This window comes from Streptomyces sp. BE303 (assembly GCF_036290945.1).
In the GTDB taxonomy this organism is placed as follows: domain Bacteria; phylum Actinomycetota; class Actinomycetes; order Streptomycetales; family Streptomycetaceae; genus Kitasatospora.
In genome coordinates this window covers 1-47,797 of the sequence record NZ_JAQYWZ010000805.1, presented here as the reverse complement: position 1 = coordinate 47,797, position 47,797 = coordinate 1, and the positions used below count along the sequence as shown (strand labels likewise).

General features: G+C 73.7%; 44 protein-coding genes. 20 read left to right on the top strand and 24 right to left on the bottom strand.

Annotation, left to right across the window (positions count from 1 at the left end; genetic code table 11):
* Positions 1-431: 431 nt before the first annotated feature.
* The gene (locus PUR56_RS27050; RefSeq protein ID WP_329882787.1) at positions 432-1,436 is read right to left on the bottom strand and encodes a stage II sporulation protein M; all 1,005 of its coding nucleotides are present in this window, start codon (positions 1,434-1,436) and stop codon (positions 432-434) included.
* Positions 1,437-1,671: 235 nt separating this feature from the next.
* Between PUR56_RS27050 and PUR56_RS27045 the strand changes: the two genes are divergently transcribed.
* Positions 1,672-2,619: an RDD family protein gene (locus PUR56_RS27045; protein WP_329950828.1), complete on the top strand. Its 948-nt coding sequence runs from the start codon at positions 1,672-1,674 to the stop codon at positions 2,617-2,619.
* A gap of 200 nt (positions 2,620-2,819) precedes the next feature.
* On the opposite strand, the gene PUR56_RS27040 is transcribed toward PUR56_RS27045, so the two are convergent.
* Positions 2,820-3,434: a hypothetical protein gene (locus PUR56_RS27040; RefSeq protein ID WP_329950827.1), complete on the bottom strand. Its 615-nt coding sequence runs from the start codon at positions 3,432-3,434 to the stop codon at positions 2,820-2,822.
* A 174-nt stretch (positions 3,435-3,608) separates the two neighbouring features.
* On the bottom strand, positions 3,609-4,262 hold the full coding sequence (locus PUR56_RS27035; RefSeq protein ID WP_329882784.1) for a hypothetical protein: 654 nt from the start codon (positions 4,260-4,262) through the stop codon (positions 3,609-3,611).
* Positions 4,263-4,381: 119 nt separating this feature from the next.
* Between PUR56_RS27035 and PUR56_RS27030 the strand changes: the two genes are divergently transcribed.
* Both PUR56_RS27030 and PUR56_RS27025 read left to right on the top strand, forming a co-directional pair.
* Positions 4,382-4,897 carry a SigE family RNA polymerase sigma factor gene (locus PUR56_RS27030; RefSeq protein WP_329950826.1) on the top strand — a complete coding sequence of 172 codons (516 nt, stop codon included), beginning with the start codon at positions 4,382-4,384 and terminating at the stop codon, positions 4,895-4,897.
* The gene (locus tag PUR56_RS27025; RefSeq protein ID WP_329950825.1) at positions 4,894-5,985 is read left to right on the top strand and encodes a hypothetical protein; all 1,092 of its coding nucleotides are present in this window, start codon (positions 4,894-4,896) and stop codon (positions 5,983-5,985) included. The genes PUR56_RS27030 and PUR56_RS27025 overlap by 4 nt, the downstream gene beginning before the upstream one ends.
* Before the next feature lie 69 nt (positions 5,986-6,054).
* On the opposite strand, the gene ahcY is transcribed toward PUR56_RS27025, so the two are convergent.
* The 6 genes from ahcY to PUR56_RS26995 all read right to left on the bottom strand — a co-directional run bounded on the left by ahcY (position 6,055) and on the right by PUR56_RS26995 (position 12,656).
* Positions 6,055-7,503, bottom strand: coding sequence for an adenosylhomocysteinase (gene ahcY / locus PUR56_RS27020; RefSeq protein WP_329950824.1), 1,449 nt, complete (start codon positions 7,501-7,503; stop codon positions 6,055-6,057).
* A 401-nt stretch (positions 7,504-7,904) separates the two neighbouring features.
* Positions 7,905-8,882, bottom strand: coding sequence for a cation diffusion facilitator family transporter (locus tag PUR56_RS27015; protein WP_329950823.1), 978 nt, complete (start codon positions 8,880-8,882; stop codon positions 7,905-7,907).
* Between the two features lie 91 nt (positions 8,883-8,973).
* Entirely contained in the window at positions 8,974-10,257 is a 1,284-nt protein-coding gene (locus tag PUR56_RS27010) for an SIS domain-containing protein (protein ID WP_329950822.1), read from the bottom strand.
* Positions 10,258-10,460: 203 nt separating this feature from the next.
* Complete coding sequence (locus tag PUR56_RS27005) at positions 10,461-10,643, bottom strand: Trm112 family protein (protein WP_329882778.1); 183 nt, start codon at positions 10,641-10,643, stop codon at positions 10,461-10,463.
* Between the two features lie 86 nt (positions 10,644-10,729).
* Positions 10,730-12,175, bottom strand: a complete 1,446-nt coding sequence (locus PUR56_RS27000; protein ID WP_443034575.1) for a phosphomannomutase/phosphoglucomutase — start codon at positions 12,173-12,175, stop codon at positions 10,730-10,732.
* A gap of 115 nt (positions 12,176-12,290) precedes the next feature.
* A complete protein-coding gene (locus tag PUR56_RS26995; RefSeq protein WP_329950820.1) occupies positions 12,291-12,656 on the bottom strand; it encodes a DUF3499 domain-containing protein in 366 nt (121 codons plus the stop codon).
* A 162-nt stretch (positions 12,657-12,818) separates the two neighbouring features.
* Here PUR56_RS26995 and PUR56_RS26990 point away from each other — a divergent pair, with 162 nt between their 5' ends.
* Positions 12,819-13,274, top strand: coding sequence for a metallopeptidase family protein (locus tag PUR56_RS26990; RefSeq protein ID WP_329882775.1), 456 nt, complete (start codon positions 12,819-12,821; stop codon positions 13,272-13,274).
* 84 nt (positions 13,275-13,358) lie between these two features.
* Here the strand turns inward: PUR56_RS26990 and PUR56_RS26985 are convergent, their stop codons facing one another.
* The 3 genes from PUR56_RS26985 to PUR56_RS26975 all read right to left on the bottom strand — a co-directional run bounded on the left by PUR56_RS26985 (position 13,359) and on the right by PUR56_RS26975 (position 19,463).
* On the bottom strand, positions 13,359-15,026 hold the full coding sequence (locus tag PUR56_RS26985; RefSeq protein WP_329950819.1) for a DUF5719 family protein: 1,668 nt from the start codon (positions 15,024-15,026) through the stop codon (positions 13,359-13,361).
* 6 nt (positions 15,027-15,032) lie between these two features.
* Complete coding sequence (locus PUR56_RS26980) at positions 15,033-18,923, bottom strand: glycosyltransferase family 2 protein (protein WP_329950818.1); 3,891 nt, start codon at positions 18,921-18,923, stop codon at positions 15,033-15,035.
* 270 nt (positions 18,924-19,193) lie between these two features.
* Positions 19,194-19,463, bottom strand: coding sequence for a WhiB family transcriptional regulator (locus PUR56_RS26975; protein WP_030310813.1), 270 nt, complete (start codon positions 19,461-19,463; stop codon positions 19,194-19,196).
* A gap of 619 nt (positions 19,464-20,082) precedes the next feature.
* Between PUR56_RS26975 and PUR56_RS26970 the strand changes: the two genes are divergently transcribed.
* The 3 genes from PUR56_RS26970 (at position 20,083) to PUR56_RS26960 (ending at position 23,107) form a co-directional block, all read left to right on the top strand.
* Complete coding sequence (locus PUR56_RS26970) at positions 20,083-20,739, top strand: cysteine dioxygenase (protein ID WP_329950817.1); 657 nt, start codon at positions 20,083-20,085, stop codon at positions 20,737-20,739.
* Positions 20,740-20,807: 68 nt separating this feature from the next.
* Positions 20,808-21,818 carry a 2-phospho-L-lactate transferase gene (gene cofD / locus PUR56_RS26965; protein WP_329950816.1) on the top strand — a complete coding sequence of 337 codons (1,011 nt, stop codon included), beginning with the start codon at positions 20,808-20,810 and terminating at the stop codon, positions 21,816-21,818.
* Entirely contained in the window at positions 21,815-23,107 is a 1,293-nt protein-coding gene (locus tag PUR56_RS26960) for a coenzyme F420-0:L-glutamate ligase (RefSeq protein WP_329950815.1), read from the top strand. Before cofD ends, PUR56_RS26960 begins: the two co-directional genes overlap by 4 nt.
* Positions 23,108-23,188: 81 nt before the next feature.
* On the opposite strand, the gene PUR56_RS26955 is transcribed toward PUR56_RS26960, so the two are convergent.
* A complete protein-coding gene (locus PUR56_RS26955) occupies positions 23,189-24,124 on the bottom strand; it encodes a DNA-3-methyladenine glycosylase family protein (protein WP_329950814.1) in 936 nt (311 codons plus the stop codon).
* Positions 24,125-24,163: 39 nt separating this feature from the next.
* Here PUR56_RS26955 and PUR56_RS26950 point away from each other — a divergent pair, with 39 nt between their 5' ends.
* Positions 24,164-24,646 carry an SgcJ/EcaC family oxidoreductase gene (locus tag PUR56_RS26950; RefSeq protein WP_329950813.1) on the top strand — a complete coding sequence of 161 codons (483 nt, stop codon included), beginning with the start codon at positions 24,164-24,166 and terminating at the stop codon, positions 24,644-24,646.
* Positions 24,647-24,753: 107 nt separating this feature from the next.
* On the opposite strand, the gene PUR56_RS26945 is transcribed toward PUR56_RS26950, so the two are convergent.
* Positions 24,754-26,025, bottom strand: coding sequence for a peptidoglycan recognition protein family protein (locus tag PUR56_RS26945; protein ID WP_329950812.1), 1,272 nt, complete (start codon positions 26,023-26,025; stop codon positions 24,754-24,756).
* Between the two features lie 103 nt (positions 26,026-26,128).
* On the opposite strand from PUR56_RS26945, the gene PUR56_RS26940 reads away from it, so the two are divergent.
* The 3 genes from PUR56_RS26940 to PUR56_RS26930 all read left to right on the top strand — a co-directional run bounded on the left by PUR56_RS26940 (position 26,129) and on the right by PUR56_RS26930 (position 30,347).
* Entirely contained in the window at positions 26,129-26,920 is a 792-nt protein-coding gene (locus tag PUR56_RS26940) for a TIGR03089 family protein (RefSeq protein WP_329882765.1), read from the top strand.
* A gap of 36 nt (positions 26,921-26,956) precedes the next feature.
* Positions 26,957-28,438 (top strand): LCP family protein, encoded by a 1,482-nt coding sequence (locus PUR56_RS26935; RefSeq protein ID WP_329950811.1) that lies wholly within the window; start codon positions 26,957-26,959, stop codon positions 28,436-28,438.
* Positions 28,439-28,652: 214 nt separating this feature from the next.
* Positions 28,653-30,347 (top strand): LCP family protein, encoded by a 1,695-nt coding sequence (locus PUR56_RS26930; RefSeq protein WP_329950810.1) that lies wholly within the window; start codon positions 28,653-28,655, stop codon positions 30,345-30,347.
* A 141-nt stretch (positions 30,348-30,488) separates the two neighbouring features.
* On the opposite strand, the gene PUR56_RS26925 is transcribed toward PUR56_RS26930, so the two are convergent.
* Positions 30,489-31,160 carry an acyltransferase gene (locus tag PUR56_RS26925; RefSeq protein ID WP_329950809.1) on the bottom strand — a complete coding sequence of 224 codons (672 nt, stop codon included), beginning with the start codon at positions 31,158-31,160 and terminating at the stop codon, positions 30,489-30,491.
* Positions 31,161-31,270: 110 nt separating this feature from the next.
* Positions 31,271-32,311: a glycosyltransferase family 2 protein gene (locus PUR56_RS26920; RefSeq protein ID WP_329950808.1), complete on the bottom strand. Its 1,041-nt coding sequence runs from the start codon at positions 32,309-32,311 to the stop codon at positions 31,271-31,273.
* 176 nt (positions 32,312-32,487) lie between these two features.
* Between PUR56_RS26920 and PUR56_RS26915 the strand changes: the two genes are divergently transcribed.
* Positions 32,488-34,200, top strand: coding sequence for an LCP family protein (locus tag PUR56_RS26915; protein WP_329950807.1), 1,713 nt, complete (start codon positions 32,488-32,490; stop codon positions 34,198-34,200).
* Positions 34,201-34,402: 202 nt separating this feature from the next.
* Here PUR56_RS26915 and PUR56_RS26910 read toward each other — a convergent pair whose 3' ends face one another.
* The 4 genes from PUR56_RS26910 to PUR56_RS43590 form a co-directional block, all read right to left on the bottom strand.
* The gene (locus PUR56_RS26910; protein ID WP_329950806.1) at positions 34,403-36,973 is read right to left on the bottom strand and encodes an ABC transporter permease; all 2,571 of its coding nucleotides are present in this window, start codon (positions 36,971-36,973) and stop codon (positions 34,403-34,405) included.
* A 19-nt stretch (positions 36,974-36,992) separates the two neighbouring features.
* Complete coding sequence (locus tag PUR56_RS26905; RefSeq protein ID WP_380361762.1) at positions 36,993-37,781, bottom strand: ABC transporter ATP-binding protein; 789 nt, start codon at positions 37,779-37,781, stop codon at positions 36,993-36,995.
* A gap of 379 nt (positions 37,782-38,160) precedes the next feature.
* Positions 38,161-38,715, bottom strand: a complete 555-nt coding sequence (ssuE, locus tag PUR56_RS26900; protein WP_329882758.1) for an NADPH-dependent FMN reductase — start codon at positions 38,713-38,715, stop codon at positions 38,161-38,163.
* A gap of 185 nt (positions 38,716-38,900) precedes the next feature.
* Positions 38,901-38,978, bottom strand: a complete 78-nt coding sequence (locus PUR56_RS43590; protein WP_376098469.1) for a putative leader peptide — start codon at positions 38,976-38,978, stop codon at positions 38,901-38,903.
* 375 nt (positions 38,979-39,353) lie between these two features.
* On the opposite strand from PUR56_RS43590, the gene PUR56_RS26895 reads away from it, so the two are divergent.
* Together PUR56_RS26895 and PUR56_RS26890 are read left to right on the top strand one after the other, a co-directional pair.
* Positions 39,354-40,742 (top strand): LCP family protein, encoded by a 1,389-nt coding sequence (locus tag PUR56_RS26895; RefSeq protein WP_329950805.1) that lies wholly within the window; start codon positions 39,354-39,356, stop codon positions 40,740-40,742.
* Between the two features lie 48 nt (positions 40,743-40,790).
* Entirely contained in the window at positions 40,791-41,285 is a 495-nt protein-coding gene (locus PUR56_RS26890; RefSeq protein ID WP_329882756.1) for a hypothetical protein, read from the top strand.
* A gap of 45 nt (positions 41,286-41,330) precedes the next feature.
* Here PUR56_RS26890 and PUR56_RS26885 read toward each other — a convergent pair whose 3' ends face one another.
* Entirely contained in the window at positions 41,331-41,951 is a 621-nt protein-coding gene (locus PUR56_RS26885; RefSeq protein WP_329950804.1) for a hypothetical protein, read from the bottom strand.
* 188 nt (positions 41,952-42,139) lie between these two features.
* On the opposite strand from PUR56_RS26885, the gene PUR56_RS26880 reads away from it, so the two are divergent.
* Positions 42,140-42,673 carry an NUDIX hydrolase gene (locus PUR56_RS26880; protein ID WP_329950803.1) on the top strand — a complete coding sequence of 178 codons (534 nt, stop codon included), beginning with the start codon at positions 42,140-42,142 and terminating at the stop codon, positions 42,671-42,673.
* 84 nt (positions 42,674-42,757) lie between these two features.
* Entirely contained in the window at positions 42,758-43,282 is a 525-nt protein-coding gene (locus PUR56_RS26875) for a peptidylprolyl isomerase (protein ID WP_329950802.1), read from the top strand.
* Positions 43,283-43,409: 127 nt separating this feature from the next.
* Here PUR56_RS26875 and PUR56_RS26870 read toward each other — a convergent pair whose 3' ends face one another.
* Positions 43,410-43,988 carry a TetR-like C-terminal domain-containing protein gene (locus PUR56_RS26870; protein ID WP_329950801.1) on the bottom strand — a complete coding sequence of 193 codons (579 nt, stop codon included), beginning with the start codon at positions 43,986-43,988 and terminating at the stop codon, positions 43,410-43,412.
* 97 nt (positions 43,989-44,085) lie between these two features.
* Here PUR56_RS26870 and PUR56_RS26865 point away from each other — a divergent pair, with 97 nt between their 5' ends.
* On the top strand, positions 44,086-44,526 hold the full coding sequence (locus tag PUR56_RS26865) for a DoxX family protein (protein WP_329882751.1): 441 nt from the start codon (positions 44,086-44,088) through the stop codon (positions 44,524-44,526).
* 91 nt (positions 44,527-44,617) lie between these two features.
* Here the strand turns inward: PUR56_RS26865 and PUR56_RS26860 are convergent, their stop codons facing one another.
* A complete protein-coding gene (locus PUR56_RS26860) occupies positions 44,618-45,112 on the bottom strand; it encodes a peptidylprolyl isomerase (protein ID WP_329882750.1) in 495 nt (164 codons plus the stop codon).
* A gap of 107 nt (positions 45,113-45,219) precedes the next feature.
* Positions 45,220-45,858: a class I SAM-dependent DNA methyltransferase gene (locus tag PUR56_RS26855; protein WP_329882749.1), complete on the bottom strand. Its 639-nt coding sequence runs from the start codon at positions 45,856-45,858 to the stop codon at positions 45,220-45,222.
* A gap of 63 nt (positions 45,859-45,921) precedes the next feature.
* Between PUR56_RS26855 and PUR56_RS26850 the strand changes: the two genes are divergently transcribed.
* From PUR56_RS26850 to PUR56_RS26840, 3 genes are all read left to right on the top strand, one after another.
* Positions 45,922-46,533, top strand: a complete 612-nt coding sequence (locus PUR56_RS26850; protein WP_329882748.1) for an NAD(P)H-dependent oxidoreductase — start codon at positions 45,922-45,924, stop codon at positions 46,531-46,533.
* A 255-nt stretch (positions 46,534-46,788) separates the two neighbouring features.
* Positions 46,789-47,388 carry a hypothetical protein gene (locus tag PUR56_RS26845; protein ID WP_329882747.1) on the top strand — a complete coding sequence of 200 codons (600 nt, stop codon included), beginning with the start codon at positions 46,789-46,791 and terminating at the stop codon, positions 47,386-47,388.
* A 50-nt stretch (positions 47,389-47,438) separates the two neighbouring features.
* A complete protein-coding gene (locus tag PUR56_RS26840; RefSeq protein WP_329882746.1) occupies positions 47,439-47,657 on the top strand; it encodes a DUF397 domain-containing protein in 219 nt (72 codons plus the stop codon).
* Positions 47,658-47,797 lie beyond the last annotated feature (140 nt).

Here is a 47,797-nt window from a genome sequence, read left to right as displayed (position 1 = left end):
GTCAACATATCTGGCGTTGACTTTTGGCACGCTGTTGAGTTCTCAAGGAACGGACACTTCCTTCAGGCGGCTTTCACACCGACCCTCCGGGCGCTTCGTTCTTTCGTGTTTCCAGCTTACCAGACGTTTTCCGCTCCGTTTCCCGGAGCTTCATTCATCCGATTCCCGCTGGGGGATTTCCTTCGACTTCGCTCCGAAGCTTATCAAAGCTTTCGGTGTGCTCAGTTCCGGGATTTACCTCGTCGGAGAGGGTGCGCATTCGTAAAACGCGCTCACCTCGACTCGGCGGTGTCGTAGACACTAACGCCTGTGCCCGACCGTTGTCCAGTCGCTCGCAACCGTTCGAACCTACTAGCCCACCCGCGCCACGTCAATGGTTTGGCTGAGATGCGAGAAGAGTAGCAGGTCAGGGGCCTGGTGATCACATCGACTCACGCAGCGACCGGCTGGAGGTCCGCCCGGTCGGTCGCCTCCAGATCGCCGGTCTCTCCGGTCGCCGCGGCCTTTCGACCCAGGACCAGGGCATAGAGGAGGAACGCCACCTCCGCCAGCGCGCCGATCGTGATCCGCGCCCAGGTGGGCAGGCCGGACGGCGTGACGAAGGCTTCCAGGACACCGGAGACGGCCAGGACGGTCGTGAGGCCGACGGCCATGCCGATGATGGACCGCCCCTGTTCGGCCAGAGCGGTCGCGCGGGTACGTGGGCCGGGGTCGACGATCGTCCAGCCGAGGCGCAGCCCCAAGCCTCCGGCGACGAAGACCGCGGTCAGTTCCAGCAGGCCGTGCGGGATGAGCAGGCCGAGGAAGATGTCGAGCCTGCCGGCGGACGCCATCAGTCCGACGCCCAGACCGAGATTGAGGACGTTGCTCCAGAGCACCATCACCACCGGGATCCCGAGCACGACCCCGTAGAGCAGGCACTGCACGGCGATCCAGGCGTTGTTCGTCCAGACCTGCGCCGCGAAGGAGCCGGCCGGACGGTCCGAGTAGTAGGCCTCGTAGTCGCCGCCGGGCCTGGTCATCTCCCGGATCTGGTCCGGGGTAGCCAGGCTGTTCCGGACCTCCGGATGTCCGGCGACCCACCAGGCGACGAGCGCGGTCGCGAGGAGGGAGAGGATCGCGACCGGCAGCCACCAGCGGCGCGACCGGTAGAGCGCGGCCGGGAAGCTCACCGTGTAGTAGCGCACGACGTCCCGCCAGCCGCTGGTCCGGCTGCCCGTGACCGAGTCGCGCGCCCGCGAGACCAGACTGGTGAGCCTGCCCTCCAACGTGGGGTCGGGCGCGGCGGCCTGGACCTTGGCGAGGTGCCCGGTGGCGCGCTGGTAGAGGGAGACCAGTTCGTCGGCCTCCTCCCCGGTGAGACGGCGCCTCCTGGAAAGGGCGTCCAGCCGGGCCCACTCCCCCTGGTGGGTGGCGACGAAGACGTCCAGGTCCATTCGGCGACTCCAGGGTCGGCGCGGGGCGCGCGGGCGGGCTTGGTCGGACAGGTGGGCCCAGCATGCCAGGGCACGGGTGCGCGCGGGCGTCCGGGACCTCCCTTCCCGACCGGGTCCGGGGCCCCGTATGTTGACGACTGCAGATCACGGGATCGTGGGGGCGATCCATCGGATTCCTCTCCCCGCGGATCACGGATCACGGACCACGAACCACCGACGGGAACGGACGGGTGCCTTGAGCGACCTGGTGACGGGCGAGGCGGTCGTCCTCGGCCTGCGTGCGGCGAAGCTTCCGAGCCGGGCACTGGCGATCGCGCTGGACCTCACCCTGCAGATCGCCGGCCTGGTGGCGGTGTCCCTGGTGCTGAGCCTGACGCTCGTCGACATCGACGGTGCGGCGGTCGCGGCGGTCACGCTCGGGCTGATGGTCTTCTTCCTGGTGGCCCTGCCGGTCATGATCGAGACACTGACCCGCGGACGTTCGCTGGGGAAGGCCGCCCTCGGGCTCCGGGTGGTGCGCAGCGACGGCGGGCCGGTGCGGTTCCGGCACGCGCTGGTGCGCGGGCTGGTCGGCTTCCTGGAGATCGTCGTGCTGTTCGGCGTCCCTGCCGTGATCTGCTCGATGGTGTCCACGGAGGGCAAGCGGCTGGGCGACGTGTTCGCGGGGACACTGGTGGTCCGCGAGCGCGTGCCCGGTGGCGGCGGCACCGCCACGGCGCTGCCGCCGGTCCACCCGCAGCTGTTGCAGGCGATCGGCGGCGAGCTGGTCGCGCTCGACCTCTCCGCCGTGCCCGAGCCGCTCTGGCTGGCCGTCCGCCAGCTGCTCGGGCGGATCGGCGAGCTCGACCCGGCGGTGGCCCACCAGATGTCGGTCAGGCTGGCGGACGACGTGACCGCCCGCACCGGTCATCCGGTCCCCTACGGCGTGCATCCGGCGGCGTACCTCGGTGCGGTCCTGACCGAGCGCCAGCGCCGTGAGTGGGAGCGGGCCCAGGGGCACGCCTTCCAGCAGGCCCGCCACCAGGCGCAGTACCCGGCGCAGGCGCCCGCGGCGCAGGGACAACAGCACCAGCCGCCGTACCCCCACCCGCACCCGACGGCTCCCGCCGCACCCACCGCACCGCCGGCACCGGAGCCCGCACCGAAGCCCGCGCCCGGTACCGGCTTCGCCCCGCCGGCCTGAGTCGTTCCCTGGCCGGCCCCGGTCCCGGAGGGCCTTGAAGCAGGCGCGTTGCCCGTGCGTCCCTGGATGCCCCTCGCCGGATCGGCGCGGTCTCGTCGCGTCGTGCGCGAGGCGAGGTCGTCGATCACGGACGTGGTCGGCTCGGGTTCGTGTCCTCCCTTCACGCGGACCGGGCCGGACACCGGCTCGTGTACGGCGCCTCAGGGCGACCCGTTCGTCAGCAGCAGATGGAAGCTGCGGCCGCGGTGGACGAACGTGGCGGTGTCGGATTCGCAGCCGTCGAAGTAGACCGGCCACAGCGGCTCCTCGCCGCTGTGGTAGCCGGTGGGGCGCAGGAAGTCCGGGCTGACAGCGGCGAAGGACCACGCCGGGCCGTCCTCACCGAGCAGTTCCCGGGCGAAGTCGCACACCAGTCGCTCGGCGTCCGCCGCCGGGTAGTGGTGGCCGTAGGGGCTGTACGCCTCGCAGAGCATCCAGCGCAGCCGCGCCAGGAAGCCGGCGTGGTCGAGCGGGCTCACCGCGGCGCGGAATCCCTCGCGCAGGAGCGGGCGCTCGAAAGGCTCGCTGTCGTACGCGTCCGCCAGGACGTACCAGTTGCGGCGTGCGTCGGCGGCGCGCATCAGTCGCTCGAACAGGGCACTGCGCAGGAAGGCGTGCAGGACGGCCCGGCGGTTCCCGGCCGTCACGAGTGCGTCGCAATCCGCGGTGAGCAGCAGGGTGTTGCTGTTCATCGCGCTGTCGACGGCGGAGAGGAAGGCGTCGACGGCCGGAGGTTCGGGATTCGGTGGTGGCGCGCTGAACCTCGGGGAGCCCATTGCCCCAGCCTTGCAGGCGGTCGTCGCCGGTTCAACGGCTCTTCCACCGATCTGACCGGCTACCCGGCGCGGCACCGGCCGGCGGTGCCGGCAGGGCGAACCGGGGGCCTGGGCGGGCAAGGGGCCGTCGCCGGTTCACGTCCGGGGCGCCGACACGAGGTCACGGAACGCCTCTCAGCCGCCCAGGCCCTCGCCGTACCCGAACGCGGCCGGCCACGCGTTCGGCGGGGACTCCAGTTCCTCCAGCTCGATCCCGCCCGCGGCGAGCACCACGTCCCCGGCGAGGTGCACGACCTGCTGCTCCCCCGTCTCCAGGTCCGCCACCTGGTACCGCTCGACCAGCAGCGGCCCCGAGTCGGTCTCGTGCGTGTCCGCGCCCTCCAGCAGCCACCCCTGGTCGAAGGTGCGCGGAGCCAGCACCGGCTCGGTGAACGCGACCAGCCGTACCCGCGCGCTCGCCCCCTCCCGCAGGCGCAGCAGCCGGGCGGTGGCGACCAGGAACCCCGGCGAGCGTCCGGCGAAGCCGTGCGCCCGGTCGTGGCCCTCGGCCGCCTGCTCGCCGGCCGGGTCGGCGGCGTCCGCCCGTACCCAGGCGACCCCGTCGACGGCACCGCCCCGCACCTGCCAGCCGCCCGCGCGCAGTTCCATCCGCAGCGGCCGGGCCCGCGCGTCCAGCGTCAGGTCCACCGTGCCGAGGACGTGTCCGTCCGGCGCGTAGGTCTTGGAGACGTACCGCCAGCCGGCCGGGCCGGGCGCGCAGCTGAAGCGCTCCTCACCGAGCAGCACGTGGTCGTGGGTGTCGTGGAGCGAGTACCGGCCGTTGGGCATGCCCGAAAGCCTACGTCCGCGATCACCGGCGCCCGGCATGCAACCTCCCGTTCCGGTGCCGCATCAAGGGGGTGGACGGCCGCCGACCGGCGCCGCCGGGTGAGGGGAAGGGGGGCAGGATGGCGAAGCAGGCACGCGACGCGGAGTTCACCGTGTACGTGGCCTCCAGGGGCGGCTGGCTGCGCAAGGTCGCCTATCTGCTGTGCGGGGACTGGCACCGCGCGGACGACCTGGTGCAGGAGAGCATCACCAAGCTCTACGTGCACTGGCCTCGGATCGGCGAGGTGGAGAACCTGGACGGCTACGCCCGCCGGGTGCTGGTGAACACGTTCCTCGCCGAGCAGCGCTCGCCGTGGTGGCGGCGGATCAGCCGCACCGGCGACGAGCCGGACGTCGTCTCGGTGCCCCCGGACCTCGATTCCGCACTGGACCTGCGCCGGGCGCTGGCCGCGCTGCCGCCGCGCCAGCGGGCCACCGTGGTGCTCCGGTACTACTGCGACCTGACGGTCGACCAGGCCGCCGAGGCGCTCGGCTGCTCGCCCGGCAACGTCAAGAGCCAGAGCTCCCGGGCCCTGCACACCCTCCGGGGCCTTCTCTCCCCCCGTCCCGCCCCCGCTGGGAGGACCACGTCATGACCGTCGACGAGCACCGTGACCTGACCGAGCGCCTGGTGGCCGTGGCCGATGCGCCCGCGCCGTCGGTCGGCTTCGACACCGCCTGGGCCGTCCGTCAGGGGCGGGCCCGCCTGCGCCGCCGGCGCCGGGCCTCGATCGGCGGGGCCGCGGTCCTGACCGCGGCGGTCCTCACCGGCACGCTGCTGCTGGAGCCGGGCGCCGGCGACGGGCCCGTCGGCTCCCCGGTCCCGGTGGCCCCCGCGGCCACGCCCACGACGGCCGACACACCCGCGGACTCCGCGGCGCGGACGCCCGGTGCCGTCGGCGCCTCGCCCACCGCCGTCCCGCCCGCCGTGGGCGACCCGCTGACCAGCGAGGTCAGGTTCGGCTGGCTGCCCGCGTGGGCGGCCGGTGTCGGCTACCAGGCGGGCACCCACGGCCAGGCGGCCACCGCCGGCGGGGGGAACGACCACTCCCCGATGATCAGGCTCTCGCTGTTCCCCGCCGGGCCGGAACCGGCGATCGACTCGACGTCGGCGTTCCCCCAGGTGAAGAGCCCGGCTCCGCCGGTCGACGGACGGACCGCGTACTGGCTGACGCGGCAGGGCAGCGCCGGCGACCACATACTGCGCTGGCTGACGCCCTCGGGGCGGTGGGCCCAGCTCTACTGGTGGGGTGGCAAGCCCGCCGACTACTCCGACGAGACCTTGCTGCGGATCGCGGCCGGTGCCTCCTTCGGGGCCTGGGACGTGCCGCTGCCGCTCTGGTTCGCCGGGCTGACGGAGCCCTTCCGGCCGGAGAACTCCTCGATCGGCCGGCCCGCGAACAGCTCGCTCCCCTGGTTCGCCGAGATCGAGTTCCGGGTCGAGGGCCGCACGGTCGAGGTCACGGTGAGCCCGGACGTGGAACCAGTGCCCGGCGACACCGTCCTCGGTCCGGCGTCGCCGACCTGCCGGACCGAGCAGGGGCTGAAGGTCTGCGCGGCGGTCTCGGACGGCGCCGCACCGGCGGCGCTCGAACAGCTCGGCGGCCTGAACGGCCTGCTGGGGCTGGTCCGCGTCACGGGCCTCGACGAGGGCACCTGGACCACTGACGTCCTGCGCCGTTGAGCACCGGAACGCCGGTGGCCGGCACCCCCGAGCGGGGGTGCCGGCCACCGGCGTGTGCCGTCGGGCGGATCAGTAGCGGTACTGGTCCGCCTTGTACGGGCCGTCGACGGAGACGCCGATGTAGTCGGCCTGGTCCTTGCTGAGGGTGGTCAGCTTCACGCCCAGCGCGTCGAGGTGCAGGCGGGCGACCTTCTCGTCCAGGTGCTTCGGCAGCACGTAGACGCCGATCGGGTACTGCTCGGTCTTCGTGAACAGCTCGATCTGGGCGATCGTCTGGTTGGCGAAGGAGTTGGACATCACGAACGACGGGTGGCCGGTCGCGTTGCCCAGGTTCAGCAGGCGGCCCTCGGAGAGGACGATGATGGTGCGGCCGTCGGCCTTGCGCCACTCGTGGACCTGCGGCTTGACCTCGGTCTTCACGACGCCCGGGAGCTTCGCGAGGCCGGCCATGTCGATCTCGTTGTCGAAGTGACCGATGTTGCCGACGATGGCCTGGTGCTTCATCCGGGCCATGTGGGAGGCCATGATGATGTCCTTGTTGCCGGTCGTGGTGATGAAGATGTCGGCGGTCTCGACGACCTCTTCCAGGGTGGTGACCTGGTAGCCGTCCATCGCCGCCTGGAGCGCGCAGATCGGGTCGATCTCGGTGACGATGACCCGGGCGCCCTGGCCGCGCAGCGACTCGGCGCAGCCCTTGCCCACGTCGCCGTAGCCGGCGACGACGGCGACCTTGCCGCCGATCAGGACGTCGGTGGCGCGGTTGATGCCGTCGATCAGCGAGTGGCGGCAGCCGTACTTGTTGTCGAACTTCGACTTGGTGACCGAGTCGTTGACGTTGATGGCCGGGAAGAGCAGGTTGCCGTCACGGTGCATCTCGTACAGGCGGTGGACACCGGTGGTGGTCTCCTCGGTGACGCCCTTGATGGTGGCGGCGACCTCGGTCCACTTGTTCGGGGTGTCCTTGAGGGTGCGGTTGAGCAGCTCCAGGATGATCCGGAACTCGTCGTTGTCCGCGGTGGACGGGTCCGGCGCGACGCCCGCCTTCTCGAACTCGACGCCCTTGTGGATCAGCAGGGTGGCGTCGCCGCCGTCGTCGAGGATCATGTTCGGGGTCTGGCCGTTCGGCCAGGTGAGCGCCTGCTCGGTGCACCACCAGTACTCGTCCAGCGTCTCGCCCTTCCAGGCGAAGACCGGCACGCCCTGCGGGTTCTCCGGGGTGCCCTCCGGGCCGACCGCGATGGCGGCGGCGGCGTGGTCCTGGGTGGAGAAGATGTTGCAGGAGCACCAGCGGACCTCGGCACCGAGCGCGGTGAGGGTCTCGATCAGGACGGCGGTCTGCACGGTCATGTGCAGCGAGCCGGTGATCCGGGCGCCGGCCAGCGGCTGGGCCGCGGCGTACTCGGCGCGGATCGTCATCAGGCCGGGCATCTCGTGCTCGGCCAGCTGGATCTCCTTGCGGCCGAACGGCGCCAGGGAAAGGTCGGCGACCTTGAAGTCACCGGTGATGTCGGTCGACATGCGTCTGCTCCTCGCTGATGGGGTGGGGCGTGGCCAAGGTCCTCGGGGTGCGTCACAGCGCGGCGGGCCGCACAGGTGGGCGGCGACGCCGGGACGGTACCGGTCCGGGAGGGACCGGTGCCCCGCTGTTCGCACAAACCGTCGGAGGACCTCTGTCCCTCGACCGGCGCGTGCCCGTGCGGACACGGGCCGCCGATCGACCGCCATCAGCAGCGACGTTCTGGCTCTGAGGACGAATCTACACCGCAGGCCCCGGACGGCGGCCCGGTACGACCGTTTTTCGGCCTCGCCCCCGGCGGCGCGCACGTCCCGTGCACGCCCCGTACGAGCCCCTTACGAGCCCCGCACGTGTGCCGCCCGGTCCGGCCCCGCGGCGCTGCGCGGTGGCCGGTACGCGGCGGTCAGTGCGCGGCGTCCGGCACCGGCCCGCCGGGCGTGGCGTTCGGGTCGTCGCCCTCGGCCTCCTTCTCGGCGCTGAAGATGTCCGGCTCCAGGTAGATCACCCGCGCGATCTTCACGGCCCGGCGGACCCGCGCCTCGGCGGCGTCGATGGCCTGGGCCACCTCGGCGGCGGTGACGTCGGCGGGGACGGCGATCTTGGCGGCGACGAGCAGCTCCTCGGGGCCGAGGTGCAGCGTGCGCATGTGGATCACGCGGGTGACGGAGTCGTGGTCGACCAGCGCGTCGCGGATCTCGGCCACGACCTCGGGGTGGGCGGACTCGCCGATCAGCAGCGACCGGGTCTCCAGTGCCAGCACGATCGCGATGGCGATCAGCAGCACGCCGATCGAGAGCGTGCCGATGCCGTCCCAGACGGCGTCGCCGGTGATCACGGTCAGACTCACGCCGAACAGCGCCAGCACCAGGCCGATCAGCGCACCGGTGTCCTCCAGCAGCACGACCGGCAGCTCGGGGGCCTTGGCCCGGCGGATGTAGGCGGTCCAGCCGTGCTTGCCCTTGTCCTTCACGGCCTCGCGGTACGCGGTGTAGAAGGACCAGGCCTCCAGGCCGATCGCGAGGACCAGCACGCCGACCGGCCAGTACCAGTTGTCCAGCTCGTGCGGGTGGGCGATCTTCTCGTAGCCCTCGTAGATCGCGAACATGCCGCCGACGCTGAACAGCACGATCGAGACCAGGAACGCGTAGATGTACCGCTCGCGCCCGTAGCCGAACGGGTGCTCGGGGGTGGCGACCCGCTTCGAGCGCTTGCCGCCGACCAGCAGCAGCACCTGGTTGCCGGAGTCCGCGACCGAGTGGACGCCCTCCGCGAGCATCGACGAGGAGCCCGAGAACGCGAAGGCGACGAACTTGCTCACCGCAATGCCCAGGTTCGCGGACAATGCCGCGACGAGTGCCTTGGTACCGCCTTCGGTGCTCATGCTCGGGGTGGTCCCTCCGTCGGGGGCCGCCCACGCAGCCCGCGCCCAGTCGTTGTCGAGCGCATACGGTACCGGGCCGGGCCGGACGCGTTCAGGACTGTGCCGCGAGCCCGAGGTAGACGGCGGCGAAGTCGGTGAGCGCGACCAGGTCGGCCAGCGCGTGCAGCGGGTCGGCCCGGCGGCTGGCGTACTCGGTGAGCCGGACGTCGTGGGCGGCGGCGAGCCGGTGCGCCCGGGTGGCGCCGAAGCTGCGCGGGCCCTCGTCGTCGGCCGGTACCTCGGCCGGGCCGTCGTCCGGCTCGCCGGGCCCGGCCGGAGCCGCGGACGGCTGGTCGCCGGGGATGTGCCGCAGCAGCAGGACCTGGAGGTGCAGCGGGTCCGGCTCCTCCACCCGGTCGCGGAAGAAGTCGTCCGGGTCGGCCCCGGCGCCGAGCTGGCCGGTGAACATGCCGCGGTGCGCGGTGAGCACCTGCGGCAGCGGGCCGGCGAGGGCCGGGCGGCCGGCCCGGTCGGCGAGCTGGGCGGCGAACCGGCCGGCGGCCGCCCCGGCCACCGGGCCCTCGGCCCACAGCAGCGGTACCGTCCCGGCCAGCCGGGCGGCCAGCCCCTTGGCCGGGTTGGTGTACGCGGCGGCGTCCGGGCGGCAGCGGACGGCGCTCTCGTCCAGCAGGTCCGCGGTGGCCGCCAGCGCGTCGTACGGCAGTTGGGTGACGCCGAGCTTCTGGCAGAGCGCGAGCAGCGGCGTGAGGTGGGACCAGAGCGCGGCCGGGTCCTCGGCGGGCAGGTCGGGCTCGGCGGCGTACGCGGCCGCGGGCGGGGTGCCGTCGTCAGGGGAGTCGGACGACAGGGCGGACGGCACGAAGGGCAGCGGCAGGGCGCGGACCTGGAGCGCGGCCCCGGCGAGCGGACTGCCCTCGGGCGCGACGACCACGATCGCGCAGCCGCGCGCGTAGGCCTGCTCGGCGAGGGCGACCAGGCCCTGTTCGCCGCCGTCGGCGGAGCTCACCACCAGCAGGTCGAGCGGCCCGGCCCAGCCGGGGAGCTGCCAGGCCAGGCCGGCCGTGAAGACGGGCGGCGCGGTGGCCCGGTCGGTGCGCGGGACGGGCGCGGCGTCCGCGGGCGGCAGCGGGGAGACCAGGCTCGCGGTCCCGGCCAGGGCCGCCAGCATCTCGGCGGCGGTCAGCGCGCTGCCGTGGCCGGCGACCAGGACGGCGCGCGGGCGGCCGTCGGGGCGGAGCCGGTCGATGCCTGCGGCTTCGGCGAGCCGCAGCGCGGTGCGGACCCGGGCGCCGGAACCGGCCAGGGCCAGCAGGGCGCGGTCGTGGTCGGCGCGCCGGAGGGCGGCCGGGTCGTCGAGCAGGGTGTCGTCGAGCATGCGGCGGGCCTCCGGCTGCTGGCTGGGCGCTGAGGGCTGCTGGCTGAGGGGTGTGCGGCGGGGTGGTGCGGCGGAGTTCCACCGCGGGCACTGCCGGTACTGCCGGTACTGCCGGTACTGCGGAGACTGCGAGCAAGGCCGGTACTGCGGGTATGCCGGTACTGCGGGGTGCGGGTCGGGCCCGGTGGCGCCCGACCCAAGGATCACGCGGGGCGGCGGGCCTCGTCCACCAGCAGGACCGGAATGCCGTCCCGGACCGGGTAGGCCAGGCCGCATCCCTCGCCGGCGCAGACCAGCTCCGGCTGCTCCTCGGTGCCGCCCTCGGTGAGCGCGGACCGGCACTGCGGGCAGACCAGGATCTCCAGCAGGAAGGCTTCGAGCTTCATGGGGTTCGGGCTCCAGTTCAGAGGGATGGCACGGCGGTGCCCCGGCCGAGAGGAAACCCTACCGGCCGGGGCACGACGGGTGTGCGTCAGGCGCGGACGAGCGCGAGGACGCCGTCACGCAGCTCGGCCATCCTCGCCGGGTCCTTCGCCTCGACGTTCAGGCGCAGCAGCGGCTCGGTGTTGGAGGCGCGCAGGTTGAACCACCAGTCGGGGCCGGTGACGGTCAGGCCGTCCAGCTCGTCGACGGTGACGTCCTCCGGGCCGGCGTAGGCGGCGCGGACGGCGGCGGTCCGGTCGGCCTGGTCGGCGACGGTGCTGTTGATCTCGCCGGAGGCCGCGTACCGGTCGTACTCGGCGGTGAGCTCGGAGAGGGTGCGGTCCTGTCCGCCGAGGGCGGCCAGCACGTGCAGCGCGGCGAGCATGCCGGTGTCGGCGCGCCAGAAGTCGCGGAAGTAGTAGTGCGCGGAGTGCTCGCCGCCGAAGACCGCGTCGGTGACGGCCATCTCCTGCTTGATGAAGGAGTGGCCGACCCGGGTGCGGACCGGCTTGCCGCCGAGCTCGCGGACCACCTCGGGGACGGTCCAGGAGGTGATCAGGTTGTGGATGACGGTCGGCTCGTCCTCGCCGGCGGCCCGGGCGCGGGCGATCTCGCGGACGGCGACCAGCGCGGTGATGGCGGACGGGGAGACCGGCTCGCCGCGCTCGTCGACGACGAAGCAGCGGTCGGCGTCGCCGTCGAAGGCGAGGCCGAGGTCGGCGCCGACCTCGCGGACCTTGGCCTGGAGGTCGACCAGGTTCTTCGGGTCGAGCGGGTTGGCCTCGTGGTTGGGGAAGGTGCCGTCGAGCTCGAAGTACATCGGGACGAGGTCGATCGGCAGGCCGTCGAAGACGGTCGGGACGGTGTGCCCGCCCATGCCGTTGCCCGCGTCGACGGCGACCTTGAGCGGGCGGACGGCGGTGAGGTCGACCAGACCGAGCAGGTGGTCGGCGTAGCCGCGCAGGGTGTCCTGCTCGGAGAGGGAGCCGGGCTCGACGTCCCGGACCGGCACGGTGACGGTGTCGTCGGCGGCGGTCCAGGACTCGACCAGCTCGCGGATCTCGGAGAGCCCGGTGTCCTGGCCGACGGGGGCGGCGCCGGCACGGCAGAGCTTGATGCCGTTGTACTCGGCCGGGTTGTGGCTGGCGGTGAACATCGCGCCGGGCAGGTCGAGCGAGCCGCTGGCGTAGTACAGCTGGTCGGTCGAGCAGAGGCCGATCCGGACGACGTCCGCGCCGTAGGCGGCGGCGCCCTCGGCGAAGGCCAGGCTGAGCGACGGGGACGAGGGCCGCATGTCGTGGCCGACCACGATCGCGGTCGCCCCGGTGACCTGCACGAACGCGGCGCCGAAGGCGCGGGAGAGGTTCTCGTCCCACTGGTCCGGGACGACGCCTCGGACGTCGTACGCCTTCACGAGCTGCTTGAGGTCGCGCACTGCGGCTCCACCCTGGTTCTCCGTCTGATCGACGGGTCGGTCGACGGGCTGGTCGCCCATGGTCACGATACGTCCGGGCTCGGCAGCGGCCGGTACCCGGTCATGGGGCAGCGTACCGGGGCCGGTGGAGGCGTTCGTGCGAGGCGGGTGGTGCCCGGGGGGTGGGGACCGGGTGTCAGTTGTCGGGCGAGCGGAGCACCCGGAGGTGGCCGCGGCGGCCGGCCTCGGTGGATTCGCCCTCGGGGCCGCGGCCCTGACGGGGGGTCTGCGGGCGGGCGGCCTCGCGGACGGCGTTGGCGAGCGCTTCGAGGTCGTCACTGCTGCGGCGGAGCGGGCCGGCCTCGGCGACGAGCCGGACCACCTCCCAGCCGCGCGGGGCGGTGAGGCGCTCGGCGTGCTGGGCGCACAGGTCGTAGCAGTGCGGCTCGGCGTAGGTGGCGAGCGGGCCCAGGACGGCGGTGGAGTCCGCGTAGACGTACGTCAGCGTTGCGACGGCCGGCCGGCCGCACGCGGTCCGCGAACAACGACGTACAGAGCTCACGAGGGTGGACGGTACAGCACTCCCCGCCGGGGAGCGAAGACCGCCTGCCCGGAGGGCGTCCCGTGTCGCGGCCGCGCGCCCGTGCGTGCACCCGCCGCCCCGGGCGATTAGGTGCGGGGGTGGTCCACTTCCGACCGCCCAAGGACTACCCTCGGCAGTGATATGGACAGCTCCGCACCGCAGTCATCGACGGGTCCCTCGCGCCGCCCCCGGCACCGTGACCGGCACGGCAGGGGGCTGCGCGGCCCGCTGGCGCCTCCGCAGGTACCGATCTCGCTCACGCGCTCCGAGTTGTTCGACGACTACGTGCGCGAATCGGTGGAGCGGCTTGAACGGCGTTGGCCGCAGTTGATCGAAGTCGAGTTCGCCGTCCAGGAGGTGCCGCTGCACGAGCCTGACGGCACGGCCGATCCCGACGGCGGGGTGCCGTTGGGCCGGGTCTCACCGGGCCGGCAGGGGCGGAAGAGTCAGATCGTGGTGTACCGGCGGCCGGTGGAGATCCGGGCGAAGTCGCGGGAGGACCGTGCGGCGCTGGTGCACGAGATCCTGATCGAGCAGGTCGCCGAGCTGCTGGGGCTCTCGCCGGACGCCATCGACCCGCGCTACGACGAGGACTGACGGTCACCGGCCCGACGGCGGCGGGGGCGGTACCCGAAACCGGGTACCGCCCCCGCCGCCGTCGTCGGGTCCGTCGGTCCGCGCTCAGCGCAGGACCACGCCCGGGTCCTGGGCGGCCTTCGGGACCTGCACGCTGCTGCGGTCGTCGCGGAGCGCCTGGATGGTGAACATCGGCACGTCCTTGGTGGTGATCGCGAGCATCCGGGCGGCGGCGACCGGACCGCCGGAGACGGTCTCCACGGTGAGCGCGTAGGAGCCGTTCAGTCCGGTGGGCTCGGGTGCCGGGAGGGCGACCGTGCCGCCGGCCGGCAGCTCGACGTCCTTGGTGGCGGGCGTGCCGCCGCCGGTGCCCGCCGAGGCGGTGACCCGGACGGTGGCGGCCTCGCCGGTGGAGGTGAGGAAGAGCGTGGAGGCGCCGCCGCCGCGGTTGTCGGCCACGGTGGCGCGGGCGCCGACCGGCACGGTGCCGCTCAGCCAGGCCGCGTCGGACTTGCCGTTGGCCGCGGCGCGGTCGATCCGCAGGCCTGCCACCACCTTGGTGGGGTGCTTGTCGTCGGTGGGCGACAGGCGCAGGCCCGCCACCTCGTCCCGGGTGACCTTGCCGAGGTCGACGGCGACCACCGTGCCGGCCTTGACGTGGACGGACTCGTTGCCGGCCGGGGTGAACCAGCCGTTCTTGCCGGAGAGCTGGATCTTCAGGTCCGCGTCGTCCTCCGGCGGGGCCCACACCACCAGCCGGGCGGCCGAGGTGTCGGCGGGAAGCCCGGGGAGCACCTGGGTGGGCGCCGGATCGGCGGAGGCCGGCACCCAGTCGGCTCCCTTGGCGCCGTCGGCGGCGTGCAGGGCGGCGCCGACCCGGCCGGTGCGGGCGACCACCTGTACGACCAGGTCGGCGACCTGGCCCCTGCTGATCGTGGGCAGCAGCACCGACTGCGAGCTGCCGGGGGCGACGGTGATGCCGTTGGCGGCGTCGTTCTCGATCAGGCCCTTGTCGCCGTAGAGCTTGAGGTCGACCACGGCGGCGGTGGACTCGGCGTTGACCAGGCTGACGTAGTCGGTGCGGTCCCCGGCCGTGGAGGCGCCGGCGAACCAGAAGCCGGTGCCCGCCGGTGTGCAGGTGAGACCGGAGAGCCCGAGGCCGCGCTGCTCGGTGACGGTGGTGGTCTGGGTGACGGTGAAGCCGGGGGCGAGTGCCCCGGTGGCGACGGCTCCGGCGCCCGGGGCGGTGTCGCCGTTGGAGGCCGGGGCGGTCACCGGGGTGCCCGGCTTGGCCAGGGTGAGCCGGGCGTCGGCGGGCGCGGCGTTCTTGTCGACGGCGGGCGCGGCGGTCGCCGGCGCACCGGTCGGCGCACCGGTCGCGGCCGGGGCCGGGGTGGCCGGGGCCGCGGACGGCGGGGCGGCGGCGGGTGCGGCCGCCTCGGAGATCCAGCCGGCCCCGCCGGCGGCGGGCGCGCCGGCACCCGGCGGGGTGTAGGCGGTGAACGCGGTGGAGCCGGTGAGGCCCTGGATCGGCTGCGGGCAGACCACCGAGGTCCGCTCGACCTGCGCCGAGGCGGCGGTGGCGGTGGTCGCGGCCGGGGTCGCCGGCGGGCGGAGCGAGGCGATCCCGAACACCGCCGCCAGCACCACGGCGGCGGCCAGCAGCGACTGGGTGGTCCTCGCCGCGCCGGAGCCCTTCGGGGCGGGGCCGGACTGTCCGGCGGCCCCCTCGGTCTGCGGGTCGGACTTCTTCTTGAACGCGGGCTTCTTCATCGCAGGTCAGCTCCCCGATCCGTGGTGGTGCGGGTACCGGCCCGGCCCGTGCGGATCGTTCGGGTCATTCGGACTGTTCGGGTCGTAGTAGGGCTCGGGCTGCGGCTGCCCCGGCACCCACGGCTGCTGCCCGGTCTGCTGGTACTGGTCGTAGCCGTACGCCGGGTCCTGCGGCTCCTGCTGCTGGTACGGGTCGTAGCCCGGGGTCTGCGGGTAGGCCTGCGGCTGGTAGCCGTCCTGCCCGTAGCCCGCCCCGCCGCCGTACGGCGCGGCCACCGGCTGCTGCGCGGTGTAGGGGTCGTAGCTGTACGGGTCGGCCTGCTGGTAGGCCTGGTACGGGTCCGCGTACGGCTCGGACTCCTGGGCGGCGGCGGCCGCCCGGACCGCGCCGCCCGACGGGTCGCCGGCGGCCTGGGCCGGGACCGCGCCCGGCCGGCCCTCGTACACGCCGCCGTCCGGGTCGCCGTGCTCCGGGCCGTCGCCGGCCTCGCCGCCCTCGGCGCGCTCGGCCATCCGGCGGGCCCGGCGGCTGCCGGGGGCGGGGGCCTGCGCCTGGGCCGCGGCGGCCAGTGCGGCGGCGGCCACCACGTCCTCCGGGAGGTCGTCGTCCTTGTGGCTGCGCCGGCCGGGCAGGGCCAGCACCAGGACGGTCAGGCCGAGCAGCAGCTGGGCCCAGATCCAGCCGGTGTGCAGCAGGCTGCCCTCCCGGGTGACGGCCAGCTTGCCGCCGGCCGCCGGGAGCTTGAAGCCCTGCGCCCAGCCGTCGACGGTGGTCGCCTCCAGCGCGGTGCCGTCCAGGGTGGCCTGCCACTCGGGGCCGACGGCCTCGGCGAGCCGGAGGACCCGGCCCTCGGGACCGGCCGGGACGGTGGTGGCGATGTCGCGTTCGCCGGACGGGACCACCACCGGGACGGCGCCCGGGGCGGTGATCAGGGCGCGGGTCGCCGGGGTGCCGTCGACCTGCCAGAGCGCGGCGCCGCCGTCCTGGTTGGCCTTGACCAGGCCGGGGGTGGTGTCGAGGACGTCCTTGAAGGCGCCGATCAGCGGCTGGTCGACCAGGACGTAGGCGATGCCGTACCCGGCGAGCGCGACCGCCTGGTCGGCGCCGGAGCCGGCCAGCAGGCTGCCGACCGTCCGGTCCAGGCCCGCGGTGGTGCCGGTGGCCGGGTCGACGGTGGACTCGGCCTGGCCGAGCGTCAGCCCGGCGCCGCGGACCACGGTGTAGCTGACCGAGCCGCCCTTCCGGTCGCCGGTGACGACCAGGGTGCGGGAGCGGTCGGAGGTGCCGGCCTGCTCCGCGATGAAGGCGGGTACCTGGGCGGAGCGGGCCCGGTGCAGCGGTCCGTCGGCGCCGGTGACCGCCCACCAGAGACCGGTGCCCAGCGGGGCGAGCACCGCGGCGGCCACCACCAGGGCGGCGACGGGCTGGCGCCAGCCGAAGGCGATGCCGGCCACGCGGGTGTTGGCGCCGTCGGCGCCGATCGCGGCGGCGGCGAGCAGGGCGATGCCGGCCAGCAGGGTGGCCGGGCCGGACCACGCGGGAATGTCCGGGCCGCCGGAGGCCGGGGTCACCGAGGTGCCGGCGACCGCGACCGCGAAGAGCAGTCCGGCCCCGGCCGCGCCCCAGGCGGCGAGCACCGCGCGGCGGCGGTCGGCCCGGAGCAGGGCGGCCAGCGCGGCGAGCACCACACCGGCGGAGAGCCAGACCGGCGGCACCCCGGCGCCACCCGGGTTGACCATGAGCAGGCCGGCCGCGGAGGGGACGGCGCCGTGCGGGCCGGGCAGGCCGGCCTCCAGCAGCAGCCGCTGGGGGTGCGACAGCACCTGGAACGACCAGGGGGCGAGCACCGCCACCGGAAGCGCGAGGATCACCAGGACGCGCAGGCCGAGCAGGCGCAGCGCGGCGACGCCGGAGCCGAAGGCACCGCCCCGGACCACCGCGGCGACCAGCATGGCCAGGCAGAGCGGGACGGCCAGGGCCCAGGCCAGCGGGACGAACGCGGTGGCCAGGGTGAGCAGCAGGACGGTCATCCAGACGGGGCGCCAGCCCGGCCGGGCGCCCTTGGCGGCGCTCTCGGCGCGGATGCCGAGGCCGGCGCCGATCGCGGCGGCGCGGGCCAGCGGCGGCAGCAGGACGGCGAGGACGGCGGTGCCGATCCGGCCCTGGGCGAGTGCACCGGTGGCGGCGGGCAGCAGCGCGTAGGTGGCGCTGGCCCAGGCGCGGACCAGCTTGGAGTCGATCAGCGGCCGGGAGACCAGGTAGGCGCTGACCGCCGAGAGCGGAACGGCGAGGACGACCAGCAGGGTGACCGCGAGGTCGGCGTGGTCGAACAGGATCCAGGAGAGCACCGACAGCACCGCGAGGTAGGGCGGCGCCGCGGAGGTGGAGCCGGTGCCGACCGGGTGCCAGGCGTCGGCGTACATCGACCAGAGGCCGGCGGCGCCGTCGGACGCGGGCAGCAGGGCGCCGCCGAACAGGGCGCCGCCGCCGAACAGGCCGCGGCAGGCGACCAGGGCGAACACCAGCAGGGCGGCGAACAGGACCGGCGCGGGGCGCCGGGCCAGCTTCTTGATCAGCGTGAACTGCTCGACGACCAGGTCCTCGGCGTCCTCGTCGCCGGGGCCCGCCTCGACCGAGCCGTGCCGGCCGGCTCCGGCGTCGTCCGCTCCCCCTATGCCGAGCGAGCCGACCACACTTTCGACGGCGAGGCGGGCGGTGGCGCCGGGTGCGGGGAAGAGCGTCCGGTCGTCCAGGGCGTCGGCGGCGCGGGCCCGGGCCCGGCGTTTGCGGGCGGCCAGCAGACGGGGGAAGCGGACCAGCTCGTGGCCGAGGCCGGCCAGCTCGTCGAAGGCCTGCTTCGGGTCCTTGCCGAGCAGGTTGGCGACCACCCGCAGCACGGTGCCGAGCACCAGCCGGAGCAGGACGTAGGGGAAGAGCACGCCCTTGGAGTTGGCGAGCAGGGTGTAGACGGCGCCGGCCTTGTCCATCCGGTGCGGGTGGGCGGGGCCGCAGTCGATGGCGCGGCGCTCGCGGCTGGCGGCCTCGGCGTGCCGCAGCACGGCGTCGGGGGCGACGACGACCCGGTGGCCGGCCGCGTTGACGCGCCAGCAGAAGTCGGCGTCGTCGCGCATCAGCGGCAGGGCCTTGTCGAAGCCGCCGAGCTCCTCGAAGACGTCGCGGCGCACCAGCATGCCCGCGGAGGAGACGGCGAGCACCGGGCGGACCTGGTCGTGCTGGCCCTGGTCCTGCTCGCGGCGGTCGAGACCGGTCCAGCGGCGGCCGGAGCGCGCGATGCTGATGCCGACCTCCAGCAGCTGGCGCCGGTCGTACCAGCTGCGCAGCTTGGGGCCGACCACGGCGGCGCTGGGGGTGGAGTCGGCGACCTGGAGGAGGCGGCGCAGCGCGTCGGTCTGCGGCTCGCAGTCGTCGTGCAGCAGCCAGAGCCACTCGATCGGCTGGGTCTCCCGGGGGCCGCCGCGGCCGAGGTCGTCGTCCTGGCCGAGCGGGTCGCCGAAGTCGTCCCAGCCGCCGGTGACCGGGTCGTAGCCGGAGGGGTCGAGGCGGTAGGGCAGGTCCTCGGGCCGCAGCGGCGGGCTGTTGAAGACGGCCTCGGCGACGGCGGTGCCGAAGCCCGCCCGGCGGCCGAGGACGGTCGGGCCGCTCTCCGGGAGCCAGTCGGCGAGGGTGTCGGCGAGCAGTCGCGGAGAGTCGTCGGTGGAGCCGGTGTCGACGGCGAGGATCCGCTGGACCTGGCGGTCCTGGCCGAGCAGGCCCGCGAGGGCCTGGGGCAGCCAGCGGGCGCCGTCGTGCGAGACGATCACGGCGGTGACCAGGTGACGCGGATAGGCGGGCGGCCTGCTGGCGGAGAGTCCGCTCTGGTGGCTGTAGACGGTCATCGCGTGCGCGGGCCCCAGTTCTCGGTGGACACAGCCGGTGAACGGCAACCGGATGGCGCACCACACTAACGGCTCCGGGTGGCCGCTCCGTCCACGGAGTCCGTGCGAGCGGTGCAGGGGCCGTGGAGAAAGGGCCGGGAACACGAAGGCGCCTCACCACCGGGGTGAGGCGCCTTCAGGGCGGTGCGGGTGTCCGGCCGCGGTCGCCGCCGGGGTTCGCGGAGGGTCGGGAGGGTCCGGAGCGGTGGCCGGGCCCGGAGGCCGGACCGGTCAGACGGCGCTCTTCTTGAGCCGACGGCGCTCGCGCTCGGAGAGGCCGCCCCAGATGCCGAACCGCTCGTCGTTGGCCAGGGCGTACTCCAGGCACTCGGAACGGACCTCGCAGGCGAGGCAGACCTTCTTGGCCTCGCGGGTCGAGCCGCCCTTCTCCGGGAAGAAGGACTCGGGGTCGGTCTGGGCGCACAGCGCGCGCTCCTGCCAGCCGAGTTCCTCCTCCTCTTCGATGCCGTCACCGATCAACAGCTCAAAGAGCTCGCTCATGTGGCGCGCCTCCTCTGCCCCTATTGGCGTCCCCGTGGTTGCCGTTGCCTCGTGCGGCCGACGACACGAGTGAAATTACAGTTGCGTCACTCTGGCCCAGTCAAGCCGAGCTCTGGTATTGGGGCCAGGATTCACTCCCCGGCACCAAGCCGTTACGAATAGTGTACATAACCGGACACATGGGACCTGTCGCCCGATTGCCTCGAACGTTCATGAACCGTTCGCCATCAGGGGCCGAATGACGCGCACTCACCTGCACAGGCCGGTCATCGGGCTGCCTTCCCGGCGATCTTCTCATCGAAACATAGAGGGTGATTTATCACCCCATCGGTTAGTTCATGGCCGATATCACCTGAATGTCCGCTCTCCGGAGTTGACACCGCACCCGCGGATGCGGTCTCCTTTCCCCTATGTCAGAGTTCGCCAGCCCCCGGAGCGGTTCCACGCTCCGCCGTGCCGTGAACTCCTGTTGTCGCCTCTGTTCCTGCCGCTGTATCTAGGCGCCCGCCGTCCCACCGCGCGCCGCCCAGGAAGCACAGAGGCCGCCCGCGATTCCCGCCCCAGGACATCCCGGATCCGGCTGATCCCCTGACGAACCAGCCATCCGAGGACGACTCCCGTGCGAATGATCCGCATCCGCAAGCGGAACCGCGACCGCAACAAGCTCATCCACCGCGGTCCCGGTGCCGCACACCCGGCTACCCCGGTCCGCCCGACCCATGCCTGGACGGACGGACTCAGCGACGTTTCCATCGCCGGCGACCCGCTGGCCTTCCCGCACCTCGCCCGCACCGACCTGCCCAGCCACCCCACCACCGTCGCCGGCTACGCCCAGCTGGTCCGCGAGATCGCCGCCGACCGCTCCCGCTGGGAGCCGCTCGTCCGCTACGACGCGCTCACCCGCTGGTACTCCCGGCTGGAGACCGGCCCCGGCTACGAGGTCTGGCTGCTCAGCTGGCTGCCCGGCCAGAGCAGCGGCTTCCACGACCACGGCGAGTCCAACGGCGTCATGACCGTCGTCCGGGGCGAGCTGGTCGAGCGCTCGCTCACGCACGCGGGCGAGGGCGCCCGGACGCTGCGCCCCGGCGGGCAGCGCGTCTTCTCCTCCGGCTACCTGCACGAGGTGGTCAACGGCTCGCTGGAGCCGGCCGTCTCCATCCACCTGTACACCCCCGGTCTGACCGCGATGAACCAGTACGGCGGCGCCGCGGTCCCCGAGCAGCACGCCGACCGGGAACCGCAGCAGCACCCGCAGGAGCAGGCCGGAGCCCACTGACCCGGGACCCGGCCACGGACGGTCGAGGGTCGGGCTGACGACCCGTCGGCGCGTGGCAGGATGGGCGCATGCGCATCGTGGCACTGGCAGGCGGGATCGGCGGAGCGCGTTTCCTGCGCGGACTCCGGGAGGCCATCGGTCCCGAGGACGAGATCACCGTCATCGGCAACACCGGTGACGACATCCACCTCTACGGACTGAAGGTCTGCCCCGACCTCGACACCGTGATGTACACCCTCGGCGGAGGAATCCACGAGGAACAGGGCTGGGGCCGCACCGACGAGACCTGGTCGATCAAGGCCGAGATGAAGGAGTACGGCGTCGGCCCCGAGTGGTTCGGGCTCGGCGACCGCGACTTCGCCACCCACCTCGTCCGCAGCCAGATGCTCACCGCCGGCTACACCCTCAGCCAGGTCACCGAGGCGCTCTGCGTCCGCTGGCGGCCCGGCGTGCGGCTGCTGCCCATGAGCGACGACCGGATCGAGACCCACGTCAGGATCACCGACGAGCAGGGCACCCGGGCGATCCACTTCCAGGAGTACTGGGTCAGGCTGCACGCCGCCGTCGACGCCGAGGCCATCGTCCCGGTCGGCGCCGACACCGCCAAGCCCGCACCCGGCGTGCTGGAGGCCATCGCCGCCGCCGACGTCATCCTCTTCCCGCCGTCCAACCCGGTCGTCTCGATCGGCACCATCCTCGCCGTGCCCGGCATCCGCGCCGCGGTGGCCGCCGCGACCGCCCCCGTGGTCGGGCTCTCCCCGATCATCGGCGGCGCGCCCGTCCGGGGCATGGCCGACAAGGTGCTCGCCGCCGTCGGCGTCGAGGCCACCGCCGAGGCCGTCGCGCTGAACTACGGGAGCAGGGCGGCGCTGCGGGACGGCACGGACGAGGGCGGCCCCGGACACCGGGAGGGCCTGCTCGACGGCTGGCTGGTCGACACCGCCGACGAGGCCTCCGTGGCCGCCGTCGAGGCGGGCGGCATCGCCTGCCGGGCCGTCCCGCTGCTGATGACCGACGTCCCCACCACCGCCGAGATGGCCAGGGCCGCCCTCGCGCTCGCCGAGCAGGTGCGCGCGTGACCCTGACCGTCCTCCCCGTCACCGGACTGCCCGAGATCGACGAGAGCTCCGACCTCGCCGGACTGATCGCCAAGGCCGCGGCGTACGAGGACGGCGACATCCTGCTCGTCACCTCCAAGGTGATCAGCAAGGCCGAGGGCCGGGTGCTCCGGGCCGCCGACCGGGAGTCCGCGATCGACGCCGAGACCGTCCGGGTGATCGCCCGGCGCGGCAGCATCCGGATCGTCGAGAACCGCAACGGCCTGGTCATGGCCGCAGCCGGCGTCGACGCCTCCAACACCGCCCCCGGCACCGTCCTGCTGCTCCCCGAGGACCCGGACGGCTCGGCCCGCGCCCTGCGCGCCCGCCTCCAGCAGCTGACCGGCCGCCGGCTCGCCGTCGTCGTCACCGACACCTTCGGCCGCCCCTGGCGCAACGGGCTCACCGACGTCGCCATCGGCGCCGCCGGGCTGCCCGTCCTGGAGGACCACCGGGGCCGCACCGACTCGCACGGCAACGAACTGGCCCTCACCGTCACCGCCACGGCCGACGAGCTCGCCGCCGCCGCCGACCTGGTGAAGGGCAAGGCCACCGGCACCCCGGTCGCCGTGGTCCGCGGCCTCGGCCACCTCGTCACCGCCGAGGACGGCGAGGGCGTCCGGCCGATCATCCGCCCCGCCACCGAGGACATGTTCCGGCTCGGCACCTCCGAAGCGGTCCGACAGGCCGTCACCCAGCGGCGCACCGTCCGCGCCTTCACCTCCGAACCGGTCGACCCCGGCGCCGTCCGGCGCGCCGTCGCCGCCGCGGTCACCGCACCCGCACCGCACCACACCACGCCCTGGCGGTTCGTCCTGCTGGAGACCCCCTCGGTGCGGACCGAGCTGCTGGACGCGATGCTCGCCGCCTGGCGACGCGACCTCGCCGGACTCGACGGCTGGGACGAGGAGAAGATCGCCCGCCGTACCGCCCGCGGCGACGTCCTGCGGGCCGCGCCCTACCTGGTCGTGCCCTGCCTGGTGATGGACGGCTCGCACGACTACCCCGACGCGCGCCGGACCGCGGCCGAACGGGAGATGTTCACCGTCGCGATCGGCGCCGCCGTGCAGAACCTGCTGGTCGCCCTGGCCGGCGAGGGCTACGGCTCGGCCTGGGTCTCCTCCACCATGTTCTGCCGCGACACCGTGCGGGAGGTGCTGGACCTCCCCGGTCACTGGGACCCGATGGGCGCCGTGGCCGTCGGCCGCCCCGCGGAGCCGCCGCGCAGCCGCCCGGAGCGCACCGCCGACGCGTTCGTCGAGGTGCGGTAGCCGCACCTCGACACGGGAGCGGCCGACGCCGGGATCAGCTGCCGAGGTCGTCCGGCAGCAGCCGGAAGCGGAGAGTCCGCGTCAGCGGTGGCGGTGGTCGTTGGGGGCGAGGCGGGGGCCGAAGCGGGGTGCGTGGGCGCCGGTGGAGGCGAGCAGGCGGCAGAGCCGGTGGCGGTGCGGACGGTACGGCTCCAGCAGGGCCAGCATCTGGGCGTCGTCGCTGCGCACCCGGCCGGCCAGCGCCCAGCCGACCGTGTTCGGGAGGTGGAAGTCGCCGACCGAGACCGCGTCCGGATCCCCGTTGCTGCGCTGCAGCGTCTCGGCCGCCGTCCAGACACCGATCCCGGGGACGGCGGTGAGGCGGGCGAAGGCGGCGGTGTGGTCCATCGCGGACGCCTCCTCCAGCCGGGGTGCCAGCCGGACGGCCCGCTGGACCGTCGCCGAGCGCTTCGGGTCCACACCCGCACGGTGCCACTCCCAGCTCGGCACCATGGCCCACTCCCGCGCCGACGGCGCCACCCACATGTCCTCGGCCGGGCCCGGCGCCGGGGTGCCGAAGTCCCGCAGCAGGGTGCGCCAGGCCCGGTAGGCCTCCCTGGTGGTGACCTTCTGCTCCAGGATCGCCGGCACCAGCGACTCCATGACCAGGCCGGTCCTGGCCAGCCGCACCCCCGCCGCCGCGCGCTGGGCGTCGCGCAGCGGACCGGGCGGCAGCACCAGGCCCGCCGGGTCGTCCTCGGCGCCGAGCAGGACGGGCAGCCGGTCCAGCAGCCACTCGGCGCCCGGACCCCAGGCGTTCGCCTCGACCGCGCCCTCGGCCGGGCGGGCCAGCACCCGCAGGGTGCCGACACCCGCCGGGGTGCGGGACGCCCGCCAGACCGCGCCGTCCCCCGTGGTCCGGTACGACGGGTCGGCGGGGCCGCGGCGCAGCGGGAGCAGGGTCCGGGCCGCGTCCAGCGGGAAACCGGGCCGCCAGCGGCGGGCGGTGCCCTCCACCGTCGCGACTGCGCCGTTCATCGCCGTGCACCTCCATCGCTCGCCCCCGACCATGGGGGTATGAACGATACGCGGCTGCCGGAGCTCTCCCCGGGGGACCGGAGCGCGGTGCGGGCCCTCTACCGCCGGGCCCTGGAGGGGTGGAACCTGCGGGACGGTTCGGCGTTCGCCGGACCGTTCGCGGCGGACGGCGAGGTGATCGGGTTCGACGGGACCCGGCACAGCGGGCGATCGGTGATGGCCGCCGAACCGGGCCGGATCTTCACGGACCACGCCACCCCTGAGTATGTCGCCAAGGTGCGGCGGGTCCGGGCACTGGGGCCGGGGGTCGCGCAGCTGGACGCGGTGGCGGGGCTGGTGCCGGACGACGCGGAGGACCCGGACCCGGCGCTGAACGCGGTGCAGACGGTGAACGCGGGGGCGGGGTGGCGGATCACGCTGCTGCAGAACACCCCCGCCCGGTACGACCTGCGGCCGGACCTCGCGCAGGCGTTGACGGCGGAGCTGCGGGGGCTGACCGGGCGGGGGCCGGGGCCGGAGTGACGCCGGGGCGGCACCTGATCGCCGTCTCCTTCGCCCCGCCGCCCGCACCCCGGCGGTGGGGCGCGCGGGGGTGCGGGCGGCGGAAGGGTCCGGCGGGCAGCGGGGGGTCAGCGGCCCTGGAGCGCGGCGGCCCGGGTCCGCAGGTCGGGCAGCAGCGGGTAGAGGGCGGCCCCGGGGCACTCGGTGTTGAAGCCGTCGCGGTGGCCGGAGACGGCGTCGAAGCCGACCCTCGTCCCCAGGGGGTAGCGGCTGGCGTTCGACCCGGACACCAGCTGGGTACGGCCGGCGGCGTCCTGGTCGGTGAGACCGAGCTTCCAGGCGGAGATCCCGGCCAGGCCGTCCAGCAGGGGCTGCGGCGGGACGTCGGTGACGTAGGTGCCGATCGCCGCGACGCCGGCCGAGTCGGTGTTGAAGCCCAGGGTGTGCGCGCCGTGCACCGGCAGGTCGGTGCCGCCGGCGCGGCCCTCGTAGACGGTGCCGCAGCGGTCGACCAGGAAGTTGTAGCCGATGTCCCGCCAGCCGTTGCCCTGCACGTGGTACTGGTAGATCGCCCGGATCACCCGGGGCGCGTCCGCGCACTCGTACGCGGTGGCCGTGGCGGTGTGGTGGACGAAGACGACCCGGACCGCACCGGTGTACGCGAACTCCGCCTCGCGGATGGACTCGTCGGCGCCCCAGCCGGCCCGGGTGACGATCCCGGGCCGCGGCGCCTGGTGACCCACCCGTCGACCGCCGCCCGGGGGTTCGGCGGGCAGCGTCCGGACGGCCGCGGAGTCGGCGCCGTGCCCCGGGTCGACCAGGTCGACCCGCAGCCCGGCCGGCAGACCGCCGGGACCGGGCAGCACCTCGACGGCCACCCCGTCGCTCGGCCCGGTCCAGAGCGGTGCCGTCGCACCGCGCGGCAGACGGTCCGGGCCGTGGGCCGTGCCGTCCGGACCGTCCTCGCCGTCCGTCTCCAGCTCGTGCCAGCCGCTCCACACCCGGGTGGCCGCGTCCCGGGTGCGGACCCGGACGGTACCGCCGGCCAGCGAGCTCGCGGGGCCGTCCCAGCCGACGCCGAGCAGTTCGAACCGCGGGGTGGTGCGCGGCGTGAGGAGATGACCGGCGGTCAGCGGCAGGGTGGTGACCGAGCCGCCGCCCGCCGAGGTCCGGATCCGGGCGGACGGGCCAGCCGACGCGGCGGATGCCGCCGGTTGGAGCAGCAGGGCGGCGGTGCAGCCGGCGAGCAGGGCGGCGGGGACGGCGCCGCGGAGGGAACTGACGGGCCGGCGGGCGGCCGGGGGGTGGTGGGCCGACGGGCGCCGGAGGACCGGCAGGGAACGGAGGCCGGGCAGCGAACGGAGGGCGGCGGGCAGGACGATCGGGGAAAAGATGCGCATAAACGGGATGTTCACCTCAAACCGCCCCGAGCGCCACGCCGCTCCGCACCTGCTCCACCACCCTCCCGGTCGTCCACCCGAAGGCCGTAGGCTGGGGCGCACCATGACTGCGCCTTTCGCTGCCGATGCCCAAACCCCCGTCGAGCTGCTGCACGCATTCCTGCGAGGTGGCACTCCCTCGGTCGACCCTGCGGCCCCGCTGGTCACCTTCTACGACGACGCCACCGGCGAACGGGTGGAGCTGTCCGCCCGGACCTTCGACAACTGGGTGGCCAAGACCGCCAACCTGCTCCAGGACGAGCTGAACGCCGGCCCGGGCGACCGCGCCGCCCTCCTGCTACCGGCCCACTGGCAGAGCGCCGTATGGCTGCTGGCCTGCTGGTCCGTCGGAGTGGTGGCGCTGCCCGCCGGAGACCCGTCGACCACCGACCTGGTGGTCAGCGGACCTGACGGCCTGGAGGCCGCCCACGCGTGCGAGGGCGAACGGGTGGCACTCGCCCTGCGCCCGCTCGGCGGCCGGTTCCCGCAACGCCCGGACGGCTTCCTCGACTACGCCGCCGAGGTGCCGGGCCAGGGCGACCGGTTCGCCCCCTACTCCCCCGTCGCCCCGGACGCACCGGCGCTGGAGACCTTCGTCGACGGTCTGCCGCTGAAGCTGTCCGGGGACCAGACCGTCCGGCTCGCCCGCGAGGGCGCGGCCCGGCTCGGCCTGCAGCCGGGCGACCGGGTGCTCTCCACCCTCTCGTACGACGGCTGGACGGGCCTGGAGGCCGGCCTGCTGGCTCCGCTGGCGGCCGGCGCGTCGGTGGTGCTCTGCCGCAACTCGGACGGCCTGAGCGCCGAGCAGTGGGAGAAGCGGGTGGAATCCGAACGGGTGACACTGCGCCTCGGGTAACCCCCGGTCCGGGCCCGGCGGGTAGGGATCCCTGCCATGGCCGAGGACGACACCGAGCACCCCCCGACCGAGAACCCCGACGATCCGGGCCCGGGCACTCCGGACCCGGACGCTCCTGACACTCCGACCGCGCCCCGGCGACGGCGCCGACGGTGGTTGATGATCACCGCCGGCGCCCTCGCCTTCGTCCTGGTCGCCTGCGGCACCCTGCTCTGGATCGCCTACCGCAAGCTCGACGGCAACATCCGGACCGACTCCACCACCGACCAGCTGCTGGCCCGTCTGGAGGCCGAGCGCCCCAGCCGGACCGCCGGGGCCCGGGGCGCCGAGAACATCCTGCTGATCGGCAGCGACGACCGGACCGGTGCCAACGCCACCTACGGCACGGCCGGCGGCCAGCGCTCGGACACCACGATCCTGCTGCACCTGGCGGCGGACCGGCACCACGCGACCGCCGTCTCCATCCCGCGGGACGTCATGGTGACCGTCCCGGCGTGCCAGAAGCCGGACGGCACCCGCAGCCGCCAGAGCCTGATGCAGTTCAACGCGGCCTTCGAGACAGGCGGCCCGGCCTGCTCGATCCGGACCGTCGAACAGCTCAGCGGCATCCGCATCGACCACTACGTGATCCTCGACTTCGCCGGGTTCAAGCGCATGGTGGACGCCGTCGACGGGGTCGAGGTGTGCGTCCCGCAGGCGATCCACGACAAGGACGCCAAACTGGACCTGCTCGCCGGGCGCCAGACCCTGCGCGGCGAGCAGGCCCTCGGCTACGTCCGGGCCAGGGAGACCCTCGGCGACGGCAGCGACACCCAGCGGATGGGGCGTCAACAGCAGTTCCTGGCGGCGCTGATCCGCAAGGCCCAGTCGCAGGACGTGCTGCTCAACCCCACCAAGCTGTGGCCGGTCCTGGACGCGGCCACCTCCTCCGTCCAGGCCGACGGCGGGCTCTCCTCGCTCGGCGCGCTGTACGACCTCACCCAGGACCTGCGCGGCATCCCGTCGTCGGACGTGGTGTTCCTGACCGCCCCGCGCCGGCCGTACCGGTTCGACTCGGACCGGGACGAGTTCGTGCAGCCGCAGACCACGCAGCTGTTCACGGCCCTGCGGGACGACCGGCCGGTGACCGTCCGGCCACCGGGGTCGACCCCTTCGGCGGGGGCCTCACCGGGGGCCGGGACCGGCCCCTCGGCGGCGGCCCTCGCGTCGGTGACGGCCCTTCCGTCGGCAACGGCCCTTCCCTCGGCGACGGCCCTTCCCTCGGCGACGGCCCTTCCGTCCCCGGGGGCCGGCGCGTCGGCGGGCGCCCCGGCCGCTGCGGCGGCGGACTCCGCGGCGGAGGCGGCGGCCGGTGCGGCCGACACGGCAGTCGGTGCGGCGGCCGGGGCGGAGGCGGACGCTGCGGCGGCCGGGCCGGGCGGCGGCGCGGAGCGGGCATCCGGGGCGTCGCCGACCGCGACGGCTCCCCCGTCCTTCGAAGGGCGGACCGCCGACGTGGACGCCTGCACCGTGCATTGACCTCGGGTCAGGTCACACTTTCGTGTACGGATCATGATCTTCGCAGGTTCTCCCCGACAATTCCCAGGACTCGATTTACCTGCGGAATTGCGGTGCGCGAACATGGCGGAGATCACACCAGGAACAATTCCCCCACCCGGCTCGTCTAGGGTGTCCGAGTCGGTCGCGCAATTCGCGAACCGCCGGTGGACCGGTCGGAGGGAGGGGAAAGCCCGTGCAGCAGGACAGCCACGACGTCGACCCCGCCGACCAGTGGGTGCTCGACCCGGACACCGGCCAGTACCGGCTCGACCCGGCCGCCGGCATCCCCGCCCAGCGCCGTCGTGCCCGGCCCGGACCGACCGCGGCGGACGGGGCGGGCGGGACGCCCGCGACCGTCCCGCACCAGGCCCGCACCGGCGGGCGCGCCGCCCACCGCCGGGCCGGCGCCAGGAAGCGCAACCGTCGCCGGCGGCTGCTGAAGTGGACCGGCGGGATCGGCGCGCTGGTCCTGGTGGCGGGCTGTGGCGGCGCCTACTACGCGTACCAGCACTTCAACAACAACATCACCGCCGTCAAGGTGCAGCTGGGCGACGAGGCGGAGCGGCCCAAGGCCACCAGTGACGCGCTCAACGTCCTGGTCATCGGCACCGACAGCCGGGAGGGTCTGGGCCGCGAGTACGGCGACGAGGGCAGCGCCGGGCACGCCGACACCACGATGCTGTTCCACGTGGCCAAGGACCGCAGCAATGCGACCGCGATCAGCATTCCGCGCGATCTGATGGTGGAAGTCCCGGAGTGCCGGACCGCGGACGGAAAGACGATCCCCGGCTCTGCGCGCACGATGTTCAACAACAGCCTCGGCCAGGAAGGCCGCGACCCGGGCTGCACCTGGAAGACCGTCGAGAAACTGACCGGGATCCGCGTCGACCACTTCGTGATGGTCAACTTCGACGCCGTGAAGACGCTCTCCACCGCCGTCGGCGGCGTCGAGGTGTGCGCGGCCAAGGACATCAACGACCCGGACTCGCACCTGAGGATGAGCAAGGGCCGGCACGTCGTCCAGGGCGACGAGGCACTCGCCTTCGTCCGCACCCGGCACGCCGTCGGACTGGGCGGCGACCTCACCCGGATCCCGCTCCAGCAGCAGTTCATCAGCTCGATGATCCGCGCGGTGAAGAGCAGCGACACCCTGACCAACCCGGCCAAGCTGTGGAAGCTCGCGGACGCCGCCACCAAGGCGCTCACCGTCGACTCGGGGATCGGCAGCGTCGACAAGCTGAAGGACCTCGCACTGGACGTCAGCAAGGTCGACACCGAGCACATCACCTTCGCCACGGTGCCGGTGGTGGACGACCCGGCGGACGAGAACCGGCTGGTGGCCAAGCAGCCGGACGCCGGGCAGCTTTTCTCGATGATCGGGAACGACCGGTCGCTGACCGGGACGGCCGCGCCCGCGACTCCGGAGACCGCACCCGCGGCCGGGGCACCGTCCGCCACCCCGTCGTCCGCTGCCGCGGCGGCTCCCTCGACGGCCGCGGCGGCCGCGGACGCGAAAAGCGTCCGGGTGACGGTGCGCAACGGCACCGGGACGCCGGGACAGGCACAGCAGGCCGTGGACCGGCTCCGGACGCAGGGCTTCGCCAAGGCCGCGACAGGTGCCAACGCCACCACCGTGCCGACCACCACGGTCTCCCACCCGGTCGGGAAGGCCGACGAGGCGGCCGCGCTGGCCACCGCGCTGGGCCTGCCGGCCGACGCGGTCAAGGCGGACCCGAAGGCGGGGGCGAAGGACGGGCTGGTGGTGGTGCTCGGCAAGGACCTGCCGACGGCCCAGGCCCAGGTCGGGACGCCGAGCGCGGTGCCGACCGAGGCGCCCAAGGACCTCCAGCGGGTCCAGGCGGACGACACCGACGTCTGCGCGAAGTAGCGCTCCTGCGGCCGTGTGGACCCGGACCTGCGCCAGGGTCCGCGTCCTGGCCCTCGCCCGGGTCCGCGCCCGGGTCCGCGCCTGGGTCCGTCGGGTTGCTCGGCGCTCCCGGAGTGCGGAGCGCCGGGGATGCTGCGGGTGTTACGGCTGATGTGGCGGCGGCGCTTCCGGGGCCGGGGCCGGGTCCGGCTCTGGCCCGGCGGGCGTGAGCACGCCGTCCGTCTCCCGGTACTCCTCACCGGTGCGCGGGCAGCGCCACCGGCCCTCGCCGGCTGGCTCCAGCGGCTCGCCGGCCCGGCCGACCCACTTGATCCGACGGGCCGGGACACCGGCCACCAGCGCGAAGTCCGGGACGTCCCGGTGCACCACCGCACCGGCGGCGACCAGCGCCCAGCGGCCGACCGTCACCCCGGCGACCAGGACGGCACGACCGCCGATCGAGCAGCCCCGGCGGAGCGTCACCCCACGGGCGTCCCAGTCGTCGCCGCGCTTGAGCCGGCCGTCGACGTCCACCGAGCGCGGGTAGAGGTCGTTGGTGAGCACCGCGGCCGGGCCGACGAAGACGCCGTCCTCGACCACCGCCGGCTCGTACACCAGCGCGTGGTTCTGCAGTTTGACCCGGTCGCCGATCCGTACGCCGGGGCCGACGTAGGCACCCCGGCCGATGATGCAGTCGGCGCCGATCACCGCGTCCTCACGCACCTGGGCCAGGTGCCAGACGGTGGTGCCGGGGCCGAGCACGGCCCGGTCGTCGACGTCGGCGCTGGCCTCGACCCGGGCAACGGCGGCGGACCCGCCCTCGACTGTCCCCATGGCGCCCGACGATAGCGCCGGGCGGGGGGACGGGAGGGCGGGTCCGCGGGATTGGCCGGATCACCGCACGGGGCGGTGGGGCGGTGGGGCGGTAGGGGCCGGCGGCGCGGTCAGCGGCGCTCGGCGACGACGTTGCCGGGAGACGGGGCGCTGCTGCCGATCACCTTGCGGGCCAGCGAGCGCGGCGAGGTGAGGAAGCCGAAGCCCCAACTGAGGTGCATGGTGGCGAAGGCCACCGGAAGCATCGCCTTGGCCTTGGCGGAGAGGCCGCGCCCCTCGACCAGCGCGCCGCCGGTGATGCCCAGCAGGTAGGCGCCGGGCGCCGCCAGGAAGGCCGGGTGGACGGCCGCGCCGAGGACCAGCCCGAGCACCACGCCGAGGAAGGCGGCCGGCGGGGCGAGGTAGCGGAGGTTGACCGAGCCCTTGTGGTACCGGGTGACCACCCGGCGCCAGCGGCCGTAGTCCTTGTACTGCTTGGCCAGCGCCCGGACGTCGGGACGCGGCCGGTAGGTGACGCGCAGCTGCGGGGTGAACCAGACCAGGCCGCCGTCCTGCCGGATGCGGTAGTTCAGCTCCCAGTCCTGGGCGCGCACGAACTCCTCGTTGTAGCCGCCGAGCCGCTCCAGCACCTCGCGCCGGAACACCCCGAGGTAGACGGTGTCCGCCGGACCGGCCAGGCCGCCGGTGTGGAAGGCGGCGTTGCCGACGCCGATCTTGGAGGTCATCGCGGCGGCGACCGCGTTCTCCCACTCGGTCTCGCCCTCGGCGTGCATGACGCCGCCGACGTTGGCGGCCTCCATCTCGCCGAGCAGCCGGACCGCCGTGGTGATGTAGCCCGGGGTCAGCAGGCCGTGGCCGTCGACGCGGACCACTATCGGGTGGCTGGAGCCGCGAATGGCGGCGTTCAGCCCGGCGGGCGTACGACCGGTGGGGTTCTCCACGGTGCGTACCCGCGGGTCCTCGGCGGTCAGTTCGGCGGCGATCTCCGCGGTGCGGTCGGAGGACGGACCGAGGGCGATCACCACCTCCATCGGGCCGGCGTAGTCCTGTTCCAGGATGTGCCGGACGGCCGTGCGCAGGTGTCGTTCCTCGTTGAGCACCGGCATGATCACGGAGACCGCCGGCAGCTCCTCAGCAGCCTTGGTGTTCATCGGGGCCAACCGTACCGGTGCGGGCGGGCCGCCGTCCTGTCCCGGTCCGGGCTGCTCCGCAGGCCCCGGGGTCCGGGGCGGCCGGAGGAACGTTTCACCGATCGAGGCCCACCGTACTCCCAGGCCACGGCGCGCCCTCACCCGGCCCGGGGGAGGGCGCCCCTACCATCCGAGAGATGCCCGTCTCCCCCCTCCACGCCCGGTCCGGGGCCCAGCCCCGACGGCACCGTCCATGGCCCCGCCGGCTGGCCACGGGCATCGCCCTCAGCGTCCTCGCCACCTCCGGCGGCGGCTGGGCGCTCCTGCACGGCCTCGGCTCGATCGACCGGGTGGACGCCTTCAGCAACGACCAGGCCCGGCCGGCCGACGACGGCTCCACCACCTTCCTGGTGGTCGGCACCGACGAGCGTGACGGCATCCCGGAGCGGACGCTCAAGGACGTGCTGCACGCCGGCGGCGAGTCCTGCCACTGCACGGACACGATGATGATCGTCCAGCTCTCCGGGGACGGTTCGCGGGCCACTGTGATCAGCATCCCCCGCGACTCCTACGTCGACATCCCCGCCCACCGGGACCGGGTCACCCGCAAGGAGGTCCCGGCCGGCAAGGGAAGGATCAACGCCGCGTACGGGCTGGGCGGGCCGCAGCTGACCGTCGCCACCGTCGAACAGAACACCGGGCTGCGGATCGACCACTACCTACAGGTGAACTTCGCCGGGTTCGTCTCCGCCGTGGACGCCGTCGGCGGGGTGCGGGTCTGCACCGCCAAGCCGCTCAAGGACGAGTACTCCGGCCTCGACCTGCCCGCCGGCACCAGCACCCTGGACGGCGCCGGGGCACTCAAGTACGTCCGGGCCCGGCACCTGGACGGCAGCTCCGACCTGGGCCGGATGCACCGGCAGCAGAAGCTCGTCGCCCAGCTGCTGCACCAGCTGACCAGCGGCGGCACCCTGCTCAGCCCGGTCCGGCTGGCCCGGGTGACCGACAGCGTCCTCGGCTCGGTCAAGGCCGACAAGGGCCTCACGGCGGACGACCTGATCACCCTGGCGACCCGGATGAAGGACCTCACCGCCGGGCGGGCCGACTTCGCGACCGTGCCGCTGTCCGCGGTGGACCACCAGGTCCCCGGGTGGGGCTCGACGGTGCTCTGGGACCGGGCCGGGGCGCGGGCGCTGTTCGACGCGGTACGGGCCGGACGGCCGCCGACGGAGGCGACGGCCTCCGCCGCGCCGTCCGGCGCTTCCGGACCGGCCGCGGCGACGCCGCCGGCGACGCCCACGGCGGTGCCGGCCGTCGCCCCCGAGCAGGTGCACGTCCAGGTGTTCAACGCGGCGGGGGTCGCCGGGCTGGGGGCCCGGGCCGACGCCGATCTGCGGCGGGCCGGTTTCGCCACCACCGGTGCGCCGTCCAACGCCCCGGTCGGGACGGCGGGCGGACGGAGCGTGATCCGGTACGACCCGCGCTGGGCCGAGTCGGCCCGGACGCTGTCCGGCGCGCTGCCGGAGGCCGAGCTGACGCCCGTCCCGGGGCTGGGGCCGACGCTGCAGGTGTACGTGGGCGGGGACTACCCGGCGGCCGCAAGCCCGCCGCCCGCAAGCCCCTCGCTCGGGAGCCCGCCGCTCGGGAGCCCGCCGCCCGCAAGCCCCTCGCTCGGGAGCCCGCCGCTCGGGAGCCCGCCGCCCGCAAGCCCCTCGCTCGGCGCGAAGACGGTGAGTCCCTCGGTAGTGAGTCCCTCGGTAGTGAGTCCCTCGGTAGTGAGTCCCTCGGCGGCGGTGCCGGCACCGCCGCCGCCTGCGCCGACCGCCCAGGCACCCGGCGCGGGCACCGGCGCGGCGGCGGCCGACACGGCCGCGGGGGCCGGGCGGGCGAGCGACATCATCTGCCCCTGAGTCGGGCCCGAACCGCCACTCCCCCGCCCCCGGAGGTGCGCGGGAGGCAGGGAAGCAGGGCAGCCGCGGACGGACGGGAAGGGGCAGGGTGCGCATCGGCACCCTGCCCCTTCCTGCCGGGCGTCCCCCCGGCCCCCCGACCGGGGGGACGCCCTCGGGAGTCCGTCCGGGGTCGGACCGGTCCGACCCCGGACGGACCGGGTCAGTCCGTCGCGATGGCCGAGAGGACGTTCATCCGACCGGCCCGGAAGGCCGGGACGAGGGCGGCCAGCAGGCCGATGACCACCGAGGCGGCCAGCGTGGCGACGATCGTCCCGACCGGGACGGCGAGCGCCTCCAGCCCCTGCGACTTGAGCACCTGCTGGCCGGTGATCCCCCAGGCCAGGCCGAGGCCGGTGCCGAGCACCGCGCCGAACAGCGCGATCACCACGGATTCGAGGCGGATCATCCGGCGGAGCTGGCGGCGGGAGAGCCCGATCGCCCGGAGCAGGCCGATCTCGCGGGTCCGCTCGACCACCGAGAGCGCCAGGGTGTTGACGACGCCGAGCACCGCGACCACGATCGCCAGGCCGAGCAGGCCGTAGATCATGTAGAGCAGGGTGTTGACCTGCTCCTGGACGAGCTCCTTGTAGCCGGCCTGGTCGCGGACGGAGGCCTGCGGGTACTCCTTGAGTGACTCCTCCAGTGCGGCGAGCGTCTTGGTGACGTCCGCCCCGGAGACGGCCTTGCCGAAGAGCACCGCGTCGACCGGCAGGTCGGCGGCCGGGACCGCCTTCGTCACGGCGGCGAGGTCGGCGAAGGTGGAGCCGTCGAAGAGCGAGTTGCCCTTGGTCATGACGACCCCGACCGGCAGCGACTGGGTGCGCCCCTTGCCGTAGTCGATCCTGACGGTGTCGCCGACCTTGAGGCCGTGCTCCTTGGCGTAGTCCTCGCCGACGGCCAGCGAGCCCTGCTTGAGCGACTCGGCGGTGCCCGCCTTGACCGGCAGGCGGAAGTCGTCGGCGAAGGTGGCGGAGACGGCGGAGATGCCGTCCTCCGTGGTCCTGCCGTCCGGCGTGGTGAAGACCGCCGGGAGGAACTTCTGCTCGGTGACGTGGTCCACGCCCGAGGTCTTCCGCACCGCGTCGACCATGCCCGGGGTGATGCCGGTCTGCCCCGCCGAGATGATGTAGTCGGCGCCCACCGAGCGGTCGATCTGCTGGTTGGTGGACTCGATCACCGACGAGGTGAAGACCGAGGCACCGATCACCAGCGCCAGTCCGATCATCAGCGCGGCGGCCGTGGCGCCGGTCCGCCGCGGGTTGCGCATCGCGTTGCGCTGGGCGAGCCTGCCGGACGGGCCGAACAGCGAGGGCAGGAACGCCCCCAGCACCCGGACCACGGTGGTGGCCAGCAGCGGGCCGAGGACCACGAAGCCGACCAGGGTGAGGAACACTCCCAGGCCCAGGTACTGGCCGCCGGTGGCGGCCTTCTCCGCCTTCGCGGCCAGGACCAGCAGGCCCCCGCCGCCCGCCGTCAGCACCAGGCCGAGGACCGCCCGGACGGTGTTGGACCGGGCCTCGGCCGGGGTCCCGTGGTCGCGCAGGGCGGCGATCGGCGCGATCCGGCTGGCCCGGCGGGCCGGGATCCAGGCCGCGAGCACGGTGATCACGATGCCCACCGCGTACCCGGCGAGCGGGACGTTCAGCCCGATCTTCAGGTCCGAGGCGCTGAGGTGCATGCCGGCGGCGTTCATCAGCTGGATCAGGCCGACCGCGAGGCCGAGCCCGGCACCGATGCCGAGCGTCGAACCCACCGCGCCGAGGAGCAGTGCCTCCACCAGCACCGAGCGGTTGACCTGGCGGCGGCTGCCGCCGACGGCACGGAGCAGGCCGATCTCCCGGGTGCGCTGGGCGACCAGCATCGAGAAGGTGTTGATGATCAGGAAGCCGCCGACCAGCAGCGAGACACCGGCGAACCCGAGCATGGCGTACTTCATGAAGTCCAGGAAGGACCCGACGTCCTTGGCCCCCTCCTCCTTCTGCTCGGCGGCCGTCTTCGCCTGGTAGCCGCCGCCGAGCTTGGCGAGGGCGTCGGCCTTGAGCTGGTCGTCGGAGCGGCTGCCGTCGCCGAACAGCTCGACGGAGGTGTAGGCGGCCTGCCCCAGCAGGAGGCCCTGCGCCGTCGGGGTGTCGAGGAAGGCCAGTGCCGCGCCCGGGTTGGTGGTCCTGAAGGTGGCGATACCGGCGATGGTGAGGTCGTGCTTGCCGTCCGCGGTGAGCACGCGCAGCTTCCCGCCGAGGGCGAGACCGGCCTTCTTCGCCGTGTCGGCGTCGAGCACGACCTGGTCGGCGCCCTGCGGCGCGTGACCGGAGGTGATCTCGACCGGGTTGCGCGGGGTGTCCGCCCAGTTGCCGGTCATCGTCGGGGCGCCGTTGGTCGGGCCGACCTTCTTGTTGGTGGCCGGGTCGACCAGGACGGCGTTGGTGACGAAGATCTGACCGATCGCGGACTTCACGCCGGGAACGACGGAGACCTTCTGGAGGGTGTCGACGGGTATCGTCCGCGCCTTGCCCCGGGCGTCGTCGTCCTCCTCGCCGAACTCGGCCTTGGCCGGCTGGACGGAGAGGTCGGAGGCGGTCGAGGCGAAGAGCTTGTCGAAGGTGCTGGTCGCGGTGTTGGAGAACACCAGCGTCCCGGAGACGAACGCGACCGACAGCACGACCGCGACCAGGGAGAGCAGCATCCGGCCCTTGTGGGCGAAGAAGCTTCTGAGTGACGTCTTGAGCAGCATGGTCCGGTGTCCCCCGCGCTCAGCTGGTGCGCTTGCCGTCGAAGCGGCGCATGCGCTCCAGGACGGAATCAGCGGTCGGGGCGTACATCTCGTCGACGATCACGCCGTCGGCGAGGAAGAGCACGCGGTCCGCGTAGCCGGCGGCGACCGGGTCGTGGGTGACCATGACGATGGTCTGGCCCAGCTCGTCGACCGAGCGGCGCAGGAAGGAGAGCACCTCGGCGCCGGAACGGGAGTCGAGGTTTCCGGTGGGCTCGTCCCCGAAGATGATCTCCGGGCGGGCGGCCAGCGCCCGGGCCACCGCGACGCGCTGCTGCTGGCCGCCGGAGAGCTGGGTCGGGCGGTGCTTGAGGCGGTCCGCCAGGCCGACGGTCTCCACCACCCGGTCGAGCCAGGCGGCGTCCGGCTTGCGCCCGGCGATGTCCATCGGGAGCGTGATGTTCTCCAGCGCGTTCAGTGTCGGGAGCAGGTTGAACGCCTGGAAGATGAAGCCGATCTTGTCCCGGCGCAGCTTGGTGAGCTGCTTGTCCTTCAGGCCGGTGATCTCGGTGTCACCGATCCAGATGCGTCCCTCGGTGACCGTGTCCAGCCCGGCCAGGCAGTGCATCAGGGTCGACTTGCCGGAGCCCGAGGGCCCCATGATCGCGGTGAACCGGCCGCGCTGGATGTCGACGTCGACCGCGTCCAGCGCGGTGACCCTGGTCTCGCCCGAACCGTAGGCCTTGGTCACCTGACGCGCCGAGGCGGCGGCGGCAGGGGCACCGCCGGGAAGCTGGGGGTCGTACACGGCTGCTGCTGCCGTCGTCACGTGCGTCTCCTAAGAAGTGGGCCCACCCGTTGCCCCCAGCCTCGTCCTCACCACCTGCCCTGCGACATCGCGCAGGGGATAGTTCTTGACCGGGAGTTAGCCCCACCCTCCCGGTGTACCGGAAGCCCGGACCCGACAGAGGCGGGCCCGTTTCGGACGGGTGGGGACAGGAACCACGTTAGGAGTCGGGGCCCACCGTCCTCGTCATCCGACGGGAGGAAGAGGCCCAACCGTAGTTGTACGGGGCGCGGCACCCCTCCCCCTAGGGGTAGCCGCGCCCCACCTCAGGGTGGGCCCGTACGGGAACGCTTCTGACGCTCGGTCATCCCGTTTCGGTTCGCATCCGCACCGGCCGCGGGGGGCGGCCCGGGACGCCCGGTCAGGAGGCCAGGACCGGCGTGGCGAGCCGCTCCAGCGCGGTGGCGAACCCGTCCACCACCGGGCGGAGCAGCACGTCCGTCTCACGCTCGATCACGGTGGCGCCGTCCTCCCGGACGGTGATGTGGCGGTCGAGCACGAACCAGCCCTGGGTGATGTGACCCGCCCCCATCGAGCTGAGCACCGGACGCAGCGCGTAGTCCACCGCCAGCACGTGCGCGGTGGAGCCGCCGGTGGCGAGCGGCAGGACGGCCTTGTCCCGGAGCGCGAACTGCGGCAGCACGTCGAGCAGCGTCTTGAGCAGGCCCGAGTAGGCGGCCTTGTAGACCGGGGTGCCGATCACCACGCCGTCGGCCTCGGCGAACAGCTCCAGGGCGGCCACTATCTCCGGATGCGAGAAGTCGGCGGTGAGCAGGGCGTGCGCCGGGAGGCTGCGCACCTCGAAGGGGACGACGCGGTGGCCGCGCGACTCCAGCTGTGCGTCCACGTGGCGCAGCAGGCGGGTGGTGCGGGAGGTGGCGGACGGGGAGCCGGAGACGGACAGGACGGTGGCCATGGGTTCACCTCGGGGAGGAAGCGGGCGGAACTGCGGGCGGCACGGCACCTCGGCGGCGTCGGACCCACCGGCCCGGCGGCGGGCCGGACGGACGGCGGGCCGGGCGGGGCAGCGGTCAGCGCGCTGCGCGGGCAGCGTCGAGAAGGGGGAGAAGAGGAGGGAGTGGCGGGTTCGACGGTCGAGCGTCAGCCACAACAGAGCGAACAGGACACACGCAGAAGGTCGACGTGACGCCGACGCGTGAGGGTCCATCGCTGATCCATGGCATTCATGCAAACACGCAGCGTTCCGGACGGTCAAGGATCGTCCCGGCAGCCGAACACCAGGTGAGACGGATGGTGAGACGGCAGGTGCGGCGGGTGGCGGCCCGGAGGCCCCGCGGACTGTGCGGCGGACGCCCCGCGAGCGGCTCGGCGGGCCCCGCGGAGGACGGCGCGGCGGGGCCGGACGGTGCATGGCGGGCGAACGACCGGTGCGCGGCGCGGCGGTGGCGTGCGGTGGCGGGCCGGGCACCCCGCGTACGCCCGTCCGGGACCTTGCCGCGGAACGATCCGGCGCGTGCATCAAAACTGCTACAAGGGTCCTGGTGAGGGCCCCGGGGGGAGTCACCGCACCCGGCGTCGGGCATCCTCTCCCACATGAACACGTGGCAGGAGGGCCGCCCCGGTGGCGGCGGGAACTCGTACGGCAGCGGCAACGGTGGCGGTGGCGGCGCGTACGGGCAGAGCGGTGGCGGCGCCCAGGCCGAGCCGCCGCTGCCCTCCTCGATGAACCCGCGCGGCCCGGGCGCCCCGGCGCCCCGGCAGCCGCAGTCCCCGCCCCAGCAGTACGGGCAGCCGGCGGGCGGCGGGCGGCCGGGCGGCGGTCAGCCGCAGCCGCCCGGGTACGGGCCGGCCCAGGGCTACGGCCGGCCGCAGCAGTACGGGCAGCCCGACGGGCGACCGGGGGTACCCCCGCAGGGGACGCCCGGCGGCCCCGGCGCACCCGGGGGGCCGATAACCCCCGGCGGCTCCCAGCCGCCCTCGGCCGCCCGTCCGTCGCGTTGGCCGCGGCGCCGGATCGTCAAGTGGTCGGTCTTCGGCGTCCTGATCGCGCTGATGGTCACGACCGTCTCCACCTGGTTCTGGGCGGACTCCAAGCTCAACCACGAGAACGTGCTCGCCGACTACCCCGGCCGCCCCGCCGCGGGCAAGGGCACCAACTGGCTGATCGTCGGTTCCGACAGCCGCAACGGCCTCTCCGACTCTCAGGAGGAGGACCTTCACACCGGTCACGCGGGCGGCAAGCGCAGTGACTCGATGATGGTCCTGCACGTCGGGGAGAACGGGAACACCCTGATGAGCATCCCGCGCGACTCGTGGGTGCCGATCCCGGACCACCCGGGCGACAACGGCAAGACCGTCAAGTCCGCTCCCGCGAAGATCAATTCGGCCTTCGCGCTGGGCGGCGGGAAGCTGCTGGCGCATACCGTCGAGATGAACACCGGCATCCGCATCGACCACTACGCCGAGATCGGCTTCGCCGGCTTCGTGGGCATCGTCGACTCGGTCGGCGGCGTGGACATGTGCATCGAGCAGGACGTCAAGGACAAGGACTCCGGCCTCGACCTCAAGGCCGGCTGCCAGACCCTCAGCGGCACCCAGTCGCTGGCCTTCGTCCGCCAGCGCCACCAGATGGCCGACCAGGACCTCGGCCGGATGCGCAACCAGCAGCAGTTCCTCGGTGCCCTGGCCAAGCAGGCGGCCTCCCCCGCCACGGTGCTCAACCCGTTCACCTTCTACCCGCTGGTCTCCTCCGGCCTCGGCACCCTGATCGTCGACGAGGACGCCGGACTGACCGACCTCGGCTCGCTGTTCCTCGCGATGAAGGACGTCAACGGCGGCAGCGGCAAGAGCATCACCGTGCCGATCGCCAACCCGGACTTCAGGACCAGCACCGGGGAGTCGGCGGTCAAGTGGGACACCGCCAAGGCGAAGCAGGTCTTCGAGGCCTTCAAGAACGACACGGCCGTGCCCGAGGTCAAGTGACCGCGGGTCCTGCGTGACGCCGTGTAACGCTCCCGACACAATGGGTGGATGTCTCTCGTCACCGCGCTGATCTACCGCCGCCGTCACCGCCTCCTGGGCCGCCTGGTCCAGGAGGCGCTCGCCGTCTACGGGATGGAGGTGCCGGCCGCCGCCGAGATCGGGCCCGGCCTGGTCGTCTTCCACCGCGGCTTCGGCACCGTCCTGCACCCGTACACCACGCTCGGCTCGGGCGTGACGCTGTACAACGGCGTGACCGTCGGCCGGGCCGACCCGTGGGTGCCGCAGGAGCTGAGCCCGATGCGCCGCGTGGTGGTCGAGGACGGCGCGGTGCTCTGCGCGGGCGCCAAGGTGGTCTGCAAGGAGGGCGTGCTGACCGTGGGGGCGGGCACCGTCGTCGGCGCCAACGCGGTGCTCACCCGTTCCACCGGCCCGGGCGAGGTCTGGGCCGGCGCCCCCGCCCGCAAGGTGGGGACGCGGGCGGGATGGGACGGTGAGCGACCGCGCGTGGCGCCGCAGGCGGTGGCGGCGGTGACGGGACCCTAGGCGCCGGCGCCCGGTGACCCGGCGGCGCGGACCGGACCGGACCGATCAGGGGACGACGATCTGCCGGAGGTGGCCCGTGGCGCACTCCGCGTACCGCTGGACCGGCTCGCCCTCCCCGTCGCACCCCTCCGTCTCGCCGGCGAACCCGTAGTGGATCTCCGGCCCACCGGCGCCGCCGGTCCACCAGGCATCCGCCAGGTGCACCACGAGGGTGGCCGGGTGGTGCGGCTCGGGGCGCTCCAGGACGAGCTCGCGGAGGGTCTCGCCGGGCCGGAAGGCGATCACCGTCTCGCTGGTCCGGATCCGCGCCCGGCCGTCCCCCCGGTCACAGGCCCAGTAGGCGGCCACCTTGACGTCCAACCGGCCCTCGACGCTGCCCTCGCCCGGGCGGACGTACTCCTCCTCGGGCACCCAGCGGGCGTGGTTGCGGATGTCGTCCGGCCCGAACCACTCCGCCCAGGTGACCCAGTAGCCGGCGACCCGTTTGAGCGTCATGCCCTCGCGCACGATCCGCACCGGGATGCGGGTCAGGTTCGCCGGCTCGTCGACGAGCAGCACGCGGCCCTGGCGGTCGACACGGGTGCCCCTGTGCGCCTCGAAGGACAGGACGGTCACCTGCTCGAACGTCACCTCGGCGTCGTCCCTGCGTCGACTCGACTGACTCATGGGTGGAACCACCTTGCCGGAGAGCTGAGTTGGTCGGCAGCGGGCACCCCGGAACCGGTGATCCACCCGCGCCAGGGCAGCCTACGGTGCACGGACGGTCGCGATCCGTGATTCCGACGAACCCGCCCGAACCGGTCGGTGCGCGGCTATTCTGCGCGTGCACACCACGTGGAGGAGGTCGGTCCCGAATGGGCGACGCACACTGGCGGGAGCTCCACCGGGAGCCGATCCACAGCGCGTACGGACGCGGCACGGACCGGGTGACCTTCGCCCTCCCGGACGGCCGCGAGGGCGTCTACCACCTCGCGAACGAGTACTCGGCCGCCACCGTCGTCGCCCTGACCCCGGACCGGCGGATCCTCCTGACCAGGCAGTTCAGGCCCGGCCCGCAGGCCCTGCTGTACGAGCTGCCGGGCGGCGTGGTGGAACCCGGCGAGGCGCCGGAGCACGCCGCGTCCCGCGAACTCGCCGAGGAGACCGGCTACCGGGGCACCGTCGAACTCGCGGCCGCCGCCTGGCACGACGCCTACTCCAACGCCCGCCGCTACGCCTTCGTCGCCACCGACTGCACCCCCGCGTCCCGACCGGCGCCCGACCGGGACGAGTTCATCGAGGTCGCAACGATGCCGCTGGAGGAGTTCAGGGCCACCGTGCTGCGGCGCGGGCTGCTCACCGACGTCGGGCCGGCCTACCTGGGCCTGGACCACCTCGGGTTGCTGTAGGCCGATCCAGCGGAGCTCGCCGGAGGGCCACCGGGCCGTGGCAGGATCGGGCGGACGTTTCCCCACCACTCCCGGAGGCATCCCGTGGCCGAGCAGCTGTACGCCGTCCTCAAGACCAACCACGGTGACATCACCGTCAAGCTCTTCCAGTTCCACACCCCGAAGACCGTGCGCAACTTCGTCGAACTCGCCGAGGGCGCCCGGGAGTGGACCGATCCGGCGACCGGGGAGCCGAGCACCGCCCGGCTCTACGACGGCACCACGTTCCACCGGGTCATCCCCGGCTTCATGATCCAGGGCGGCGATCCGCTCGGCACCGGCACCGGCGGTCCCGGCTACTCGTTCCCGGACGAGTTCCACCCCGAGCTCTTCTTCACCAAGCCCTACCTGCTGGCGATGGCCAACTCGGGCCCCAACTCCAACGGCTCGCAGTTCTTCATCACCGTCCGCGCGACCCCGCACCTGAACCGCAAGCACACCATCTTCGGCGAGGTCGCCGACGAGGCCGGCCGGAAGGTCGTCGACTCCGTCGCCGCCACCCCCACCGGCCCGGGCGACCTCCCGCTCGACGCCGTGGTCGTCGAGTCGGTCGTGATCGAGCGCCGCTGACGTCGCACCGTCGCCGCGCGACGACGCTCCGACGACGCACTCGACTTCGCGCTCGACGGCGCGCGGGCGGCCCGCCGAAGGCTCCGGAGCGGGGGGCCGACCCGTCCGGCCTCCCGCTTCCCGCCCCCTACGCCGGGCGGGCGAACACCAGCTCCAGCACCGCCCGCGCCAACTCCTCGACGTCCGCCTCGCCCCGGCTCTCCGGCAGGGCGCCGTTCAGCCAGAGGGCGGCGAAGCCGTGCGCCAGCGACCAGGCCGCGATCGTCGACAGCCGGTCCGCGCCCCCCGACGGCGACAGCTTCCGGCCACTCGCCGCCAGCACCGCGCCCGCCCGCTCCCTCGCCGCGGCCATCTCCGGGTCGTCCGCCCGGTACAGCTCCGGCCGGAACATCACCTCGAAGTACGCCCGGTGGTCGACCGCGAACCGCACGTACGCCACCCCCGCCCCGAACGGGTCCCCCGCCGCGCGCTCCAGGCTGTCCGCGAACAGCTCGAACCCCTCCGCCGCCACCGCGGTCAGCACGCCCGCCTTGTCGCCGAAGTGGTGCGCCGGCGCGGCGTGCGACACCCCCGCCCGCCGTGCCAGCTCGCGCAGGCTCCACCCCGACGGCCCGGACTCGGCGACGGCGGCCAGCGCGGCGTCCAGTACCGCCCGCCGCAGGTTCCCGTGGTGGTAGCCCGGTCGCTCCTGGTCGGTCGTCGCCATGTCCGTTCCTCTCCTGGGTGATCCCCCACCTTATCTAGTCATTGACAAGTTTACCTCCGGGGGGCAATCTTTCCAGTGACAAGATTGGAGTCCGACCATGGCCCCCCTGATCGCGCTCGTCGGCGGCTTCGCCGTCCTCCGCCTGCTCGGCCTGATCGCCGTAGACGGCCTCGACGCCTGGCAGCCCGCCGTCCGCGGCGCCCTGGCGCTGATGTTCGTCACCACCGGCGTGCCGCACTTCGTCCCGTCCTGGCGCCGCCAGTTCGTCGCGATGGTCCCGCCGGCGCTCCCCGCCCCCGCGCTGCTCGTCACCGTCACCGGCGTGCTGGAGCTGGCCGGCGCCGCCGGACTCCTGGTGCCCCCGCTCGCGCCCTTCGCCGCCGCCGGACTCGCCCTGCTGATGCTCGCGATGTTCCCGGCCAACGTCCACGCGGCCCGCCACCGCCTGACCCTCGCGGGGAGGCCGGTCACCCCGCTGCCCGCCCGCACCGCGCTCCAGGTGCTCTTCGTCGCCGCAGCCGTCGCCGCAGCCGTCTGACGGGCCGCGCGGGGCCGGCCGGGCCGGAAAAAGCGCGGACGCGGCCCGCATGGTGCGGGCCGCGTCCGATTGCGGTGAAAGGGACCGGCCCCTACTCCACGATGCCGGAAGCGGCGATGGTGACCTTGGCCGACGGGCGGCCGCTGGCCGAACCGAGCGCCTCGATCGTCTTCACCAGGTCCAGGCCCTCGACGACCTCGCCGAAGACGACGTGCTTGTCGTCCAGCCAGTTGGTCACGATGGTGGTGATGAAGAACTGCGAGCCGTTGGTGTTCTTGCCCGCGTTGGCCATCGAGAGCTGGCCCGGCTTGGTGTGCTTGAGCTTGAAGTTCTCGTCCGCGAACTTCTCGCCGTAGATGCTCTTGCCACCGGTGCCGTCACCACGGGTGAAGTCGCCACCCTGGAGCATGAAGGCCGGGATGATGCGGTGGAAGGACGAGCCCTCGTAGCCGAAGCCGTGCTGGCCGGTGGCCAGCTCGCGGAAGTTCTGGGCGGTCTTCGGGACGATGTCATCGAAGAGCGTGAAGACGATGCGGCCGGCCGGCTTGTCGTCGATGGTGATGTCGAAGTAAACGTTGGAACCCATGCAGGGATCATGGCATGTCGCGCGCCCGGGCGCGCGGCACCCCCCGGAGCCCGGGCACGCCGCGCAGGGGAGAGGGACGCGCCTCGGGCCGGTCCACGGGCCGTGCCTCAGCCCGGCCTGTGCGCGAGCAGGAACGCCTGCGGGGTCTTGTCCTCGCCCACCGGCTCGCGGACCAGGCGGGCGGCGACCGTCAGGCCCGCCCCGGCGGCCAGTGCCGTGACGTGGTCGGGCTGCCGGCGGCGGAAGTCCAGGACCACCGGGTGGCCGAACGGCCGGTCGACACGCAACGGCCGGTCGCCGACCTGGAAGGCCAGCAGGAGGTGGCCGCCGGGCGCGAGGACGCGGTGGAACTCGGCGAAGACCCGGGGCAGGTGCTCCTCCGGGGTGTGGATGATCGAGTACCAGGCCACCGCTCCGGCCAGCTCGCCGTCGGCGTAGGGGAGTTCCAGCAAGGAGCCGACCTCGAACCGGAGCCCGGGATAGGTGGCCCGGGCCAGCTCGACCATGCGCGGGGAGAGGTCGAGGCCCGAGACGTCCAGGCCCAGCCGGGCCAGGTGATCGGTCACCCGGCCCGGTCCGCAGCCGAGTTCGACCGCCCGGCCGTCGCCCACCAGCTCGGCGAAGGCCGCCAGCATCGCCCGGTCCAGCGGCTCGGCCGCCAGCTCGTCGCGGTAGCGGTCGGCGTAGTCGACGGCCACCGCGTCGTAGAACGCCCGGGCCGCGGTCAGGAACTCCGGTTCGGTCATGGTCCCCGACCCTATCGGGGCTAGCATCGCCGCCAGAAACAACCGGCCTAGGGGAAAAGGGACATGATGCGGATCGGGGTCTATCTGGCGCACCCTCGGACGGGCAGCTTCAACCACGCGCTGTTCGGGGCCGTCGTCGACGAGCTGCGGGAACGGCGCGGCTGCGAGGTCGTCGCGCACGACCTGTACGCGGAGGGGTTCTCCCCGCTGCTGACCCCCGAGGAGACGGAGACCGTGGCCGAGCACGGGCCGCAGCGGCCGGGGGCCGGTGATCCCCTACTCGCCCTCCACCGGGCCGAGGTGGCCGCCCTGGACGCGCTGGTCCTGATCCACCCGAACTGGTGGGGCATGCCGCCCGCCGTGCTCACCGGCTGGGTGCAACGGGTGCTGGTCCCGGGAGTGGCCTACAAGCTGGGCACGGCGGACGGCGAGCCGGTCGGGCTGCTGCGGGCCGGACGGGCACTGGTGCTGAACACCTCGGACACCCCGGAGGACCGCGAACGCGAGGAGTTCGGGGATCCGCTGCAACGGATCTGGGCGGCCTGCGTCCTGCCGTACGTGGGCGTCACCGACGTGCGCCGGCGGGTGTTCCGCACCGTGACGGACTCGTCCGACGACGTCCGCGCGCAGTGGCTCCGCCAGGCGCGGCAGGAGGCCGCGGCGCTGATCGGCTGAGGCCGGCCGGAGGAACCGTGCGTCGCGCGTAGACGGCGGACCGGGGAGTGACCGTCCGGACCGGGACGTCCGGGTACCGGTGTGCGCGGGCGTGCTAGAACCGGCATCGGGTGTGAACGCTCACCCTGCACCGCACCCCGGCACCACCGCGTCACCGCGCAACCCCGCGCCCGTCCGTGGCGCGTCGTGCCACCCGTGCCACCTGCGTCACCCGTGCGATTCCGTGCAACCCCGGCCACCCAACAAGGGAGACCCATGTTCACCGCACACGCCCCCCGCCGCGCCCCCGTGCGCCTGCTGCTCGCCGCCTTCGCCGCCCTGGCGCTGCTGCTCTCCGGCGCCGCCGCCGCGACCACCGCCTCGGCCACCACGACCGGGCTGGACGGCGCCTGGGCCTGCTCCGTCCCGTCCGGGTACACCTACGACCAGGTGTCCATGAACCGGACCTGCAGCTCCGGCAGCTGGAACGCGCCGCAGTTCCACCTGCGCACCCCCGTCGACGGCCTGACCGCCTGTACCAGCGCGCCCGGCTTCGTCTACGACGCCATCACCTGGGGCAGCGCCTGCAGCCAGCAGCCCGGCGTGACCTCCAACGCGTACCGCCTGCGGACGCCGTACGACGGCCTCACCGCCTGCATGGGCACCCCCGCCTTCACCTACGACCTGATCACCTACACGAGCGGGTGCAGCCTCAACCAGGGGACCCAGGCCACGACCTTCCGGCTGCGCAAGCCGGTCAACGGCCTCTGGGCGTGCCAGGTCCCGAACGGCTTCACCTACAGCGCCACCACCCAGAACTGGGACTGCAGCCACATCCAGGGCGTACCGTCCACCAAGTTCCTGCTGATCGGCTGAATACGGCCGTGGGGGCGGGCCGCCCGGCGGACGCCCGGTAGCCTGCCCCCATGGAGAACGACACGACGCCGGACGCCGAGCCGCTGCACTGGCAGAAGGGGACACTCGACCCCGACGCGCCCGTGCCCTGCCTGGAGATCGCCGCCGACGGGGACCTGATCCGGCTCCGCGAGTCGGACGCCCCCGCGCTCGTCGTCACCACCAGCAAGGCGAAGCTGCGCGCCTTCATCCTGGGCGTGAAGGCGGGCGAGTTCGACCACCTGGTCTGAGCTTGTGATTTATCCGGTGCGGCGGGGTTTGGTGCCGACCTTGTGATGAGCCGGTCGGCGGTAGGGCTCGCCGGTGGCCAGGAGCAGGCCCACGTCGTAGCGGTTCGCGGGGCGGCGGTTCTTGGAGCCGGGCGGGCGCC

Coding starts and splice junctions, on each gene's coding strand:
- PUR56_RS27050 (WP_329882787.1), bottom strand. CDS start 1,436: ATGGACCTGGACGTCTTCGTCGCCACCCACCAGGGGGAGTGGGCCCGG.
- PUR56_RS27040 (WP_329950827.1), bottom strand. CDS start 3,434: ATGGGCTCCCCGAGGTTCAGCGCGCCACCACCGAATCCCGAACCTCCG.
- PUR56_RS27035 (WP_329882784.1), bottom strand. CDS start 4,262: ATGCCCAACGGCCGGTACTCGCTCCACGACACCCACGACCACGTGCTG.
- PUR56_RS27030 (WP_329950826.1), top strand. CDS start 4,382: ATGGCGAAGCAGGCACGCGACGCGGAGTTCACCGTGTACGTGGCCTCC.
- PUR56_RS27025 (WP_329950825.1), top strand. CDS start 4,894: ATGACCGTCGACGAGCACCGTGACCTGACCGAGCGCCTGGTGGCCGTG.
- ahcY (WP_329950824.1), bottom strand. CDS start 7,503: ATGTCGACCGACATCACCGGTGACTTCAAGGTCGCCGACCTTTCCCTG.
- PUR56_RS27015 (WP_329950823.1), bottom strand. CDS start 8,882: ATGAGCACCGAAGGCGGTACCAAGGCACTCGTCGCGGCATTGTCCGCG.
- PUR56_RS27010 (WP_329950822.1), bottom strand. CDS start 10,257: ATGCTCGACGACACCCTGCTCGACGACCCGGCCGCCCTCCGGCGCGCC.
- PUR56_RS27005 (WP_329882778.1), bottom strand. CDS start 10,643: ATGAAGCTCGAAGCCTTCCTGCTGGAGATCCTGGTCTGCCCGCAGTGC.
- PUR56_RS27000 (WP_443034575.1), bottom strand. CDS start 12,175: ATGGGCGACCAGCCCGTCGACCGACCCGTCGATCAGACGGAGAACCAG.
- PUR56_RS26990 (WP_329882775.1), top strand. CDS start 12,819: ATGGACAGCTCCGCACCGCAGTCATCGACGGGTCCCTCGCGCCGCCCC.
- PUR56_RS26985 (WP_329950819.1), bottom strand. CDS start 15,026: ATGAAGAAGCCCGCGTTCAAGAAGAAGTCCGACCCGCAGACCGAGGGG.
- PUR56_RS26980 (WP_329950818.1), bottom strand. CDS start 18,923: ATGACCGTCTACAGCCACCAGAGCGGACTCTCCGCCAGCAGGCCGCCC.
- PUR56_RS26975 (WP_030310813.1), bottom strand. CDS start 19,463: ATGAGCGAGCTCTTTGAGCTGTTGATCGGTGACGGCATCGAAGAGGAG.
- cofD (WP_329950816.1), top strand. CDS start 20,808: ATGCGCATCGTGGCACTGGCAGGCGGGATCGGCGGAGCGCGTTTCCTG.
- PUR56_RS26955 (WP_329950814.1), bottom strand. CDS start 24,124: ATGAACGGCGCAGTCGCGACGGTGGAGGGCACCGCCCGCCGCTGGCGG.
- PUR56_RS26950 (WP_329950813.1), top strand. CDS start 24,164: ATGAACGATACGCGGCTGCCGGAGCTCTCCCCGGGGGACCGGAGCGCG.
- PUR56_RS26945 (WP_329950812.1), bottom strand. CDS start 26,025: ATGCGCATCTTTTCCCCGATCGTCCTGCCCGCCGCCCTCCGTTCGCTG.
- PUR56_RS26940 (WP_329882765.1), top strand. CDS start 26,129: ATGACTGCGCCTTTCGCTGCCGATGCCCAAACCCCCGTCGAGCTGCTG.
- PUR56_RS26935 (WP_329950811.1), top strand. CDS start 26,957: ATGGCCGAGGACGACACCGAGCACCCCCCGACCGAGAACCCCGACGAT.
- PUR56_RS26925 (WP_329950809.1), bottom strand. CDS start 31,160: ATGGGGACAGTCGAGGGCGGGTCCGCCGCCGTTGCCCGGGTCGAGGCC.
- PUR56_RS26920 (WP_329950808.1), bottom strand. CDS start 32,311: ATGAACACCAAGGCTGCTGAGGAGCTGCCGGCGGTCTCCGTGATCATG.
- PUR56_RS26915 (WP_329950807.1), top strand. CDS start 32,488: ATGCCCGTCTCCCCCCTCCACGCCCGGTCCGGGGCCCAGCCCCGACGG.
- PUR56_RS26910 (WP_329950806.1), bottom strand. CDS start 36,973: ATGCTGCTCAAGACGTCACTCAGAAGCTTCTTCGCCCACAAGGGCCGG.
- ssuE (WP_329882758.1), bottom strand. CDS start 38,715: ATGGCCACCGTCCTGTCCGTCTCCGGCTCCCCGTCCGCCACCTCCCGC.
- PUR56_RS43590 (WP_376098469.1), bottom strand. CDS start 38,978: ATGGATCAGCGATGGACCCTCACGCGTCGGCGTCACGTCGACCTTCTG.
- PUR56_RS26895 (WP_329950805.1), top strand. CDS start 39,354: ATGAACACGTGGCAGGAGGGCCGCCCCGGTGGCGGCGGGAACTCGTAC.
- PUR56_RS26890 (WP_329882756.1), top strand. CDS start 40,791: ATGTCTCTCGTCACCGCGCTGATCTACCGCCGCCGTCACCGCCTCCTG.
- PUR56_RS26885 (WP_329950804.1), bottom strand. CDS start 41,951: ATGAGTCAGTCGAGTCGACGCAGGGACGACGCCGAGGTGACGTTCGAG.
- PUR56_RS26880 (WP_329950803.1), top strand. CDS start 42,140: ATGGGCGACGCACACTGGCGGGAGCTCCACCGGGAGCCGATCCACAGC.
- PUR56_RS26870 (WP_329950801.1), bottom strand. CDS start 43,988: ATGGCGACGACCGACCAGGAGCGACCGGGCTACCACCACGGGAACCTG.
- PUR56_RS26865 (WP_329882751.1), top strand. CDS start 44,086: ATGGCCCCCCTGATCGCGCTCGTCGGCGGCTTCGCCGTCCTCCGCCTG.
- PUR56_RS26860 (WP_329882750.1), bottom strand. CDS start 45,112: ATGGGTTCCAACGTTTACTTCGACATCACCATCGACGACAAGCCGGCC.
- PUR56_RS26855 (WP_329882749.1), bottom strand. CDS start 45,858: ATGACCGAACCGGAGTTCCTGACCGCGGCCCGGGCGTTCTACGACGCG.
- PUR56_RS26850 (WP_329882748.1), top strand. CDS start 45,922: ATGATGCGGATCGGGGTCTATCTGGCGCACCCTCGGACGGGCAGCTTC.
- PUR56_RS26845 (WP_329882747.1), top strand. CDS start 46,789: ATGTTCACCGCACACGCCCCCCGCCGCGCCCCCGTGCGCCTGCTGCTC.
- PUR56_RS26840 (WP_329882746.1), top strand. CDS start 47,439: ATGGAGAACGACACGACGCCGGACGCCGAGCCGCTGCACTGGCAGAAG.